We start from the raw sequence: 57,671 nt of genomic DNA on the forward strand, positions 1-57,671 counted from the left end.
AGCTAAACTTTTTGCCTAGTCCCCAAATTTTGCGCTTGATCCAAAATAAAACCACAATGGTTAACAAAAATAAAAAGTCATCGTAAGTACTATTACGATGACTTTTTCCTATATATGAATGTTAAAAAAACTGCTCTGTGTTGGTTAGCTTAGGGAATCCTCAGCTTTTGTTTTTACTTCGTCCACTTTATTCTGAACCTGGGAAGCAACATCATTGGCTTTGCTCTTAAGGTCATTTCCCCATTTATTAAGATTGTCTTTTGCAGTATTGATTTTATCCTTTACAGCTTGTTGATCTTCAGGGCTCGAATTCTTATATTTCCAATAAGCTAATGCACCTAGTCCAAGTAAAGCTAATAATCCTTTTGTCTTGTTTCCCATGATTTCTATTTTTTTATGTTATTACTATTACAATTTGTTGTTATGAATAATGTAAAATACGTGCCAAAAAAATAAATGGACTTATAAAAAAATGTTAAATTTAAGAGAAGACTTCAAGTTTTTCGCCATCAAAACTGGCGAAAACCATAGTAGGATACGAATCCCTATGATAGATATTTCCATCTTTATCAATAGCGATAGCACCAGCGAATCCATCAATAGTTTTAAGTTCATCAAATGTTTTGCTGAAAGCCTGTTCAAGGCTCATACCATCCGTAACTCTGGTTACAATTTTGGCAGCAGTAGCATTGCTGACAATATCTTCACCTACACCAGTACAACTTACCGCACAGAAAGCATTGGCATAATTTCCTGCCACTGTGGCAGAATCTGAAATTCTTCCGGGAATCTCAAACCCCTTTCCTCCGGTAGACGTGGCAACAGCCAGTTTTCCTTCATGGTCAATGGCTACACAGCCTACAGTTCCTTTACCTCCATTGGCTAGTTTGGCCTCATACTCTTTTCTTCTCTGGGGAATTTCCGTAGAAAAATTTTCGAAACCATTTTCTGTAGCATATATTTTGGCACCATTTCCTCCTAAAACTCTGTCATCCTCACGGATAAGATCTTTAGCAACAAAAATAGGATTCTGTACATTCTGAATATTAATGACACCGCTTAGTTTCTGAGTGTTCCCGTTCATGATGGCAGCACTCATACGGATTACACCATCACTCTGGATTTGAGAACCGATTCCCGCATTATATAACGGATCATCTTCCAGTAAGGAAACAGCATAGGCAACGGTATCAAAAGCCGAATGTGTTGTAAGATAGCCGAATGCCTTTTGAGCAATTTCTTTTAATGAATCCTGTTTTGCTGTTTTTACTTCGTGGCTTTGGTCGCTTTCAGAAAAAAAACCTCCGTGGATAATTACTTTCATAAAATTATAGATGATGATTGATAAATGATATTCTTTTACGAAGTTAATTAATAAAAGATAAAACATAAAAGATAAAAGATAAAAGATAAAAGATAAAAGATAAAAGTGTTAAACAACTATTATGCATCTGGATATCAACATCAATAGAGGTGGGCTTTAGCCCGCCTTACAATAAACATTTTAAATTCATTGGCTTTAGCCCAACTTGAAATATGAAGTTAAATAAAAAACGGAACCGAGGTTCCGTTTGTATAGCTGTATTTGTTGTTCTATTTATCCTGTGGTATCGGATTAAACTGAGAATTCTCAATCGTCAGCGTTTTTGTCTTCAGATCATAATGATCATTCATAGACATAACATGTACTGTTAAATTATCAATAGAAATCGGTTCTCCAAGATTGATATTAGTAAGGTTGGTATCTTTGATAAACCTTCCGTCTACCAGAATAACAAGACCTGAACCTACGGCAGTCATTACATCATTATGAATGAAAAGTCCTGTATCTTCACCCAATCCGATTCCCAGTGTTCTTGGATTGTTGACTACTGCCTGGAAAAGACGTCCGATTCTTCCCCTCTGTACAAAATGAGTATCAATAATAACATTATCGATTAACCCCAATCCCTGAGTGGTTTTGATTTCTCCTTTCAATAAGGCTTCAGAACTGCTTCCCTGGTAGATCATATTTTCAGAAGCTGCGGCAGCACCTGCAGAAGTTCCGGAATAAATAAAATCCTGTTCCTGGTATTTTAATAAAATCGTGTCATGAAATCTTGTTCCTCCAAGAATAGAAGTCAGTCTCAGCTGATCTCCTCCCGTGAACATCATCACATCGGCAGCGTTGGCTCTTGCCACCATTGCATCAGAATTGGCTTCTTCACGGTTGTGGATGTCAAGAACATTTACATTTTTAGCTCCAAGAAATTCAAATGCTTTTTTATATTCAGAACCTACGATCTGAGGAATTTGAGATGCGGTTGTTACAATTTCAATCACAGAATCTTCCTTTAGTTTTGATTCGTTGATGATCTTTCGCAAGATCCCTCGCTCAAAAAAATTAAGATTCTTTTCTATATTCTGATCATAATCGGTTTCAGCAAAACTTCCTTTGTTTACAGCGCCTCCGATAACTATTAATTTTCCAACAGGTTTCATCATTGTACAAAATTAAAAAATAATTCACATTCTTTCGCTAATTTCATGCCATCTTTAGTTGATTTTTAATGTTTTAGGAATGTTAATTAAAATTATTTTTTTTTTAACAAATCTTTAAATGTGGTATAGTTTCGTTTAGGGTTTTACATTATCTTTGGTTTTGAAAGGAGTTATTGTTAACTGTTAAAATGCCAATAGACTATGAAAATCGAAAAGATTCAGGCACTAAGAGGTCCTAACATCTGGAGCATCAGAAGAAAGAAGCTGATACAGATGAGGTTGGACTTAGAAGAAATGGAAAATTATCCTACCAATAAAATCGAAGGATTTCGGGAAAGGATTGAAAAATTAATCCCATCATTGATTACGCACCGATGCTCGGAAGGAGTAGAAGGAGGCTTTTTCCATAGAGTGGAAACGGGAACCTGGATGGGACACGTCATTGAGCATATTGCTTTGGAAATACAGACCCTGGCAGGAATGGATGTAGGGTTTGGAAGAACCCGTGAAACAAAAACTCCGGGAGTATATAATGTAGTATTTAATTATATCGAAGAAAATGCAGGGATCTTTGCTGCAGAAGAATCTGTTAAGATTGCAGAAGCGCTGATTGAAGGCAAAGATTATGATTTGAATGCATGTATTCATAGATTAAAAGAAATCAGGGAGCGTGTTCGTCTCGGGCCTTCCACTGGAAGTATTGTGGAAGAAGCTGCATCCAGAAGAATTCCATGGATAAGATTGGGAACAAACTCTCTGGTACAGCTTGGCTATGGGGTAAACCAGCAAAGATTTCAGGCTACGATTACCGGAAACACAAGTTCTATTGCTGTAGATATTGCCTGTAATAAAGAATTAACAAAGAGAATGCTTCATGATGCAGCTATTCCGGTACCCACTGGAGAGCTGGTAGTTGATGAAGAAGAATTAAATGCTGTGATCAGAAAAATCGGGTATCCTATTGTTATCAAGCCTTTGGATGGAAATCATGGAAAAGGATCTTCTATTAATGTTAACGATTGGGATGCTGCCAAGATAGGTCTTGAACACGCTCAGAAATATTCAAGAAAAGTAATTGTTGAAAAATACATTACGGGATATGATTTCCGTATACTGGTAATCAATAATAAAATGGTGGCTGCTGCCAGAAGAGTTCCTGCCCATGTTGTAGGAGATGGAGAACTGAACCTTCAGCAGCTTATTGAAAAAGAAAACAAAGATCCAAGGAGAGGCTATGGTCATGAAAATGTCCTTACCGAAATTGAAGTGGACAAAGATACTATAGAATTACTTGATAAGCTTCAGTACACGCTGGAAACCATTCCTCAAAGAGGAGAAGTGGTGTACCTGAAATCAACGGCCAATCTTTCAACGGGAGGAACATCCATTGATGTCACTGATATGGTACATCCGGAAAATATCACGATGGCTGAAAGAATTTCCAAAATTATCGGATTGGATGTCTGCGGTATTGATGTGATGGCAGAGAACCTCACCCAGCCTTTAAAGGAAAGTGGCGGAGCTATCATTGAAGTCAACGCTGCGCCGGGGTTCAGAATGCATCTTGCTCCAAGTGAAGGGCTACCCAGAAATGTAGCTGCACCTGTGGTTGATATGCTTTATCCTCAGGGAAAACCCTTTACCATTCCAATCATTGCGGTAACGGGAACCAATGGAAAAACAACAACTACGAGACTTATTTCCCATATTGTAAAAAGCAATGGTTACAGAGTAGGATTTACCACTTCGGATGGAATTTATATTCAGAATACCATGCTGTCAAAAGGAGATACTACCGGACCACTTTCTGCAGAATTTATCTTAAAAGACCCTACCGTAGAATTTGCCGTGCTGGAAACAGCAAGAGGCGGTATCTTACGTTCAGGACTTGGCTTTTCACAATGTGATATCGGTGTTTTGACCAATATTGAGGAGGATCATTTGGGAATGAATGATATTCACAGTCTGAAGGATCTTACCAAAGTAAAGCGTGTTGTACTGGATAGCGTGAAAAAAAGCGGCTGGAGTGTTTTAAATGCAGACAACGAATATTCTATGAAGATTGTGAGTGATCTCGATTCCAATGTGGCTATTTTCAGTATGGATGAAAACAATCCTCATATTGTAAAATTTGCTAAAGAAGGAAAGATCACCTGTGTGTATGAAGAAGGTTTTGTTACCATCAAAAAAGGAGACTGGAAAATCAGAATAGGAAAAGCCAAAGACTTCCCGATTACCATGGAAGGAAAGGCCAGGTTTATGATCGAAAATGTATTGGCAGCCAGTTTGGCAAGTTATCTATACGGATTCGGAATTGAAGATATTTCTAATTCTTTGAGAACTTTTATTCCAAGTGCTCAGCTCACACCGGGAAGACTGAATATTTTTAAATTTAAAAACTTTAAGGTACTGATTGACTTTGCTCATAATCCTTCAGGATACGAAGCCATTGAAGATTATCTGAAAAACGTAGAATCCACCAAGAAAATAGGTATTATTTCCGGTGTCGGAGACCGAAGAGACAACGATATCAGAGAATGTGGAAAGATTGCAGGACGAATGTTTGATTATATTATCATCCGGAATGAAAAACATCTTCGTGGAAGAACGGAAGACGAAATTAACGGATTGATTATTGATGGGATTAATTCTGCAGGCAGAGATGTGAGTTATGAGATTATTCCCAAAGAGATTGAAGCATTAAAACACGCCATGGGAATGGCTGAAGAAGGAACATTTATTACTGCTTTAAGTGATGTTATTTCCAATGCCATTGATCTGGTTCAGGAATACCAGGCCAAGGAATTACTGGAAGACGATAAAAACCTGTAAATACATCTTTACAGAACTTATTAAAATTGCAATACGGAATGAAAAAACGTATTGCAATTTTTGTATCTATTGGTTTGTGACTGTTTATTTCACAGTATACAGACAGTTTAAATTCAATCATTACGGTTTCCCGTAGGGTTACGAATACATTCTCTACTTATATTTACAAAGTTTATATAAACTAAAAGTACAAGAAGTTTTTTTAATGCCTTCCCTTATGGGGGGAGCTTTTTGTTTTTATGATTTGAAGGCAAGGTATACAATATACTTGTTTACTGTAACGGCTTTATTTTGGCAGGGTAATTCGGGTCGTGTTCAGAGGTTTAAGATAAGCGATCTTTTTCTCCGCTACCATTTTATCAAGTAATTTGTTTCTTTCAAGGATTGGTAAATTAATTATTTGATCCAGTTCATTAATGTCTGAACCGTTCCATCCTCCATTTCTTTTATGGTCTTCTCTTATTTTCTCTATTATTTTAGCTTCTATTTCTTCCATGTTTTCCATGGTTCAAATATACTACTTAATAAACATTTCATACACTAAAACGATCCATCCGATTCCGCATGCCCGGGTAATACATCCAATCAGTTTCACTTGCCAGTCCGGGCTTTGAAATAGCAGGCAGTCTTTAATAAATTCTTTCATCTTTCTAAGATACTTTTATTGAATGTTTTTTGTTTATGGAAACCCATAACGATTATTTTTTTTATTTTATGTCTCTTGTTGGAGAATAATTTTTATATTTGAATCTGAATTAAAATCAAAACCATGAAAAATTTAAAGAAAATCTCTAAGGAGAAATTAAAAAGTATTACAGGAAAGAGAGGATGTCCTCCTGGCTGGCATGACTGCCCGGTGCCATGGAATGAAAAAGTGTGCATTCCGCATGATAATGAAATGGCATGTCCTGATTTATAAAAATTAATCCCTCGCTGAGAGGGATTTTTTGTTCTTATATTTCAAAATTTAACCATTTTAGCATCGACTTTATAAACTTTTTCCAGAGATATACTGTTTTTTAAATGGTTTTTATCAGCTTTCCCTGGTTTTCATACGTCCTGCCTTTCAATTTGAAATAGGGTGTTTTTCCTTCACTGTTTTGGGAGTTACAGGTTTAATTTTGCTCAACAATAAATAAAATGAAATCCATGAGAACAATCAATTACATCGTTATACATTGTACGGCAACACAGCCAGATGTTACAATAGAGAGCATTAAAACGTATTGGAAGGAAAACCTGAAATGGAAAAATCCAGGGTATCACTATATGATAAAATCTGATGGAGAAATAGTAAACACTTTGCCCATTGATCGCGTTTCCAATGGAGTTGCAGGGTGGAATTCTCAAATTATCAATATATCATACATTGGAGGCATTGATAAAAGCAACCATCCCAAAGATACAAGAACTAAAGATCAAAAAAAATCTATTGTAAAGCTGTTAAGAGAATTAAAATCAAAATTTCCTAAAGCTAAAATTCAAGGGCATAGAGATTTTCCCAATGTTCATAAAGCTTGCCCTAGCTTTGATGCTAAGAAAGAGTATGCTGGGTTATCATAAGGTGAAGTACTATAAGACTGTTTTAAAGTTGTATTACGGGAAACCGTAATATTTTAAATTTGATATTTTTTATATTGCAAAAAATACGTCAAGGATTGGCGCGTTACCTATTTATATTTGCTGTATAAAATAATTGAATATAGTTTTCAAATATTTATACATTTGTGAAACTAATAACCCAAGCATGGCACAAACATTAAAATTAGAAATTTTTAAAATAGCAATTAAACCCAGAAATTCACGCGAGGATTTTGTTGATTTTAATAATCTTTTTGAAAGTATTGATGAAGATAAAGATCAGGCATACCAAAAATTCTTTTCTGACTTTATAGATTTATTTGGTGGAAAATTTAAATCAGATCAAAAAAAGACCAAAGGAATATGTACTACTAATCAAAACAAAGGTACAATAAGAAGTATTAACAATGTTATTGATATTGAGATGTGGGGAGGTACAATTGGGAGCTTACAATTAATCTTTAATCAAGACAATGCAGATGAAGAGATTGGAAAGATTGGATTAAATGAAATTGCATCGCTTCCGTTCTATATTAAATTATGGACGCCTTTTGATCATAGTTCAGGAATATTAATGGTTCAAAGTTACACAGATCATACAGTGTCTAATTTAGTTAAAATTATTTTTAGAGAGTTTATCAAGTCTTATGGATTTACGTTAAATTTTTCATCCTTCACACCCGAGGCAATCAAAGAAGAATATCTTAAGAATAGTCATGTATATGAAATAAAAATGATAACTGATAAGGTGTCTAGAGGGAAAAGAGCTTTAATAAATCCTCTATTTGCGGATGAACAAGATTTAAAGATTACAGTTACTGTAAGTGGTTTTAAACATGATGTGAATGATTTTTGGAGAAATATTAAAGGGTATGGAGCAAATAAGGTTATTGGTGCTAATCTTGATGATTTAGATATGTCAGAGGAGGCTGGATACAATATAAAAGCTTACTATAAAGATGAAAATGGTCATTTAGCTAATGTTGGTATAAAAAATATTTATGATATTTCACCAACTATATTTTTACCTGAAGAAATAATGTCAGGAGATACAAGACATTTTGATTATGAAAAGATTAAAAGGCATACAGATAGAATACTTGAACAAATTAAAATAGAAATAGGATATAATTAATGTTTAGAAAATTCAACTTAAAAGAATTATTAAATGACGGCTTAAAAGAAATTATTTTAAGCGACAATATGATATATTCGGTATTGTTTCACATTATTATTCCTTTAATTATTGCTATTGTATTAATCCTTTTTAATGTATTTTTTGATAATGATATTATTTCAAATTTAATAAGTTCGATTAGTATCTTTTCAGGATTGTTATTCTCTGTTATCTTCGTTGTTATTGATAACTATTCGAAGCGAAGAGATAGTCTTGGAACCAATCCAAATGAAGAAAAAAAAAATTACCTAAAAAGATACAAGATATTCACAGAAAGTGTCACAACTTTAATTCTGTTTTCTGTGGCGATAGCATGTATTACAGTGATAATATTGTTAACATATCTACTCTGTTATAAAGGAGATATGTCCATATGGAAAGATATATTTGATAGTAATAACGAAACAATTAACTTTAGTCAAGTTAGAGCTTTTGGGTTATGGTTTTTGCAAATAGTGTCATTTATTACTCTATTCAACTACCTGCTGGTTATAATTGTTCTAATTAATGAAGTTTATAAAATGGTATTTGATGATATTAATCATTTATAGCTCAAAAATAGATATTCCCCACTGTTAGGTGGGGATAATTGTTATAATTTATTCATCATATAATCTCTATGTAGATCAGTAGCTAATCCATATACTACAAAATCATCTTCACTTGTAAATGGCGTACATGCATCTTCCGCAATATCATGTCTATTATCTTCATAGTAAGCTAAAAATTTAACTCTATCATTAAAATTTTTTGGTACAATTACAAAATTAAAATGAGATTTTGTGTACTCGCTCGCTTCTCGTACCAAATTATTTTTGTGTTCTAATGCTTCTTGATAATTCATTGTGTATTAATTTTAGGCTACCAATATACAAATAATTAAAAATCAGACCTTACGGTTTCCCGTAGACTATGCCAAGAACATATCCGTATATTTACAATATTTGTAAAAAAACACAGCGTACATGTCAATTTTTTATCCTCCTTTGTTGGGGGATTTTTTATGATTGGAGAGATCTTCCTTCAGGAGTAAAAAATAAAACCTCCGAAATTTCGGAGGTTTGTTTCTATAAGCTTTCCCAGGTTTTCTTTATACTCTGCATTTTTTTAAGATAAAAATACAAAGGAATCAATTCTAATCTGAGCGTAAAGTTGATTGCTGAATTGATGAACGGGATAATAGCCATCATCACAAGACAAATAGCAATTCCTATTATTGCATCAATGATTGCTGCTTGTGGTGCCCAATCTTGTTCAAACCAAAGTCCGTAGGCAACAATACCCTTGAATAAAAACAAGACACAGATCAAAAGTCCGGTCATTGAATAGGGATGATTGGCTTCCATCCCATATAAAGATAAAGAGACATGAGTCATCAGAGAGCCTGCCATCAAAAAAATAGCAGCAAGTGCGCCTGCGATTAAAAAGATCCACAAGAAAACTTTAATCCAGGTGGGTAATAAATTTCTTCTTCGTGTTAAAGTATGGTTTTCAAATTCTGCAAAAGCGTTTGGCTTTTCTTCCATGTAGTATTAGTTTTATCAGTTTTTTATCCGAAAAAAGCATTGGAACTCCCGATCCAGATGGCATCTTTTTTATTGAAATCTACATTGACCATGGCGGCCTTTGTCATTCTTCCCAAATTTTCCAATAGGATAGGGCGTTCATCATTTTCCCGCCAAATATACAACAAACGGATCTCTGCTTTGGAAAAATCTCCGTTGATATCTTCAAAAATGGGTTCGTAGTAGACTTTTCTCTGCAAAATATAATTTTCTTTATCCTGAATAGCCTCTGTAACTTCCTTTGTAGGGTTTAAATTAACGCCACTTCCCGCAAATGAAAATAAAGGTTTCAATACAAAATCATCCAGATTTTCATTTTCCGGAAATTCATGCAGGAAATAACTCTTTGGAACAAACGGATGCTTTAATAAGGGCAAAAGGAACTTTGAGATTTTAAAGAACCAGTTCGGGTGGGTAATCCATTTGACATCCACTTCCTCACGGAAATCAAATTCTGTAGTAAGATCAGGAATATTATCCAGCTCGTCAAATATAACACGGTTGTAGATTCTTTTGATTTCGGTTAACTTACCATTATTTTCATAATACAGCTTTCGTCCTTCCTTCTTTACTTTCGTCAGACATACTGTTTTAATTCCTATTAATTTTTCTGTGAGAGCAAAATCAATCGCTGTTTTTTGTTTTTCCGGAAAAATTTCAAGGAGGACTACATTTTCAGGATTTTCATCTCCTACAATCAGTTCTTTTAAATAGTTTTTAAAAGTTTCATGGGGCATAGGATTTCTGATCTCTGAAAGAAAAGGGTAAACTTCACAATACGTTTCTTCATATACTTTCTGGAAAGCATACAAAGAAGGAAATGCCTGAAGCTCAATCAGCTGAGGTTCTATTGTTCCGTTTTCACTTTTGCAGACTCCAAAATCTATGGTGAAAAAATGAGGCTGATCCGTATCATTGGGAACTCTGCAGTTATTAGGAATTGCCTTTTGAAGAAGCTCTGCCGGCATTGTTTTAATCTGGCTGATAATGCTTTCACTGGCGTCTATAAGCTTATTCTCAAATTCTTTTGTCAGAAAAAGCGGACTTTCTGAAACTCTGAAACCAGGTGCTGTTCCACCTTTTTTTGCCAATATATTTTTGAGTTGACTGTATTTTTCATCTGAAAACTCGTGATTGTACTGTTTTCTGTATTTTGGAATCATATTTTTTTTCTTTGTGATGTTAAAAAAATCGGACATTTATGCCCGATTGTTATATAGTAAGAAGCTGGAAGCTGGGAGAGGGAAGTTTTCAATTCTGAAATTTAAATTATTAGTTTATAAATAAAAGAATAATCAATAATCTTAACCGATAGTAACTTCCAGCATCCTTCTTCCGGCTTCCATCCTTTTTAAACCAAAGTCTCAGCTTCTTTCAAAATGTTTTTTTTTGCAAACTGAAGAAATCTCGGAAGAATCTGATGTCTGGTGAGAATGATTTTGTCTTCATCGTCTATTCTGTCTATCGTTTCAAGATATTTTTCCATCCCGAAATTTTCAATCATTGCTTCTCTGTTTTTTTCATCTTTCAGATTTTCGATCAAAGACTCTGGATTGGCTTCTGGATGAAACTGTGTTCCGAATATCTCCTCCGAAAAACGAACGGCCATTACGGCTCTTTCCAGGTTGATATGAGGTCGGAATTTTTCAATTGCCATGATGGTCATTCCCAATTCTTCAAAACGCTCATGATCCGGTTCAATAAACTGATAAGCTCTGGAATCTACCGCATAAAAAGGATCCTTAAGATTTCTAAATAAAAACTCATTTTCGCCTTCCTCTGTTTTATGAACAGGCATTACCCCGAAAGAATAAGATTTTCTTTTGCAGATATTTCCCAGATTCCAGTGAATGCTTGCCAGCTGGAATGAGTGGCAGATCAGAAAAAGGTACTTTTTATCTTGATGGTATTTATTATGCTCAAAAACAGAATTTAAAAAATCAGCAAATCTGTCTTCCCAGGCAAGACCTTCACGATGTGGATTTCCCGGTCCGCCGGAAGAAATGAAAATATCAAAATCTCCGATCTCCGGCATTTCATCTTTGAATCTTACATCAAATGTCTTGATTACAACATTTTCTTCAGAGTTCTGCTGAAATGATTCAGAAATTTCTTTAATGTTTCTAAATCCTTGATTGACTTGATTGTTGTTCATATCCAGCAGAGCAATTCGAATATCTTTCATTACATCATATTTTTTGTAAAGTTACCAAAAATATTATGAAGCAGAATCACCATGTGTGATACCATACTCCGTTTCAGAGATCATATAATCAACGACTTTCCTCAGATCGCCTGTTTCCTTAAAGATTTGAAGCTGTCGGTCTGCACCGGTTCCGTTTTCAAGAATTTTCCAGGCATATTCCACTTCATGGCGGCATCCCAGATCATCTACCACATCATCAATAAATTCTAAAAGCTCCTTCAATAAATGCGGATAAGGAACAGATTCTTCTTTTCCAAAATCGATGAGATGGGCTTCAATACCGCTTTTGGAGGCACGCCATTTATTTTCGTTCAGCAACAGTCTTCTGTAGCTTCTGAAGCTTAGATTTTGTTGGTGAAGTTTATAAATTTTGGCAACTAGGCATTGCATAATGGCTGCAAGACACACCGTTTCATCAATTCTTAACGGCATATCACAGATTCTGAATTCAATTGTAGGATAGAACGGATGTACCCGTAAATCCCACCAGATTTTCTTGGCATTGTCGATAGTTCCTGTTTTTACCAGAAGATCTACATAGCTGTCAAACTCTGCCAGAGAGTTGAAATAACTTGGAATACCGGTCCTTGGGAATTTTACAAAGATTTCCTGTCTGTACGATTTAAAACCTGTATATCTTCCGATCCAGAAGGGAGAATTGGTAGAAAGGGCATACACATGAGGAAGAAAGTAACGCATGACATTCTGGATTCTCACGCCTTCTTCACGATTGGGAATTCCAATATGAACATGCAGTCCGAAAATAAGATTTTCCCTGGCCACATCTCCCATATCATCTACAATTTTGATGTATCTTTCTCCCTGGGTGATATTGTTTTCAGACCAATGAGAGAATGGGTGAGTGCCTCCTCCGGAAACACGTAATCCCTGTTCATGAGCGGTATTGATAAGGTGACGCCTTAAATTCGTCAACTCTGCTCTGGCTTCCTGGATATTCTGACAAATTCCCGTTTCCATTTCAATCATGGATTCGTGCATTTCGTGCTTTAAGTTCTCACTCAAAACCGCTTTGCCGCCTTCAATGATTTTTGAAACGTGAGAAACCAGATCTCTGCTTTCTACATCAATGATCTGATATTCTTCTTCAATTCCAATAGTAAACTGATGATGCATTTATTTTGTGTTTTTTAATTCTTTTTCGATGTTATTTAATGGAATCTTTCACAAAGGTTCCCCAGGCAATATTGGGTTTCCCCGGAACATATTCTTTAGCTTTTTCTATAGCCAGTTTTGCAGCATGTTCTATAATCCATGCAAAATTTTCTTCTCCTACAGAATTTCGGTCTGCATCCGGAGCGGGGTTACAGAAATCAATGGCATAAGGGATACCGTCTCTTACAGCAAATTCCACGGTGTTGAAATCGTATCCTAAAGCTTCATTCATTGTAATTGTATAATCATGAATGGTTTTCAATAATTTTTCAAGTTCTGCACCTTGTGTCTGATGTGTGGTGGCATATCTTAAATGGGGCGCATTTCTAGGTTCATAAGGCATGATGTGAACATATTTTCTGCCCAGGCAGTACACTCTGTAATAATCATCAAAGATAATTTCTTCCTGTACCATCATGACCAGCTGTTCTGTTTCTCCTAATTTATTCCAAAGATCATCCGGATTTTCAACTCTGTAAACACTTTTCCAGCCTCCGCCATCATGAGGCTTCATATATGCCGGAAACCCTACATAATTGAAGATATATTCCCAGTCATGGGGGAATTTCAGGTTTCTGAATGAAGTTTCGGAGGTGTTGTCCGGTCTTTCATGAGATGGAAGCAGAACGGTCTTAGGAAGCGGAATTCCCAGTTTGGACATCAGGGCATTGTTGAAAAACTTCTCATCAGCACTCCACCAAAACGGATTGTTGATTACATAAGTGCCGTTAAGGGCTGCATTTTTTAAATAAGCTCTGTAAAAGGGAACGTCCTGTGAAATTCTGTCGATGATCACTGCATAACCATAGTCTGCTCCCTGTTCTAATTTATCTATAGTAACGGGTTCAGCAATGATATTTCCACCTCCCAGCTCATTTACTTTGTCTATAAATGCCCAGGGAAAAGTGTCTTCCATACCGAAAAGAATTCCTACTTTTTTTGTCATAATTTTTGTTTTTAAGGTGGGTGTATATTTTTTCTATTTGTCTTTTATTGTTTTTAAGAGAAAAATGCTCCTATAAAAGTAGGGAAGACCATTCTCCATAAAGGCCAGTCGTGGCCAATCCATTTTCTTTCATCATACCAGAAGTCTATGCCTTTTATTCTTAGGATTTCAGCCATTTCAACATTTTTATCCTTGCAGATATCCTGGTCAGACGTACTCAGCACGATATGCATGTGTTTATATTTCCAGGCTTCATCATTTCTTACAAATTCCCTTGGACAGTTGAAGTATACCAGTTCATCAGAATAGCCATCCATAAAATTCCTTATGCTGAATGCTCCTGAAAGACAAAACAGATGAGAAACCACATCCGGAAATCTGAAAGCGAAATTAGCTGCATGGTATCCTCCGAAACTTGCTCCTGCAACGGCCACGCGATGTGTTTTGTGAAGCTTCTGGATATAAGGCACGAATTCCTGAATCAGAAATTGTACATACCGTTCATAGTTTCTTATTCTTTGCTGGGGAGATATTTTGTCGTCATAAAAGCTCCAGCTGTCGATAGTTTGTACATTGTAAAGTTTTACTTTTCCCTGTTCTATAAACCAGTTGATACTTCCATTGAGATGAAAATCATGGTTTTGGGTGTATTGGCCCTGCGAAGTTGGAAACATAATGACAGGGTGACCATAATGCCCGGTCACTTCTACCTTTAGACTTGTTCCCAATATATTTGAATAATAGTCTGTATGTTCTATATGAGGCATTTTTTTGTGTTTAATTTTAATACTGTATTTATATTAATTCAATAAATTCAATTCCTCCCAACTGATCTTTTTCTAAAATATCCAGTACAATCGTTTCTAATTTCGGATGTTCAAGGATTATATTTTCTTTAAAGATCTATTTTGATCCAGGTTTGTTGGCATGAATGGAGTCAACGAACTGATAATATGCTTTGCTTTGCCATTTTCCGGGATTTATGTTTTCTAAATTACGTTTTACCAAGGAATCTTCTGGCAGACTGTATATTATGAATTCAATAACATTTTGAATATCAATGTTACGCTTCACTTTCAGGAACTCAATTTGTTGCTTTTGGGAGGAAGGATATTCAGCATGTCTGTATGGATTATTTCTGCTGCAGCATCCAGCCTGTCCTGTACAATGGAAGCATCACCAGATTTATAAACAATCCCGACATGATAATCTATGGGAAGAAATTTGACAACTTCTTCACATTCGAAATTACTGTAATTCGGTTCTTTATCTTTAATCAGAGCCACAATCAAGCCTGAATAATAGCCTGTAGGCGGAGAAACGCTGTAATCATGACCTCTCAGAAGAGCATCTTCAATTTTAGCCCATTCTCTCCAGATATTGATACCGCTTGAAGCTTCAACCAGATCCGGGATATGAGCACCACCCACTCTGGATGAGGTTTCAAGGAAGTACCATTTTCCGTCTTCTTTTCCACGGATAAATTCTGTATGGGTTGCACCATTAATCAGTCCGAAATTGGAAAGTACTTTTGCGTTTATTTCTTCCAATGCTTTAAAGTCCTCGGAATATCTTCCTAAGGTTTTGGATCTGAAAACACCGCCCTCATGTGATACCTGCATGGGAGGTGCAAGATATTTTGAGGCAGAAGTGAATACTATTTTTTTGTTAAAAGTAAGGCTGTCCACATGGTAAACATCTCCGGGTTTAAAACTCTCCAGTAAAAAAAGATGGCGTTCTTCTCCCAGCGTTTCCAGTGCTTCAAGAAGTTGTTCTTTAGAAGTTATTTTCTTGATGCCTGATGCTGATGCTTCGGAACGCGGTTTCAGTACCCATGGGGCAGGAACGCGGTCTGTAAATTCATCCACTTCATGATCATTGAATACCGCAGTGAATTCGGGGACGCTGATCCCGGAATCCTTTGCTTTCTGCCTCATGGCAAGTTTATCTCTGAAATACCGGTGGGTAGTCTGTCCCATTCCGGGAATACGGAATGTCTCTCTGATTAACGCTGCTTTTTCAACATCATAATCATCCAAAGCCACTACAGCATCTACTTTTCTGGTCTTCATCAGATGAGAAAATCCTTGGATCAGATGTTCCAGATTCCATACGGATGGCTTTAGCTCAGGCATATAAAATGTTTCATCAATAGCATGCCAGGGCCAGTTTTTTTCTTTGAGGTTTTCGGAGGTTACGAGGATGATTTTATTACCGAGATTCTTCATTTCGTCCATAAAATCGTAGCCTTTGTAGTAGCACGAAATACACACAATTGTTTTCTTCTCCATATAATGTTTTTTAATATTTAGTGAATTTTCAAAAATAAAAGCGTTTATTTATTATTTTATTAATGTTAAAAAATGAAATATCGTGCGTTTTTGAAAATTCACTAATCAATTATACAGAGTTTTTTTGTAAAAAACTAATTTTTAGTGATAATTTTCAATTAAATTCACCAGAAGCTGAACACCAAAACCTGTTGCTGCTTTTTCTTTAGCATAGCCTACACTTCCAAAGGCTACTCCGGCAATATCCAAATGTGCCCATTTAGGATGGTTTTCAATGAATTGCTCTAAGAATTTCGCGGCAATAATACAGTCTCCTACAGGTTTTAAAGAAATGTTTTTTATATCTGCTACATCAGACTGGATATCGTCTTTCCAGACATCCCATAAAGGAAGATTCCATACTCTCTGATTGGTTTGGTCTCCTGTTTTTATAAGATTATTTTTTAATTCTTCATTATTAGAGAACATTGCAGCGCAGGTATCTCCAAACATTCTTACAGAGCTTCCCGTTAAAGTTGCCAGGTCAATCAGGAAATCTGTTTTGTAGTTTTTAGCAAGATAAGACAATCCGTCCGCGAGAATCAGCCTGCCTTCCGCATCAGTATCAAGCACTTCAATGGTCTTTCCGTTGTAGGCTGTGATCACGTCACTTGGAAGGAGAGCCTTTTCAGAGACAGCATTGTCTGTAATAGGAAGAACAGCAATAATATTCACAGGAAGCTGCATTTCAGCGGCATAGATTAACGTTCCCAAAACAGCGGTAGCTCCACCCATGTCAGACTTCATATAATGCAGATTGGCAGAGCTTTTTATTGATATTCCTCCCGTATCAAACAAAATACATTTTCCTACCAGCCCGAAAGTCTTGGCGTTTTTTGCTGTCGTTTTATATTCTAAAATAGTGAAAGCAGCATCATAAGCACTTCCCTGGTTCACAGAAAGATAAGCGCCTAATCCAAGCTCTTCACATTTCTTTCTGTTAAAAGCCGTGTATTTTAAGTCATATTTTTTAGCCAGATTTTTGAGGTATGCACTTAATATATCCGGTTTTTTAAGATTGGCTGGTTTGTTGAGCCAGTCCTGACAGGCGGTCTGCCCGTTAATCAGAGCTTCTGCTTTCTGGCTGATGTGATCTAATTTTTTCTGGCTTAAATTTTCAAAATGTAATTCAAATTTTGTATTCCAGAAAGCATGTTTTTTATCAAAAGGATAGTTGTAAGTTCCTGTTAAAAGTCCTTTAACGAATTCCTGAAACTGCTTTTCATTCATAAAATCAGCAAGTGCTAATGTAGGCACAGCCTGCAGTTTTTCTTTTTGAGACTGTGAAAACCTGGCTGCCACCTGCTGGATTTCATAATTTTGTAAGGCAGATTTTCCTAATCCAATGAAATAAGTAATTCCTTCTTCATGGGCATTGACAAAGACTTCATGTTTTTTCCCGGTGAAAAAAGTGGAAATGTTTTTATTGAAATTTTTACTGGTTTTTGCCCATTCTTCCTCAGTAAAAAGGTGAAAAACCTGCGTGTAATTTTTGTTTTTTTTATTGATTAGTTTCATAAACAGATGTTATATTTTCTAAATTTATAAACCTTGCTGTTTTCAAATGAAATTTTCTACAGCAATTTTATATTGAGTTCTTGATGCTTTGCTGGTGTGGTTTTACTTCTACCGGATTTTCTGTATTGTCATAGAACAGCCATTCAATAGCTCTTGGAAACTCCTGTGACCAGTAAAATTCATTGTGAGTGCCTTCAGGATTGATATTGGTTTTAAATTCAAAATCAAAAAGCTTTTTCTCTTCCCATTTTTTCAGATATTCTTCAAAAATATGAATCCTTTTGACCATTTTAGAGCCTTCCTGACCGCCGCCGTAAAGATAAATTTTAGTTTTGAACGGAACCCGGAAATTCATCATCGGAAAGTTGTTATTCGGTTCTACCCAGAGAGAAGGCGAGAAGATTAATAGTTTGGAGTACACTTCAGGATAAAGAAAACCACTGTATATACTGATGAGCGCTCCCAATGAGCTGCCCCCGATTCCGGTATTGTCGCGGTCTTTTTTTGTTCTGTAATTTTCGTCCACAAAAGGCTTTAAAGTATCTGCAATAAAGCGGATATACTTTTTTCCTTCCGAACCGCTGGCGACATGATCGTTATCAAAAATATATTCTTTAATTCTTTCCTCACTGCCATGTTCTATCGCAATGATGATAAGATCACCGCGTCCATACTCTGCAAGGATGGATAGCTTTTTGTCGATTTCCCAATTTCCGAAGCCGCTTCCTTCATTGAACAGATTTTGTGCATCCTGAAGGTATAAAACAGGATACCGTTTATCCGTGTTGTGATAGTCGTAGGGAAGGAGCGCCCAAACCTTACGGTAACGGTCAAGCTGCGGAATGTAAAAATTTTCGGAAATAACTTGTGCTATAGGATAATATTCTTCTTTGAACGGTCCCCAGTTCAATCTCCATTTTTTTACAGAGTCAGTTGTTTTACCTGCAGATTTTTTTACTTTCCGGTTGGGTGTGATATTTCCATATTGGTCCAGTTCTACATTTTCCCAACCTCCCTTTGTGAATTTATATTCAATATCATCAGGAAGAGCCTGATCTTCAATTTCTATAAAATAACGGGATGTGTCAGTCTGTCTAAGCTGAAAATTATAATCTTTAGGATTCCAGCTATTGAAATTTCCGGTAATAAATACCGGTCTGTCGTCTATTTCTACTGTATAAAGTTCAAACCTCATCGTTGTGTTTAATAAAATATTGATGTTAAATTTATAAAAAAAAGATTGTTTTGAAATTATAAAAATATGTAGTAAAAAATGATATATTTGATAGATAGACAAAACACGAAATGATGTTGATAATTATTTGATGAATAATTTATCGCTATTGTCAGTATTTTTCGTAGTTTCAGGAAAAATATAAATATAAACTGATCTTGATGAATTCTGTTAAGACCTACACGCTTTTCACCGATCATGATGTATATCTTTTTAAAGAAGGTAGGCACTATAAGCTGTATGGTAAATTTGGAGCACATTCTGCAGAAAAAGAGGGCGTAAAGGGCGTATATTTTTCCGTTTGGGCACCTAATGCAAAGAAAGTTTCTGTGATCGGAAATTTTAACAACTGGAATCATAAAGATCATATCTTGTTTCCACGATGGGATGAATCCGGGATCTGGGAAGGATTTATTGAAGGATTAACCTGGGGAACATTATATAAATATGCTATTGAAACACCCAGAGGTGAAATTCTGGAGAAAAGCGATCCCTATGCATTGAGCTGGGAACAGAATATTCAGGCCGCTTCTCTGGTTTCTACTACCTGGTATGAGTGGGATGACCAGGAATGGATGGACAGCCGCTGGAAAAGAAACAGGCTGGAAGCTCCGATATCTGTATATGAGCTGCATTTAGGCTCCTGGGTAAGAGAAGAAGATCAGCCCCAGCGTTTTTTAAACTATAGAGATATTGCCAAAAAACTGGTTCCTTATATAAAAGAAATGGGATTTACACATGTAGAATTTATGCCGGTGATGGAATATCCTTACGAACCCAGCTGGGGATATCAGATTACCGGTTTTTATGCGGCCACTTCGCGCTTTGGTTCACCACAGGATTTGATGTTTCTTATTGATGAACTTCATAATAATGAAATAGGCGTTATTCTGGATTGGGTTCCGTCCCATTTTCCGGGAGATGCCAATGGTCTTCACCGCTTTGACGGCTCTTATCTGTATGAACATGAAGATCCGAGAAAAGGATTTCACCCGGATTGGAAATCGCATATTTTCAATTACGGAAGAAATGAAGTAAAGTCTTTTCTGATTTCAAATGCCATGTTCTGGCTGGATCGCTATCATGCAGACGGATTGCGTGTGGATGCCGTAACTTCAATGCTTCATCTTGATTATTCAAGAAATGAAGGAGAATGGGAACCTAATATATATGGAACCAATGTGAACCTGGAAGCTAAAACTTTTCTACAGGAATTTAATACGGCTGTTTATAAAGAATTTGGAAATAATATCATCACCATAGCAGAAGAAAGCTCAGATTTTCCCATGCTTACAAAACCTGTTCATGACGGTGGTGTAGGATTTGGAATGAAATGGATGATGGGCTGGATGCATGATACGCTGGATTATTTTAAAGAAGATTTTGTTAACCGTAAATTCCATCATCATAAACTGACCTTTGCTTCCATGTATATGTATAATGAAAATTATATGATGCCTTTGTCACATGATGAAGTGGTACACGGAAAAGCAAGTCTTATTTATAAAATGAAAGGTGACGAATGGCAGAAGTTTGCCAATCTCCGTACCTTATATGTATATATGTATACCCATCCCGGAGCCAAGCTGCTTTTCATGGGCGATGAATTCGGACAGACCGGTGAATGGAATTTTACCAGAAGCCTGGACTGGCATTTGCTTAAATATCCTGTTCACCAAGGAATGCAGGAAATGGTGAAAGACCTGAATCACCTTTACAGATCAGAAACCGCTTTTTATGAAAATCAGTTTGATAAACATGGCTTTGAATGGATAGAAGCAGATGATCTGGAAAATTCGGTATATGTTTATCTAAGAAAAGGAAAAAAGAAAGAAGATGTCCTGATGGTCATTTTAAATCTGGCACCAAAAGTATTGGATTATAAAATCGGGATTCCTGCAGGCTCCCACTGGAAAGTTATTTTAAACTCGGATGATGAAAAATACAGTGGAAGCGGAGTAAGGCCTGAAATCCTTGATGAGACGTATGAAGAATGGAGAAATTATTCTAAAACAATGACGGTGAAATTACCGCCATTGGCAGGAATAATTTTAAGACAGAAGAAAGATAAAAAGTATAAATTACACAGAATTAAACACAAGAGATAAAGAATGGTTGTTTATCATTTAAGTACAGAATGTTATCCTGTAGCAAAAGTAGGCGGTCTGGCAGATGTGGTTGGAGCGTTACCAAAGTATCAGAATAAAGTAAAAGGTATAGAGGCAAAAGTAGTGATGCCCTGGTATAATAAACCTTTTATTCAGGATCATGAATTCGATGTTGTTTTTGATGGCTTTATCCATCAGGGGATCAGTATGCTGCAGGTTCAGGTATTGAAAGAAAAGACAAATGTCCTGGGATTTGAGCTGTATATGGTAAGAATTCCGGGATTATTAGACAGGGATAATCCTTATGGGTATCAGGATGAAAGTTTTCAGTTTCTGGCTTTTCAACATGGAATACTGCATTGGCTTTGTGCCATGGAAATCCGTCCTGATGTGCTGCATTGTCATGATTATCATACTGGTTTGATTCCTTTTATGGTGGAAAATTGTCCGGAATTCGGATTCTTAAAAGGAGTAAAAACAATAGGAACTATTCATAACGGAGAATATCAGGGAATGATGAGCTGGAACATGGCCAATTATATGCCTTCTTTTGATGATTATAAATGGGGACTGATAGACTGGAACGGATTCATGAATCCTCTGGCAAGTATGATTAAATGTGCCAACGCTTTTACCACCGTTTCCGAAGGATATCTTGAAGAACTCTTTATCAGCTTCCGCGGACTGGAAAGTCTGGTTCGTCAGGAATTCGGAAAAGCTTATGGTATCATTAACGGTATTGACACCGAAGTCTGGAATCCTGAAACAGATCCGATGCTCGATTTTAATTTTAACAGTAAAAATGCTGTAGCTCAGAAAAAGAAAAATAAAGAAAGACTCTGTAAAGAATATGGGTTAAAGCCCGAGCTTCCTTTATTCGCCTTTATCGGAAGATTCGCCACGGAAAAAGGTGCAGATCTGCTTCCGGATGTAGTATGGCGAAGTATTAAACAAAGTTATGGAGCTTTAAATATTATGATTCTCGGATCAGGAAATACCTATATTGAAAATAAACTGAAAGAATACGATTATACCTACACCAATTTTGCACTGGATCTTGGATATAAAGAACATCTTTCCCATAAGATCTATGCATCAGCAGATTTCCTTCTGATGCCTTCCAGAGTAGAGCCTTGCGGGTTGAATCAAATGTACTCCATGAGATACGGAACTGTTCCCGTGGTAAGATTTACGGGAGGTCTCAAAGATACCGTAGAAGATATTTCGACGGGTGGAGCAGGACTGAATTTTACTTATCCGGGGGTAGATGATGTTGTACATGCTATGAACAGGGCAATGGCGATTTATAATCAAAAAGGGGTTATGGAAGATCTTATCCATGCCAACATGAATTTTGACTTTGCATGGGAGAAATCTGCAGAAAAATACATAGCTTTATATAATAGCTGATAGAGTGAAGATTTTCGGATTTCTTTCTGTGATAATGTTTACACTGTTTTCATGTAAAGAAGACAGAGGAAGCTACCATGGAGGTTATTATTGGATCTATGGCTACGGTCTTCCGGCAACGGAAAGGTATGAAGCAATGGTTGGTATTGCCGAAAAATGGAAAATAAAGCATTACTCTGTCGGTGATTGTCTGTTAGAACCTGACGAGATGAAGAGAATAGATGCTCTTAATAAAAGGACTTATGCTGCAATAGAAAGAAAATATGGGAAAGGCTGGAGAGAAAAGTATCGTAAAGATGTCGATAACTTTGTAATGAAGAGTGCTGATGTAATGGACGTACTTATTACAAATCCGTTCTTCAGAAATGAGCTTAAAAAATATAATATTGAAATCTATAATCTGGATAAAGAGGTTTTAGTATTGAATGATAAAGATGATTTTCGGGTGACTTTTTATAAAAACGAGCTCCAATATGAAAACAAAGAATGCTTTAAAGTAGCAGTAAACACTAAAAACAGAACAGTAAACTTAATAAAATAAAACGCAATATATTTATGAATCGAAATGTAATCTCCATTGTGTTAGGAGGAGGCAGAGGAACAAGATTATTTCCGTTAACGTATACCAGATCAAAGCCGGCTGTTCCTATTGCAGGAAAATACAGACTGGTGGATATTCCTATTTCAAACTGTTTGAACTCAGGACTGAATAAAATTCTGGTGCTAACGCAGTTTAATTCTGCTTCCCTCAATTCACATATTAAGAATTCTTATCACTTTGATATCTTCAGCAAAGGTTTTGTAGACATTCTGGCAGCCGAGCAGAATGTAGAAAATGACAGCTGGTATCAAGGAACAGCTGATGCTGTGCGTCAGTCTATGAAGCATCTTGAAAAATATGATTATGACTATATCCTTATTCTTTCAGGAGATCAGTTGTATCAGATGGATTTCAGAGAAATGCTGGACTTCCATATTGAAAACGGAGGCGATCTTACCATTGCTACCATTCCGGTCAATGCAAAAGACGCCACAGGTTTTGGGATCTTAAAATCGGATGATGAGGGAAATATTACTTCTTTCTATGAAAAGCCGGATTTTGATATGTTAACAGGCCTGAAATCTGAAGTTTCAGAAGAAAATAAACATGCCGGAAAAGAGTTTCTGGCTTCCATGGGAATCTATATTTTCACCAAGAACATCCTTAAAAAGATGTTTGATGAAGGTGCAGGTGATGATTTCGGAAAAGATATCATTCCAAGCTCCATTGGAAAATACAAGACATTAAGCTATCAGTATGAAGGCTACTGGACAGATATCGGAACTATAGAATCCTTCTACGAAGCCAATCTGGATCTTTGTCTGGATCTGCCGCAGTTTAATCTTTTCTCTTCTTCGCCTATCTACACCAGAGCAAGAATGCTTCCTCCGTCAAAAATAAACGGTTCATATGTAAGTAAAGCCGTTTTTGGAGATGGTTGTATCATTATGGCAGATAAAATTGAAAACTCTGTGATCGGAAACAGAACAAGGATTGATAAAGGAAGTACCATCGTGAATTCTTATGTCATGGGAGCTGATTTCTACCAAAATACAACAGAAATTGTCCTGAACGACAGAGGCGGACGTCCTAATATGGGAATTGGTAAATACTGCTATATAGAAAAAGCAATCCTGGATAAAAACTGTTACATTGGTGACAATGTGAAGATTACTGGCGGAAAACATATTCCGGATGGTGATTATGGAACTTATTCTGTTCAGGATGGGATTGTGGTTGTGAAGAAAGGCGCTGTAATTGCTCCGGGAACACATATCGGGTAAGAGAAGGTAAATAAGAAGCTGGAAGCTGGAAATTATGAATGGCGGAATAGAAAAAGTTATCTTTTCACACGAAATCCTGGCTTATTCTATTGGCTTGAAGAATTTTTCAATCAAAAATTTTGGTAGCTTTATCCGTCAAATAGTAACTTCCAGCTTCCTGGATTCCGCTTCCAGCCTTTAACAAGGTTAATTATTGTTAAACATATCATTGGAGTGATCAGTATATTGGTCACTCTTTATATTTGTATTATTTTTGTGCGATGCGTATTTTTAAAATCTTAGCGGTAATCATTATTCTTTTGGGGGGAGCTTATGCTGCTTCCATGTATTATTTTGTAGATGAAAGTAAGAACTTTACGATTGAAAAAGAGATCGACTATCCCGTGGATAAAGTTTTTGCCCAGTTTAATAATCTTCAGAATTTTACAAGATGGAACAACTTTTTTACCAGCTCACCGTCTATAGATATAGATTATTACACGCCTTATGAAGGGCAGGGAAGTGCCATCAGCTACGTAGATCCTAAAAATGATACCGATGGAGAAATGTTCATCAGGTATGAAAACCCCAATAAAACATTAAAATATCAGCTTTTTGAGGATAAAAACGAAAATCCGACATTGGTTGACGTTAAATTCAAACCTGTTTCCGCAGAAAAAACAAAGATTATCTGGTATGTTCATACTCCCAAATTAGCAGTCTGGAAAAGAGTAGAAAATTTCTGGACTGAAGACCGTTTTGCCGAAAACATCAACAAAAGTATGGTGAATCTTAAAAACTCCTTAGGAAATAAAGTAGAAAAAGACAACCGGATGGCAGCCATCAAATATGACAGCCTGATGGTGGAGAATGAGGAAGACAAACTGTTGTTGGGAATTAATGTAAGTACATCAAACAAAAAAGACGCTCTTTACAAAAATATCGTAATGAATTATAACAAAGTCTATAACTTCGTAACGATGGATCTTGGGAAAAGAGATGATGAATTCGGATACCCGATCCTGATTACTGATGCCGATAATTACAAAGACAAAGAGGTTTCTTATTTTCTCGGAATTCCACTTTCTAAGAAAATTGGAGTGTCTGATAATAATTTCAATTTTAGATCCATAAATCCGTCTCAAAATTATGTAATTTACTACAAAGGGAATTATGAGGGAAGAATTCGGGCAATTCAGCAGCTCATTCAGAAAGCCAAAAAAGACGAGATGCGCTTCGGAGATATCCGCCAGACCTTTATTGAACGTCCGATGGATGGTCAGGAGGTAAACGTTAAGCTCTCATTATCAGTATATAAGTGATTTTTTTTTAATTTATTTCTTCTTAAGTTTTTTTAACGGTTTCAGACTGTTCTAACTCGGTTTTTTTTATTAAATTTGAAGATTAATTCTACAAATAAATTTTAATAAATAGATAAACTGTAATAATGGACAGATTTTCATTCCTAAACGCAGCTCATTCTCAGTTAATTGAGGATTTATACCAACAGTACTTAAAATTCCCGGACTCTTTAGAACCATCATGGAAAGCCTTCTTTCAAGGCTTCGATTTTGCATTGGAGAACTACGGAGATGACGATACCACCCAGTTTATTCAGGCTTCGGCCAACGCTGCCCCGGCAGTACAGCAACAGATTTCTCAGGCAGTATCCAACGGAGAGGTTCCTGAGCATATCAAGAAAGAATTTAAAGTAGTAAACCTTATTGAGGCTTACAGAACAAGAGGACACCTTTTTACAAAGACCAACCCGGTTAGAGAAAGAAGACATTACACGCCTACTTTAGATATCGAAAATTTTGGTCTTTCCAAAGAAGATTTAAATACAAAATTCAACTGTGCCGTTGAAACAGGAATGAAAGAACCTGCTACTCTTGCAGATCTTATCAAACATCTTGAAAACATCTACTGTGATTCCATCGGAGTAGAATACATGCACATCAACAACGTTGAAGAAAAAGATTTTATCAAAAGATGGCTTCAGGTAAACGAAAATCATCCAAGTCTTTCTGCCAATGAAAAAACAGAAATCTTATTAAAATTAAACCAGGCGGTTGCGTTTGAAAACTATCTTCACACAAAATTTGTAGGACAGAAAAGATTCTCATTAGAAGGAGGTGAAACATTAATCCCGGCTTTAGATCAGCTGATCTCAAGATCTTCTCAGCTAGGAGTAGATGAAGTGGTATTAGGAATGGCTCACAGAGGTAGACTTAATGTTCTTACCAATATCTTCGGGAAATCGTATAAGCAGATCTTCTCAGAATTTGAAGGAAAAGAATTCGAAGAAGATGTATTCTCAGGGGATGTTAAATATCACTTAGGATCATCTAAAAAAATCAAAACAGCTTCAGGAGAAGAAGTTTGTATCAACCTGACTCCAAACCCATCCCACCTTGAAACAGTTGCTGCTTTGGTAGAAGGTATCTGCCGTGCAAAAGTAGATGACAAATACAAAGACTATTCTAAAGTATTGCCAATCATCATTCATGGTGACGGAGCTATTGCCGGACAGGGGATTGCTTACGAAGTTGCTCAGATGATGACTCTGGAAGGATACAGAACAGGAGGTACAGTTCATATCGTTGTCAATAACCAGGTTTCGTTTACAACCAATTATATGGATGCAAGATCTTCAACATACTGTACAGATATTGCAAAAGTTACAGAATCTCCTGTAATGCACGTAAATGCTGACGATGCTGAAGCGGTTGTTCATGCCATCCATTTTGCTGCTGACTTCAGAGCAAAATTCGGAAAAGATGTTTATATCGACCTTTTAGGATACAGAAAATATGGTCACAACGAAGGGGATGAGCCAAGATTTACGCAGCCTAACCTTTATAAAACCATTTCAAAACACCCGAATCCAAGAGAAATTTATAAAGAGAAATTATTGAAAGACAGCGTTACTTCCAACGACGTAATTGCTAAAATGGAAACGGAATTCAAAGCTCTTTTAGATAAAGATTTTGACGCTTCTAAAGAGATCGAGAAAAACGTAATGGATGTGTTCATGGCTGAAGATTGGGTAAATTATCCAATTGGTAAGAGAGGAGCAGTGCAGTTACCGGTAGATACTAAATATGACTTGGAGAAGCTGAAAGAATTGGCGATTAAAATGTCAACACTTCCGGCAGACAAGAAGTTTATCAATAAAATTACAAGACTTTTCGATAACCGTATCAAAGCGATTGAAGGAAATTCTTTAGACTGGGCATTAGGAGAATGGTTAGCGTATGCAACACTTCTTGTAGAAGGACACAATGTAAGAATCTCAGGAGAAGATGTGGAAAGAGGAACATTCTCTCACAGACACGCTGTCGTAAAAACTGAAGATACCGAAGAAGAATATATCCCGTTAAGACATGTATCTGAAAACAGATTTGATGTATTCAACTCTCACCTTTCAGAATATGGTGTTCTAGGTTTCGATTATGGATATGCAATGGCTTCCCCAAATACATTAACCATCTGGGAAGCTCAGTTCGGAGATTTCGTGAATGGTGCTCAGATTATCGTTGACCAGTATCTGGCGGCTGCTGAAGAAAAATGGAAAATTCAGGACGGCTTGGTGATGTTATTGCCTCACGGTTCAGAAGGACAGGGAGCAGAGCACTCTTCAGCAAGATTGGAGAGATTCCTTACTCTTTGTGCAAATGAAAACATGGTAGTAGCCAATATTACTTCACCTGCCAACTACTTCCACTTATTGAGAAGACAGTTGAAATGGGCATTCAGAAAACCATTGATCGTAATGAGTCCTAAATCTCTGTTGAGACACCCTAAAGTGGTTTCTCCACTTGAAGATTTCGCTACAGGTTCATTCCAGCCAATTTTAGATGACCCTACAGCAGATCCTAAAAAAGTAGAAAAATTAGTTCTTTGTTCAGGTAAACTGTACTTCGAATTATTAGCGAAGAAAGAAGAACTGAACTGTGAAAATATTGCATTAGTAAGATTCGAACAGTTATATCCGCTTCAGACAGATGCTATTGAAACCATTTTCAGTAAATATGAAAACAGAAAACAATTGGTGTGGGCTCAGGAAGAACCAGAAAACATGGGGGCATGGTCTTATATCCTTAGAAACTTCAGAGATACAGGAATTCAGGTAGTTGCTCCGGTACCAAGCGGTGCACCAGCTCCAGGTAGCCACAAAATGTTTGAGAAAAACCAAAATGCAGTGATCAACAGAGTTTTCGACAGAGATGATGCTCCTGCAAAAAGACCCGTTACAGCGTAATTTAAAATAATAATCAATTAAAAAATAAAAAATACTCGATATGTCAGTTTTAGAAATGAAAGTTCCTTCACCAGGCGAATCAATTACAGAAGTTGAAATTGCAACCTGGCTTGTAAAAGATGGTGATTATGTAGAAAAAGATCAACCTATCGCCGAAGTGGATTCAGATAAAGCAACTCTTGAATTGCCCGCAGAACAAAGTGGAATTATCACTTTAAAAGCAGAAGAAGGTGATGTAGTACAAGTAGGTCAGGTAGTTTGTTTAATTGATATGGATGCTAAAAAACCAGAAGGTGCTGCACCTGCTGCTGAAGCTCCAAAACAGGAAGAAGCTCCGAAAGCTGCTGAGCCTGCTAAACAAGAAGCTCCAAAACCAGCTGCTCCGGTAGCCGCTCCACAAACTTATGCAACAGGAGCTCCATCTCCGGCTGCTAAGAAGATCCTTGATGAAAAAGGAATGGATGCTGCTCAGGTTTCAGGAACAGGAAGAGACGGAAGAATTACTAAAACTGATGCTGAATTAGCAGCAGTACCTGCATTAGGAGGAAGTCCTCTTACTGCAACAGGTTCCAGATCTACCACAACAACTAAACTTTCGGTTTTAAGAAGAAAAATCGCTCAGAGATTAGTTTCTGTGAAGAACGAAACAGCTATGTTAACTACTTTCAACGAAGTTGACATGTCTGAAATCTTCAGATTGAGAAAGCTGTATAAAGAAGAATTTGCTCAAAAGCACGGAGTTGGACTTGGTTTTATGTCTTTCTTTACAAAAGCAGTAACAAGAGCATTACAAATGTATCCGGATGTAAACGCATCTATTGATGGCGACTTCAAAGTAAACTATGATTTCTGCGATATTTCAATCGCAGTTTCAGGTCCTAAAGGATTAATGGTTCCTGTATTGAGAAATGCAGAAAACATGTCTTTCAGTGCTGTTGAAGCAAATATTAAAGATCTTGCTACTAAAGTAAGAGACGGTAAAATTACTGTTGATGAAATGACCGGTGGTACATTTACTATTACAAATGGTGGTACTTTCGGATCTATGATGTCTACACCAATCATCAACCCTCCACAATCTGCAATCTTAGGAATGCACAACATCATCCAGAGACCGGTTGCTGTTGACGGACAGGTAGTAATCAGACCAATGATGTACGTTGCAATGTCATATGACCACAGAATTATCGACGGAAAAGAGTCTGTAGGATTCCTTGTAGCCGTAAAAGAAGGTATCGACAACCCTGTTGAAATTCTAATGGGAGGTGATGAAAGAAAAGGCCTTGGATTATAGTTTTTAATAAAATTATAATATAATATATGATCTCGCCTTAAAAAAGGCGAGATTTTTGTATTTATGAAGAAAATGCTACAATGATGTTTTCAAAAATGACTTCCAATATCAAAGTTTCAGTAATACCTGAATATGATAGTAAAAACAGTTATCCTTCCGAAAACCGTTACGTTTTTAAATACAATATCACGATAGAAAATGACGGAAGCTTTCCTATCAAAGTATTGAAAAGAAAATGGTTAATTTTTGATGTAGGATTCGGATATACAGAAATAATAGGCGACGGAGTGATTGGATTGACTCCTGAGATAGGAACCAGTGAAAATTTTGCTTATTTTTCCAATGTAATGCTTCGTTCCGGGGTAGGGAATATGAGTGGAAAATACCTTGTTAAAAACATGGATACACAGGAAACTTTTGAAATTGATATTCCAAAATTCAATCTGTTGTCTGAAGTGTTGAGCAATTAATAATTGATGCCCTGTATAATGTAAAGTTTTTACAAGAAACCCGGGTTCTGATGACTAAAGCTTTTTAATTTTTGCTTTCATATACTCATTTACTTCATCATTACTGGTGAGGAAGAGTTTTTCAAATGCCAGCAAAGATATTTTGGCACAAACTTCCGCATCAGCTCCTGCTCTGTGATGAGTAAAATCAATTTTATGATATTCTGCCAATGGCTTCAATCCATATTTTGGAAGATAATTCCATGATTTCTTGGCAAGCTGTATACTGCACAAATAGTTCAATTTTGGGGTATACATTCCGTAATGCTCCAGGCAGCCTCTTAAAACAGAAGCATCAAAACCAGCATTATGAGCAATCATAAGACTGCCATACATCAGATCCTGAGCTTCATACCATACTTCATCAAAAGTAGGAGCATCTTTTACATCTTCAGGATGAATTCCATGCACCGCAATATTGAATCTGCTGAAATAAGGAAAGCTGGGTGGTTTAATCAGCCAGGTTTTAGTCTCTACAATTTCAGAATTCTGTACTACACAAATCCCCATCTCACAAGCTGAACTTTTCTCATGAGTGGCTGTTTCAAAATCTATCGCACAGAAATCCATTTTTTAAAATTATAATTTGTTGGTTGGTTTTGTTTATTAGTTGCTTGTTGCTTGTTCTCTTGCCTAGAGTTTAATTTAAAGTTTAAGGTTAATTGAAGTTATGAATTTTTACTTAATGAGTTTTAGTTCATAATAAGAAAAGAAAACTGTAATTTTCCCTAATCCCTGCCGTCTATCACCTTCTTCCCAAAAAATGTTTAAAAATCAGCCATTTTGATTGGTAAAACTGATGTTTCTGGTATTTTTGGCGAAGCTTCCATGTTCCGGGAAGCTGGGTGTAAAATCCAAAATGAGCTCTTATGACAGCCCACAGATGTGGAAAGCCTTGCTTTAAACCAAAATAAATTCCGGCAACACTGTCCAAACATAATCTGAAAAAGATCAACATGATCAATTGAGGAAAAGGAAGGTTTTTAAACATCATAGAAAGATTATTTCTGATGTTTAAATAAGTCTTTTGTACACTCTGTTTGTTGAGCGTTCCGCCGCCTACATGATAAATTTTGGATTTCCCGGTATAATAAATCTTTTTTCCGGAATTAATAAGCCTCCAGCAAAGATCAATCTCCTCCTGATGAGCAAAAAACCTTGCGTCAAAACCATTCTGTTTCCAGAAATCTGTTGAACGGATAAAAAAGCAGCATCCTGATGCCCAGAAGATCTCTGTTTCATCATTATACTGTCCTTTATCTTCTTCCAGATCATCAAAAACCCTTCCTCTGCAGTAAGGATATCCAAGATTGTCTATCAATCCGCCTGCAGCACCTGCAAACTCAAAATAGTTCTTATTATGATATGATAAAATCTTAGGCTGTACTGCGGAAATAGAAGAGTTATTTTCCAATAATTCCAATACAGGCACTGTCCAGTTCTCTGTAACTTCTACATCAGAATTGAGAAGGCAGTAATATTCATTTTTGACAGCCTTTAACCCCTCATTGTAGCCGCCTGCAAAACCATAGTTTTTATCATTTTTAATAATATATACTGTGGGGAAATTCTTCTGTAGAAACTCTACGGAATCATCCGTAGAAAGATTGTCAATAACATAAATATCCGCATTCTGAGAAAATTGAACCACACCCGGAAGAAATTTTTCAAGCCAATTTTTACCGTTCCAGTTTAAGATGGCAACTGCCAGTTTTTTCTGCATGTCAATCTATTTTTTTTCAGAATCAAAATTTTTGATAGAGTTCTGATATTTCCATTTTCTGTGTGACCAAAGATAATTGTCAGGATTTTTGTGTAAAGTATTTTCCAGTAATTTATGAAATTTTCTCACCACTTCATTTTCCGTGAACTTTTCACCATCCGGGTATATTCTGTGATAATTAACCTGATAATAACCACGTTTTACCTTTTTCATCTCACAATAGATAAAGACAAGATCCATTCTTGTAGCCAGCTTGTCGTATCCCACAAAAGCAGGTGTCCGCTGATTTAAAAACTCTAGTCCGTAAGTAATGTGGGCAAAGTGAGGAGTCTGATCCGCAACAAACATATATGCTGAATCTCCATTATTTTTAGATCTGAAGATATTCAGAATTACTTCATTGGCTTCCAGGGCTTCATTCCCGAATTTATTCCTGACCTTCTTCATCTGATTTTCCCAGAAGCTATTATTCACCTTTCTGTATACAGGATGACAATGAGCCTGGGGAACAATCTTTGCCAGTGCGTTAATCCATTCCCAATTGAAAACGTGTCCGGCCAGCAGGATAATATTTTTACCCTCCCTTTTGGCTTCATGGAACAGTTCCTGATTGATATGCTGCATTCTTACTCTTGCTTCTGTTTCCGAAATGCTGAAAGATTTTATAGTTTCTACCAGATAATCTGAAAAATTAAGATAGAATTTTTTCCGGATCTCTTTAATTTCTTCTTCAGATTTGTCTGGAAAAGAGTTTTTAAGATTTTGGGTAATAACATCTTTTCTGTAACCTACAATATAATAATTTAGGAAAAAGATGACGTCCGAAAAAATATATAATATTTTAAGCGGAAGCTTGGAGATCAGGTATAATATTTTGATTAGAAATTTCATAAAACACGCAAATTTAGTGATAATAAAATTATGGTTCTATTTTTGCAGAAGGATATATATTATTTTTTTTACCTTTATATTATGAAAAAATTGATAATATTCGCTTTCCTGGGATTAAGTACCCTTGCTTTTTCGCAAAATGTAAAAAAAGCAGCTATTGTAGTACCTGCAGAGCAAGCCAAATTAGAATCTCAGAAAAAGGCAGCTGAAGAAAAAGCAAAGCTTCCTAAGCCCTATGACCCAAAAGCTGACGCTCAGGCTGATATTAATAAATTGGTTGCCCAGGCAAAGAAAGAAGGTAAGAATATAATGATCCAGGCTGGTGGAAACTGGTGTATCTGGTGTCTTCGCTTTAATAATTTTGTACAGACTACTCCCGAACTGAAGGAATTGGCAGAGAAGAATTATGTATATTATCACCTGAACTATTCTCCGGAAAATAAAAATGAAAAAGTTTTTGCCCAATATGGTAATCCGGGTGAGAAATTTGGATATCCGGTGTTTATTATATTAGATAAAGACGGAAAAATGATCAAAGCTCAGCAGAGTGATGTGTTGGAAGAAGGAAAAGGATACAGTAAAGAAAAAGTAAAAGAATTCTTTACGACATGGGCTCCTAAAAAAGGATAAAATATAGAAACTGCTTCAGTAATGAGGCAGTTTTTTTATTTAGGTCCGTAGAAAATAAAACTTTTAGAATTAAAGTAATTTTTTGATCCAGCTTAATTTTTTGTTAGAATATGGCGGATATTTGATATTCGGTTCGCCCCAGGTTGCTTTTTCAAGAACTGATTTTTGGTGTGAAAATGTTTCGAAGCCATATTTGCCGTGATAATTTCCAATCCCTGAATTTCCCACTCCTCCAAAAGGAAGATTGTCATTACTTAAATGCATTACCGTATCATTGATACAACCTCCTCCAAAAGACAGTTTCCTTGTAAAATTTTCTTTTTCCTCAGCGTTATTGGTAAAAAGGTAGGCTGCCAGTGGTTTTTCAAGCTCCAGAATAGAATTTAGCGCCACATTGTAATTTTGAAAGCTGATGACAGGCAGAATAGGACCGAAAATTTCTTCCTGCATAATTTTGTCATTCCAGTCTATACGATTCAGAATAGTAGGCTCTATATACCGTTTTTCTTCGTTGAAATTCCCGCCGCAATAGATTTTTTCCTGATCAATAAGATGGATAAGCCTTTGGAAATTCCTTTGGTTAATAATTCTTGTGTATTGATCAGAATCCGGCTTATATTTGAATTCTTTGATATATTTTCTGAGCATTTCCAGAAACTGTTCCTTAATGGTTTCTTCCACCAGCAGATAATCCGGAGCAACACAGGTTTGTCCGGCGTTGAGGAATTTTCCCCAGACAATTCTTTTGGCAGCAGTTTCTAGAGAGGCATTTTGGGTGACGATAGCCGGAGATTTTCCGCCCAGTTCAAGGGTTACAGGAGTAAGATGTTCTGCGGCTGCTTTGTAAACAATCTTACCGACTTTTGTGCTTCCTGTAAAAAAAATCTTGTCAAATTTTAACTTGAGAACAGCAGTGGTTTCATCAATACCTCCTTCATATACATAAAGATATTCAGACGGAAAGTTTTCATTGATAATGGATGCCATAGCTTTCATTGTATTTTCTGCTATTTCGCTGGGCTTAAGAATACAGCAGTTTCCGGCGGCCATTGCCGCTATGACGGGAGAAAGGGATAGCTGATACGGATAATTCCAGGCACCGATTACCAATACACAGCCCAATGGATCAGCATAAATTTTACTGTTTCCCAGTTGGTTGACAAGATTGGTGCTTACTTTTTTAGGCTTTGAAAGAGATTTTAAGTTCCTGATATAATAATTAATATCATTGAGAATGAAGGATAATTCTGTAGTGAAGGTATCAAATGCTGATTTTCCAAAATCTTTTTTAATAGTTTCATACAACATATTCTCATTAGAAATAATTAGATTTTTCAGCTTTTCAAGGTACATTTTCCTGAAAGCGAGGCTTTTGGTCTGCTGTGTTTTAAAAAAATCCCTTTGACTCAGTAAAATTCTTTCAATTTCCATTCTTAAGCTTTTGTGTAATAAACGTTGCGGTTGGAGCAATATTGCATCTTTAAAAATATGAACAATAAATCGGCCAAAGTAGTTGGAGCAGGAAGCAGAAAATTACTCTTGATTGTTTGAAGAGAGGGTGTTAATTTTATAAGAATTTGCTATTATCAGCATATAAACTGAGAGAGGATAAGTAGCGAGTAAGAGGTCCGGTTGCGTATTACCTGATAACAGTATCGTAAAGCACCTGTATATTTGAATGACGTAAGATTTGCGGAAAACGAATAATATTGCTTGAGATGTTCACATTCTCTTCCGCTGAAGGGTGGATTTTTGCAAAGCAAAAGGCAGGATAGTTCTGTAAACAATACTTTACATAAAAAAACCACCTCAATAAATTGAAGTGGTCTTATATTGTGAGAAATTCTCAGTTGCTTATTAAGCTTCTTCAGTTTTAGCTTCTTCTTTTTTAGGAGCTGCTTCCACTGGAGCGTCAGATACGATATCAAACTCGTAGTTGTACTCAACATTTCTGTGAAGTCTGATAAGAGCTGTGAATTTACCAGTTCTCTTGATAGTATTACCAGGAATTTTGATGTATTTTTTCTCTACAGAAACACCAGCTTTTTCTAAAGCAGCAGATAGATCAGCATTGTTGATAGATCCGAATAATTTGTCACCAGCACCTACTTTTGCAGGAATAGTGATAGAAGTTTTCTTCAATTGCTCAACTACAGCGTTAGCAGCAGCGATTAATTTAGCTTCTTCTTCTTTTCTAGCTTCTAATGTAGCTTCTAAAGCAGCTTTGTTTTTAGGGGTAGCTAAAAGAGCAATTCCTTGAGGAATTAAGAAGTTTCTAGCATAACCTGGCTTTACGTTTACTGTATCAAACTCAAGTCCTAAGTTTTCTACGTCTTTTTTTAGGATAATTTCCATTGTTGTTGTCCTTTTTTAGATTTTAGTTTTATATCTAAAATCAAGTTAGAATTAATGATTTATTCAGCAACAAAAGAAGAGGGAGACCTCTTCTTTTATTTATTTTTGTCTTATTTCAATAAGTCAGCTACGTATGGTAGTAATGCAAGGTGTCTTGCTCTTTTGATAGCAGCAGAAACTTTTCTTTGATATTTTAAAGAAGTTCCAGTGTATCTTCTTGGTAAAATTTTACCTTGTTCGTTTACAAATTGTAATAAGAAGTCAGCATCTTTGTAATCAACGTGCTTAATTCCGTATTTTTTGAATCTACAATATTTCTTTTCAGATTTTGTATTGATATCAAGCGGAGTAAGGAATTTTACTTCTGATTCTCCTCCAGCTGAGGCTTGTTTAGCCATTTCATCTATTGCCATGTCTTGTCTTTTTTAAAAAATAGGGTTAATAATTAAGCTTTAGCTGCTTTTACTTTAGTTCTTCTAGTTACAGCGTACTCAACAGCATGCTTGTCAAGTTTTGTAGTAAGGTAACGGATTACTCTCTCGTCACGCTTAAATGCTAATTCCAGATCAGCTACTACAGTACCTTCTCCTTTGAATTCAATTAGAGTATAAAACCCGTTCTTTTTCAATTGGATAGGATAAGCTAATTTTTTTAATCCCCAGTTTTCTTTAGCAACGATTTCGCAGTTCTTTTCTTTGATAAGATCTACATACTTGTTCACTGCTTCCTCTACCTGTGACTCAGATAGAACGGGAGTTAAAATGAAAACAGTTTCGTAATTGTTCATAATGTTAAATGAATTTGTTAATTATTTCGAGGTGCAAAAGTAGAGAATAATTTCCGTATATGCAAGAATGTTGGTGAAATAGTTGGTGTTTCCTGACAATATGTATTTGCTTTTATTTTAGTTATTGAATTAATTTTCATCTTTTGATCTGATTTCAGCCAGAAAATTCACCTTCAAAACATCATACAAAGAATGTCTGCTTACCAGGATTGAAGCAATAGAGGAGACCATTCCGGCAAGCATCAGATGGAATATCAGGGAATGCCTGTCCGTCATTTCCAAAACAATAATGGCTGAAGTAAATGGGGCTCTCGTAATCCCGGTAAGAAAAGCCACCATTCCGGCGAGAACTACTACATTGGTTTCGTTAGGCGTTAAATGTATGGCTCCTGAAATAACTGAGCCTATACTTGCTCCTGCAGTAAGAGCAGGAGCGAAAATTCCGCCCGCACCACCAGAAGTGAAAGAAAGGGCAGGGCCAAGCATTCTTAAAATAGGGACATACCATTCTTCATGTTTATTTTTGGTAAAAAGAACACGCTCCATAATTTCTTTTCCTGAACCCAGAATTTCTCTGTTGATGAAGTATGCAATGGAAGCGATAATTAATGCACAAATGATAAGAAAGATTACATTAGCCTTATCTGTTTTCAGTTTTTTCTTCTTCCAGGTATTGATTTTAAGCATAATGACAGATAGCTGGCTTGCCATAATGCCGGCAGTGGCTGCAACCAATATGATGGGAAACATAACCATTAAAGAAACATCATTGGTTTTCGGATATCCAAGATATAAATAAGACCCGGCCAATGTTTGAGCTGTTAAACCTGCGATAATCACCGCTGTAAATAAGGCGGTTTTAAAATAATTAATGTGGGTTTTTGACAGCTCTTCCACAGCAAAAACAATTCCTCCAAGGGGAGTATTGAACGCTGCAGCAAGTCCGGCTGCCGCTCCTGTCATAATCATGTTTTTCTTGGAAATTTTTGGCCACCATTCAGGAAGGTACTCATTCACTTTTCTGAAAACGGAACCTGCTATCTGAATCGTAGGGCCTTCACGTCCTACTGCACCTCCTCCGATTACAAGAACAACAGAAGATAGTATTTTGAAAAAAATAATTTTAATACTTAACAGATTCCGGATTTTCCGATGCTCTTTCGGGTTGGCAAGTTCTACTGCGGCCATCACTTGAGGAATACCGCTTCCTTTGGCATTGGGAGCAAATTCTTTCACCAGCCACCACGATAATACAAATCCTATGGGAGCAATAATGAAAATCATCCATGCATGCCAGTCGAAAATAAAATTCATGAGATGTTCGCCCCAGGCAAATACCTGCGCATACATTACTGCGAAAAAACCTGTAATTACAGATCCTATCCAAAAAGGAATGGCCTGAAGCAGGTTGTGTTTCAGCTGTTCGTTCCGGATATTGTCGAAGGAGTTTTTAAGAGATCTTTTTATGAGGGTGAAAATTTTCAGCATTTGTAGGTTTTGAAGGATAAAATTACGGTAAAATTCCGGAAATTGTATTTCGTTGAATTGAGATGATACTATAATGTGACTCAGAAAGAGGATTAAACCTCAGTCATTGATTCTTCATCTTCTTTGGTGACATCAAAAAATCTTTTGATGTCATATTTACTATAATCTAAATCCATTTTCCAAATAATTTGTTTAAAAATAATGCTAATCAATCTGATTTCCAAAAAAGTTAGTACAGTATATAAATATTTTTAATAATTATTGATTTTGTTTTTAATTATTATTTTTGTTAAATATTTCATATTTATTTAGCGTAATGTTTAATCTTTTATAATATTGTCAAGCTTAAGTAATAAAAAAACAAAAAAACCTCCGATTTAATCGAAGGTTTTCATTTATATGATCAGTAATAAGCAAAATTACTTATTACTGATTATTTATTACTTATATTTCTGTGTTCAGATCCCAGTTTTCAAGGTAGTCGTGAACGTGCTTCAGCATCATTCCACCTAAAGATCCGTCTACCACTCTGTGGTCATAAGAGTGAGACATGAACATTAAGTTTCTGATAGCAATTACATCTCCGTCAGCTGTTTCAAGAACTGCAGGCTTCTTAACGATTGCTCCGATGGCTAAAATAGCTACCTGAGGCTGAGGAATAATTGGTGTTCCCATAAGGTTTCCGAAGCTTCCTACGTTAGAAATTGTATACGTTGCCCCTTGAGTATCTTCTGGTCTCAATTTCTTGTTTCTTGCCCTGTAAGCTAAATCATTGATTGCTTTTGCAAGACCTGAAAGAGATAACTGATCAGCATTTTTGATAACTGGAACGATAAGGTTTCCGTCCGGAAGGGCAGTAGCCATACCGATGTTGATGTTTTTCTTTTTGATGATGTTCTCACCATTGATAGAAACATTGATCATCGGGAAATCCTGAATAGCTTTCACTACTGCTTTTACGAAAATAGGCATGAAAGTCAGTTTTTCACCTTCACGTTTTTCGAATATAGCTTTGTTTTTATTTCTCCATTTTACAACGTTGGTAACGTCTGTTTCGATGAAAGAAGTAACGTGTGGAGCAATTTGTTTTGCTTTCACCATATTTTCAGCGATGATCTTTCTCATTCTGTCCATTGGAATGATCTCATCACCTGCGCTCACCGGAATGGTAGCTGCCGGAGCAGATACTGCCGCTGGTTGTGGAGCAGAAGCTGCCTGTACCGGAGCTGCCTGTTGAACTGGCTTGCTTCCTCTGTTAGCAACATATGCTAATATATCTTCTTTTGTAATTCTTCCTTCCAAACCGTTGCCTTTGATGGATTTCAGTTCAGTTTCAGAAATGTTTTCCTGTTGAGCGATAGATTTTACGAGTGGAGACAGATAAAGGTCTCCTGAGAATTCTACGTTTGAAGCAGCTGCTGTCTGTAGAGGCTCTTCAATCGCTTTTAAAGTTTCAGTATCAGGAGCAGCCGCCGGAGTTTCAGCTTTCACCTCTTCTGAAGCTGTACCTTCTCCTTCAATTTCTAAAATAGCAATGGCTTCACCTACTTTTGCAACTTCATCTTTTTGCTTTAAAATTTTCACAATTTTCCCCGAAACTGGTGTCGGTACGTCTGAATCTACCTTATCTGTTGCAATTTCTACCACGGAGTCATCCTCCTTTACGTTATCACCTTCATTGAATAACCAAGTGATAATTGTCGCTTCCATAACCCCTTCTCCCATGGAAGGAAGCAATAATTTGTATTCTGCCATTTTTGATTTTTAGATTTTGACAAATATATAAAAAAAATCGGTTTTTTTAAGAAATATATAATCTTAGCTGAATTCGATATAAATATTTTCACCCACATTCAGTCCAAACAGGCTTTTAGCGCCGTTTTTCTTGCTTCCTTTGTAGATGGTAAGCTCCAATAACTGACTATCATTGAATATTGCCGCAGACTGTCCGTGGAATTCGGTCTCCCTTTTCCAGTCTGAAACAACTTCTGTATGACTTGAAAATATTCTTGAAAGGCTTAAATTTCTGAATTTTATGGTAAAACTGTTGTAACCTTTACTGATGTTCTCAAAAAAATCTTTATTGATATTTGATATTATATTTCCGAAATTATCAATATAAGTCACTTCACCAATAATCATCCCTTCCGATTCATTATAAACCGCACGAGGGAACATCAGTTGTTTTGCCGTGTTTATTTTTCTTCCTATGACTTCAGGGAGTCCTCCATTGGCGAGATGTACCGCTGCAGGAACAAAAATGTCTGTAGAAGTAAAGTTGATAACATCATCAAAACGGTTATTCAGCGTAAGCTCGTAGATGGCTTCCGGTTTAATATCAAAAAATATAAGGCTTAAAAGGCCGTTGTCTGCCGCCAGGAAGTAAGATCCGTCAGCTTTATAAATAATATTCTTTCTGGATTTGTGATAAAAGCTGTCTACAGAAAGAATGTGTATGCTTCCTTTTGGAAAATATTTATAAGCATTTCTTACAATATACGAAGTCTGTATAAGGTTGAATGCCTGGATTTCGTGGGTGATATCAATAATATTAACCTCAGGGTTTAGAGACAGAATTTTGCCTTTCACAGCAGCAACTCTGTAATCTAAATTTCCGAAATCCGAAGTAAGGGTAATAATTGACATGAGCAATTTATAGAATAGTGTAGTATTGCAAAGTTATTTAAAATAAAAAGAAAGCCCGAAAGATTGTTGAAAAGAATTTGATATAAATTTGAAAAAAAGCTTTAATTTTAAAATCTAAAAATAAAAATACTGCATGTTTGAATTAACATATGATTTGGAAGATATCGATGCGAAAATCTTCTATGGAGTTAATAACCAATATTTCAACTTAATAAAATCAAGCTTTCCAACCATTAAAATTACAGGAAGAGATCATTTCATCTTTGCCATGGGAAATCAGGAAGCTTTAGACATACTGAAACAAAAACTTGACGATATTGTCAGTTTTATCTCCAAAAACAATTCAATAGGACTGAAAGACGTTGAAAATATTTTGAATATTAAAGACGAAAATGAGAAACAGCTGGTATTCGACCAGGACATTATCGTAAAAGGAGTTAACGGGAAAGTTATTAAAGCTAAGACGACCAATCTTAAAAAGCTGGTGAAGGAAACTGAGAAAAAGGACATGGTTTTTGCCATTGGGCCTGCAGGTACAGGAAAAACATATACCAGTGTGGCATTGGCAGCAAGAGCGTTAAGAGACAAGGAAGTGAAAAGAATTATCCTGACAAGGCCTGCTGTAGAAGCGGGAGAGAGCCTGGGATTTCTTCCCGGAGATCTTAAAGAAAAGCTGGATCCGTATTTGCAGCCGTTGTATGATGCACTTCGTGATATGATTCCGCACGAGAAACTGGAAGGTTTCATGGAAAAGAAAGTCATTGAAGTAGCGCCATTGGCTTTCATGAGAGGACGTACACTGGATGATGCTTTTGTGATTCTTGATGAAGCACAGAATACTACTCATGCACAGATGAAAATGTTCCTTACGAGAATGGGAATGAATGCCAAGTTTATTATTACAGGAGATCCAAGCCAGATTGACCTGCCGAAAAATCAACAGTCCGGGCTGAAAGAAGCCATGAGAATTTTAAATGGAGTAAAAGAGATCGGATTCGTTCATCTTACAGAAGAGGATGTGGTAAGACATCCGGTGGTAAGAAAGATTATCCTGGCTTATAACGATGAGGAAAAAAGACTAAGAAACGACTAGTGAAAATAGGTGAAAGTTTTCGTTAACTTTTTATTAACCTTAAATTTGATGGTTAAAATTTGTTAATTTGAAAAAAATAATTAGTTTTGCAAACCTTAAATGTAAAACTAACTAAACATGAAAAAACTTTTACTTGTTGCGGCGGTCGCTGCTATGGGAGTTTGTGCCAACGCACAAGAATTTCGATTTGGTCCAAAAGCTGGTTTCGCAATGTCTACTATTAAACTGGATGATAAGCAAGACGATCTTGACGGAAGAAAAATGTCTCCAAAATATACCTTCTATATCGGTGGAATGGCTGAGTACAAATTCAATGATAACTTTGCTGTTCAGGGAGAGGTGTTGTATTCTCCACTTGGAGCTAAAGAAAAAATTGATGGCGTAAACGCTGGAGGAATTTATTTTGGTGAGTCAACTAAAGTGAATTTTGGAACTCTTTTGGTTCCTGTTTCTGCCAAATACTTTATCACAGAAGGCTTCTCTGTAGCTGCAGGTCTTAATGTAGGAATCATTCTTACAGCTAAACAAAAGACTGTAATTGGTTCAGATTTCCTTGATGTGGAAGTGGAAGGTGAAGGCGGCGAGGTAGATATTAAAAAAGATATCAAATCATTAAACCTTGCTCCGTTCTTAGGTGTTGAATATATGTTGGAAAACGGACTTTTCTTTGATGCAAGATACAGCTTGGGAGTATCAAACCTATCTAATGACAATAGCGGAGGGACTGTAAAGAATAGCTTTGCTCAGATTGGCGTAGGCTTCAAATTCGGAGGAAACTAATTCTGAAATTTTAGCTTCAAAATAATGATAAAAAAGGCTTTCCGAACTTTTCGGACAGCCTTTTTTTTGATGACTCATATATAAGCTGTATGGATTTCTGATCAGAAATTTTTAATAGAGAGGATCTGTAATGATTAAAATTAAAGAAGATAATCCTGAATAATAAACATTTGTTTAAATTTTAAGAGTTAATAACTTTAAAATTAGAGATTTAGGTTAATTAATTTTAGCGTTTTTCCAGAATTCATCGGGTTTTATAAAAAATAAGAAAATTTAAAAAATTAAATATATTGGAGTCTTGTTGAAAAAATAGGATTTTTTTATTCATAATATTGTGAAAAAATCAACAACATCTCTTGATTAGGATTTATTTTTACAAAACCCTTAATTCCAGTAATGATATTAATCACATTAACAAATTTTAATATTAGTGGAGACCACTGTAAATTTGCTCTCAGAAAGTATTAAAATTTTTTACAATGAAAAAAATATTATTAGCGGGTGCTGTTGCACTTTTCGGTTTATCAAACGCTCAGATTGCTAAAGGAACTACATATTTATCAGGATCTGTTGGTTATTCTCAAGTAGAATCTAACAACGGTAACGATAAAAAAGAAAACTTCAACGTATTACCTACAGTTGGATATTTCGTAAACACTAACTTAGCAATCGGATTAGGAGTTGGTTATCAAACTGAAAAAAACACTTTAACTACTACTCTTGGTAACACAGTAGGAGAAAGCATCACTAAGCAGCCAGCTTTTGTTGTAGCTCCATTCGTAAGAAAATACTGGACTTTATCTGACAAGTTATATTTCTTCGGACAATTAGCAGTTCCAATGCAGTTTGGAAAAACTGAAACTGAAACTAGCTCTGTAACTACAGTAGGAAATAACACAATTTCAACTTCAAATTCTACTGAAGCTAAATACACAAAAATCGGTGTTACTGTTAAACCAGGTTTAGATTATTTCTTAAACAAAAACTGGTCTATCGAAGCTACTATCGGTGAGTTCGGTTATAGCAACTACAAGCCAAAAGATGGTGATGCTACCAACAACTACAACTTCGGATTGAATTTATCTTCTGTAACTTTCGGAGTTAAATATGTATTTGCAAAATAATAAACAAAGCATATAGCAAGAAAGCCCTGAGAATACTCAGGGTTTTTTGTATTTTTGCGAACATTTTTTTAATACAATAAATCATGAAAAAAATTTTATTAGCGTCTGCAATCACTTTATTTGCAGGTTTAAATGCACAAACTACATTCGGGGTAAAAGCAGGATATGCTTTATCAAAATTAAATTCCAGTGAAGGGGATTTTGAATTTGGAGGATTTGAAGCCAGTTTAAAATCCAAATCAGGGTTTTATATCGGAGGTTTGGTTGAGCATAAATTCAATAATAAGTTTGCTGTCCAGGGAGAGCTGGAATATGCCAATCTTGGCGGAAAAGCTGAAGTTGGAATATCTGGTACAGGTATTACCTTAACTGAAAAGATGAACCTTAACAGAATTGTTATTCCTGTATCTGCAAGATATTATGCAACGCCAGAACTAGGAATTTATGCAGGTCCTTATGTAAGCTTTAAAACGAATAATAAAGTAAAATTTGAATTAAGTGGTTCTAATGCTGGTATGGTATATCCTTCCGGACTTAAAGAAGGAGAGCGCTATTTGGAAAGAGAGCTGAATGATGGTTTAAAATCTACAGATTTCGGTTTATTTTTAGGAGCAGATTACAATATTCATAAAGGATTATTCGTAGATGCACGTTACAGTTTTGGTCTTACCAATATGATTAAAAATCCTGTGGATGGTGAAACATTAAAAATGAATTTCTTTCAGTTAGGAGTAGGATACAAGTTTAAATAAAACCTATATCAATATAAAATAAAAACTCTCAGAAATTCTGAGAGTTTTTTTATGAATGATTTTGTCTTTCTTATTTCCCGAACATTCCACCCATTCCAGGCATATTCGGCATTTTGCTCATCATCTGCATCATTTGTTTTCCCTGAGGTCCCTGCATCATCTTCATCATTTTACCCATCTGATCAAACTGTTTCATCAATTGATTCACATCTTCGATTTTTCTTCCGGCCCCTTTGGCAATTCTTCCTTTTCTCTGCGTATTGATGATAGAAGGTCTTCTCCTTTCTTCAGGAGTCATAGAGTAGATGATCGCTTCAATGTGTTTGAATGCATCATCGCTGATTTCTACATCCTTGATCGCTTTTCCGACTCCAGGAATCATACCCATCAAATCCTTCATATTACCCATCTTCTTAATCTGGTTGATCTGCTTAAGGAAATCATCAAAACCGAATTCGTTTTTAGCGATTTTTTTGTGAAGTTTTTTAGCTTCTTCTTCATCGAACTGCTCCTGAGCTCTTTCTACTAAGGAAACAACGTCTCCCATTCCCAGAATTCTGTCTGCCATCCTTTCCGGGTAGAAAAGGTCTAAAGCTTCCATTTTTTCTCCTGTAGAGATAAACTTGATGGGTTTTTCAACAACAGAACGGATTGTTAATGCAGCTCCACCTCTTGTATCACCATCTAATTTCGTTAAAACAACTCCGTCGAAATTCAAGGCATCGTTGAATGCTTTTGCCGTATTTACAGCATCCTGACCTGTCATAGAGTCTACTACGAAAAGCGTTTCCTGTGGTTTGATGAAATAATGTACGGATTTGATCTCGTTCATCATCTGCTCATCAATGGCCAAACGACCTGCTGTATCCACGATTACAACATCATGACCGTTTGCTTTTGCAAAGTTGATTGCATTTTCAGCAATCGTAGAAGGGTTTGTAGAACCTTCTTCGGTAAAAACGGGAACATTGATTTGCCCTCCCAATACTTTCAGCTGGTCAATCGCTGCAGGACGGTAAACGTCACAGGCTACCAATAAAGGTTTTTTATTTCTTTTTGTCTTTAAATAATTAGCAAGCTTTCCTGAGAAAGTAGTCTTACCAGATCCCTGAAGACCTGCAATAAGAATTACAGAAGGTTTTCCTGAAAGATTAATTCCTTCCTGAGAACCTCCCATCAGGTCTACCAGTTCATCATGGACGATTTTCGTCATCAGCTGTCCCGGAGTAAGGGAAGTAAGAACGTTTTCTCCTAATGCTTTATCCTGAACTCTTTTTGTAAGATCTTTCGCAACTTTATAGTTAACGTCGGCATCTACCAATGCTCTACGGATCTCCTTTACGGTTTCCGCAACATTGATTTCAGTAATTTTTCCTCTACCGGAAATATTGTGTAATGCCTTGTCTAATTTATCCTGTAAACTATTAAACATATTTATTGTAAATTATAGGTTTGCAAAAATAAGGAATTTTTAGCATATCCAAAGTGTTTGATCACGTAATATTATATATATACGTAATATTATTACAAACAAGAAAAATGATAAATATCAAATCATGGTATAATCCGATAGAAAAAGTCTATTTTTGCGATCAATTAAAATATAGAATGAAGATCAATCCCAATATTCTTGTTGTCATTTTATTCTTTCTGACCTTCCTGGTGCATTTTTCCCTTTGGAAATTTGTTTTTCACCTGGATGAAATTATAATCATTAAATTTTACCTTTTTCTAAGCGTCATGTTTATGATGATGATCACTCTTGTAATTTTAATTAATAGAGTAGCACCACAATTTTTAGGATTATCTGTTATTGGTTTGATCCTTTTAAAATTCGGTTTAATGTACTTAATCAGAAAAAAACTGAACTTTGAAGTGATTCCTGGCTATAAATTTCATTTTATTATGCCTTATTTTGTCCTGACAGCACTGCTTACATACTATGCCATCAAGCTGATTAATCATGATAAAAAACAGTAAAATAATTTATTGAAACTAGAAAAAATATCATATTTTTGCACAACGAAAAAAACCTATCAATGTTTAAGAAATTCGCAGTTTTATTCTACAGTATTTTTGTATTAAACTTAGTGTCTGCACAGCACGGTGAGGCTACTGCTGGGGCAGCTCCTGCTCAAGAGCTTTCAGAGAAAGACAAAGTAAGCAAAGAAAACAAAGAGTTCATCGATCATCACTTGTTGGATGCACATGATTTCACATTGATGGTTGATAAGGAAGGTCACCACATCGGTTTTCCTCTTCCTGTTATTATCTATGATAACGGTTTTCACTCTTTCATGAGTAACAAAGAAGGGTTTATGCACGGAGAACCTACTGAAGTTGATGGAAATTTTTATGTATTGCATCATGAAAAAATCTATAAGACTGATGCAGCTGGAACTTTAACGCTTGATGACCACGGTCACCCAACTAACGAAAAGCCATTAGATCTTTCAATTACAAAGAGTGTGTTGATTATTTTATTAGTATCCATCTTTATGTTAGTATTATTCGTTGGAATGGCTAAGTCTTACAAAAAATCAGTGGTTCCTACAGGAGCTGCAAGATTTTTAGAGCCATTAATCATTTTCGTAAGAGATGAAGTTGCTATTCCAAACATCGGACATAAGTATAAGAGATTTATGGGTTATTTATTAACAGTGTTTTTCTTTATCCTTTTCCTTAACGTTTTAGGATTAATGCCATTCGGAATTAATGTTACAGGTAATATTACAATGACATTCTTCCTGGCTATCCTTACGTATTTGATTACAACATTCTCAGCGAACAAAGATTACTGGAAGCATATTTTCTGGATGCCAGGTGTTCCGGTTCCAATGAAATTCATTATGTTGCCAATCGAATTATTAGGAACTATTACTAAGCCATTCGCTTTGATGATCCGACTTTTTGCCAATATGACGGCAGGTCACATCGTAGTAATGACTTTGATTGGATCTATCTATATCTTTAAAAACTGGATCGCAGGAGTAGCATTCCCATTCTTAACATTAGTAATTTATTTACTTGAAGTATTGGTAGCATTCCTACAGGCATATATCTTCACAATGCTATCGGCTTTATTTATCGGAATGGCTGTAGAAGAGCACGAGCACGAACATCATGCTGCTCACTAATTAGAAGGTAAAAAGAGAAATTAAACAAATATTAAAACAATTTTTTAAAATTATATATTATGGAAATCCCTAGAATTATTGGTGCAGGTCTTATCGTACTAGGTGTAGGTATCGGTCTTGGTAAAATCGGAGCTGCTGCTCTTGAAGCTATCGCTAGACAGCCTGAGCAATCTGGAAAAATCCAAACTGCTATGCTTATTGCAGCTGCACTAGTTGAAGGTGTTGCATTTGCTGCGTTATTCGCATCATAAGCCAAACAAAACAAAAACATTGTTGCAGCGGTTGGCTGCAGCAATGTTAATTTTAAAAAAAAAGTAATAATTATTTATACATTTATATAATGGAATTAATTCATCAGTTTTCATCAGGACTATTTATTATCCAGTCTGTTATTTTTCTAGCATTATTATTTTTGTTAGGTAAATTCGCTTGGAAGCCTATTTTAAAGTCAATCGACGACAGAGAAACATCTATTGTTGACGCTCTTAATCAAGCTAAATTAGCTAGAAAAGAAATGGAAACTTTAAAAGAGGATAACGAAAGAATCATTCGTGAAGCTAAAATCGAAAGAGATGCTATCCTTAAAGAAGCCAGAGAAATTAAAGACAGAATCGTAGGAGAAGCTAAAGATGCTGCTAAAGCTGAAGGAGACAAAATGATCGAAGCTGCTAAACAGACTATCAATGCTGAGAAAAATGCTGCCATGGCAGACATCAAAACTCAAATTGGTACTTTATCTGTAAACATTGCTGAGTCTATCCTGAAGCAAAAGCTGGACAACAGTGAAGCTCAAAACGAATTAGTTCAAAATTATTTAAACAAATCAAACCTTAACTAAGAATGCTTACATCTAAAGTAGCTAAAAGATACGCACAAGGTTTACTTGATTTCACAAACGAGTCAGGTCAGACAGCTACTGTATTTTCTGAAATGAAAGATGTAGTAAAGATCATGAAAGAGTCTGTGGACTTAAATAAATTTTTCATGACTCCTTATATTGATTCTAAAAAGAAAATAGAAGTAGCAAACGAAATTTTCAAAGGTTTATCTGTTTCTTCTCAGAACCTGATCAGATTGGTAATTAAGCACGGACGTGAAAACCAATTGAAAAATATCGCTCAGGAATTCATCAACAAAGTAGAAGACCTTAGTGGTGTACAGAGAGTAACGCTTACTACAGCAACTCCGCTTTCAAAAGAAAACCTTGACCAGATTTTAAGATCTACCCATCTTGTAAATGCTGATTCAAACTTTGATCTGAAAGTAAATGTGAAGCCTGAAATTCTTGGAGGATATGTTCTGAGAGTAGGTGACCAGCAGGTAGATGCGTCTGTGAAGACAAAACTGAACCAAGTTAAAAAAGATTTCCAATTAAATTAAGAAAAACAACCATACAATGGCAGAAATAAATCCGGCAGAAGTATCTGCGATCTTAAAACAGCAATTGGCCAACTTCGATACTCAATCCAACGTTGAGGAAGTAGGTACAGTTTTAACCATCGGTGATGGTATTGCTCGTGTATACGGGTTAGAAAACGTACAATACGGAGAGTTGGTGAAATTTTCTAGTGATGTAGAAGGTATTGTACTTAACCTTGAAGAAGACAACGTGGGGGTTGCTCTACTTGGTGAAAGTAAATTAGTAAAAGAAGGTGATACAGTAAGAAGAACAAACAGAATCTCTTCTATCAAAGTAGGAGAAGGTATGTTAGGAAGAGTAGTAGATACTCTTGGTAACCCAATCGATGGTAAAGGTCCTATTACTGGGGATTTATACGAAATGCCATTGGAAAGAAAGGCTCCTGGGGTAATCTTCAGGCAGCCGGTAACTGAGCCTTTACAGACCGGTATCGTTGCAATTGATGCGATGATCCCTGTAGGAAGAGGTCAGAGAGAGCTTATCATTGGTGACAGACAAACAGGTAAAACTACTGTTGCTATCGATACGATCATCAACCAAAAAGAATTCTTTGATGCTGGTAAGCCAGTATATTGTATATATGTTGCTATCGGTCAGAAAGCTTCTACTGTAGCACAAATCGTTAAAACTCTTTCTGATAAAGGAGCTTTAGCTTATACGGTAATCGTTGCAGCTAACGCATCAGATCCGGTTCCAATGCAAGTATATTCTGCAATGGCAGGAGCTTCTATCGGTGAGTTCTTCAGAGACACAGGTAGACCAGCACTTATCGTTTATGATGATTTATCTAAACAAGCTGTTGCTTACCGTGAGCTTTCTCTACTATTGAGAAGACCACCGGGCCGTGAAGCTTACCCTGGGGACGTTTTCTACCTTCACTCAAGACTATTGGAAAGAGCGGCAAAAGTAATCGCTGATGATAACATTGCCAAGCAGATGAACGATTTGCCGGAGTCTCTTAAACCAATTGTAAAAGGTGGTGGTTCATTAACAGCCCTTCCGATTATAGAAACTCAGGCTGGTGACGTTTCTGCATACATCCCTACAAACGTAATCTCTATTACAGACGGACAGATCTTCCTGGAGTCTGATCTATTCAACTCAGGGGTTCGTCCTGCAATCAACGTAGGTATCTCTGTATCAAGGGTAGGAGGTAACGCTCAGATCAAATCAATGAAAAAAGTATCTGGTACATTGAAACTTGACCAGGCTCAATATAAAGAACTAGAAGCGTTTGCTAAATTCGGTTCGGACCTTGATGCTTCTACGTTAGCAGTAATCTCTAAAGGAGAAAGAAACGTAGAGATCCTTAAGCAACCGGTAAATGCACCACTTCCTGTAGAAAGTCAGGTAGCGATCGTATATGCCGGAACAGAAAACTTAATGAGAAACGTTCCATTGAACAAGATTAAAGAATTCCAACATGAATACATCGAGTTCCTGAGATCTAAGCACCCAGATACAATGGCTGCTATCAAGGCTGGAAAAATCGATAACGATATTACAGGTGTTCTTAAGCAGGCAGCTAACGATTTAGCTTCTAAATACAACTAAAAAATTCAATGTTTAAGGTTTGAAATATAGTGTTTTAGACCTTAAACTTTAGACCTTAAACTTTGAACCCAAATTAATGGCAAACTTAAAAGAAATACGAGGCAGAATTACGTCAATTTCATCTACGATGCAGATTACACGTGCTATGAAGATGGTTTCCGCAGCGAAACTTAAAAAAGCACAGGATGCAATCGTAATGTTAAGACCTTATTCTGAAAAATTACAGGAGCTTATCCAGAATGTAAATTCTAGCTCTGATCCTGATCAGATTTCTGTATATGCTCAGAAAAGAGAGGTTAAAAGAGTACTATTCATCGCTGTTACTTCAAACAGAGGTCTTGCGGGAGCTTTTAACTCTTCTATCGTAAAAGAGCTTAACCTTCAGTTCCAGAACAACGCTCAGTACGAGGTTGAAGTTCTTCCTGTAGGTAAAAAAGTATATGATGCGGTAAGAAAAAGCCGTACGGTATATACTAATGGAAGTTCTGTGTATGATAACCTGAACTTTGATGCAGTTGCTCATATCACTGAAGGGGTAATGGCAAGCTTCAGAGAAGGTAAATTTGACGAAGTTTATGTTATCTATAACAAATTCGTTAATGCTGCTACTCAGGAAGTAACTACAGAACAGCTTCTTCCCATCTCAATGCCGGAAAATACTGAGCCACAGGTTGAAACAGATTACATCTTTGAACCTAACAGAGCTGAGATTCTGGATAATTTGATTCCAAAGTCTATCAAAACTCAGGTTTTCAAAGCGATTTTAGATTCAGTAGCGTCTGAGCACGGAGCGAGAATGACTGCAATGCACAAAGCAACAGATAACGCTCAGGCTTTAAAGAATGATCTTGTGATCTTCTACAACAAAGCAAGACAGGCTGCAATTACCAACGAAATTTTGGAAATTGTTTCCGGAGCAGAAGCTTTGAAAAATTCATAAGGAATTATTTTACTATACAAATGAAAGCACCGAAATTATCGGTGTTTTTTTTGTTTATAATTGACTGAAACCGTCATTTACTATTCAAAAATCGAGTTTTTATCATAAAACAGGAAATTAGTCCGATTGTTTTTTTTATTTAAAAACTGAGGTATTATATCGTGTCATATTTTCTTCCGAAAATTACTTCATGGAAATAATCTATCCCGGATTCAGGTTATTTTTATTTTGCATATCTTTGTAGTTAATAAAATTTATATAATCTCTAAATGGACTCGGACATAGTCAGGCTTTTGCTGGCCTTATTTCTTGTTTTACTCAATGGCTTTTTCGTAGCCGCAGAATTTTCAATTGTTAAAGTTCGTTACTCACAAATTCAGTTAAAAGCTGCAGAAGGAAACTCTATGGCTAAGCAGGCAGAACATATCATCAAGCATCTTGATGAATATCTTTCCGCTACACAATTAGGAATTACATTGGCATCCCTTGCCCTTGGTTGGGTAGGAGAAAGTGCCCTGCACCATATTGTTGAAAATATTTTCACGTCTTTGAGCATTAATCTGACTCAGACAACCATTACTACAATTTCGGTAGTGACAAGTTTTGTATTGATTACCATCATGCACATTGTGTTTGGTGAGCTTATTCCAAAATCAATAGCCATCAGAAAATCTGAAGCAACTACAATGGCAACAGCGGTTCCGTTGAGAGTTTTCTATACGATCTTTAAACCGTTTATCTGGTTGATGAACTCCATGTCAAATGGTTTCTTAAGACTTGTAAAAATTCATCCCGCTTCCGAACAGGAAATTCACTCTACGGAAGAACTTCAGCTTTTGGTGAAACAAAGTGCAGACAGCGGTGAGATTGAAGAAGAGAACTACGAAATTATTAAAAATGCATTTGATTTTACAGATCATTCCGCCAAGCAGATCATGGTTCCAAGACAGAATATTACTTCCATAGACTTTGAAGAAGATGTCAATGACATTATCAATAAGATCATGGATAGTGGATATTCCCGTATTCCTGTATATATCGATTCTATTGACAATATTATTGGAATTTTCTACACAAAGGAAATTATAAGAGAATTTGTGAAGAGAAAAGGAGATCTTGACCATGAAGACCTTAAAGATTTAATGCGTGATGCATTCTTCGTGGTAGAAAGCAAGAAAGTTTCAGACTTATTGAAAACGTTCCAGCTTAAAAAACAGCATATTGCCATCGTTATTGATGAGTTTGGAGGAACTGAAGGAATTATCACACTAGAAGATATTCTTGAGGAACTGGTGGGAGAAATTCAGGATGAAGAAGATGACGAAGAAAAAATAGTAGATAAAATAGCGGATAATACTTATTGGGTGCAGGCTACACAGCCTTTGGACGAAATCAACGAGTTTTTACCCAAAAGGCTTCCTCTTTCCGAAGAAAGCGAATACAATTCATTGGCCGGATTTATTCTTCATGAACTGGAAGAAATTCCGGAAGAAAACCAGGAGTTTGATCTTGAAAATTATCATTTCAAGATCCTGAAAATGAATAATAAGAGTGTGGAACTTGTGGAGCTGGTATATCAGGAACCCAATGCTATTGACCATTTAGCAGATAAAATTGGAGAAGTTTAAAAGAATAAGAATGAGTTTTTATAACAGCATAAAAGACTACGAAAACCCAAAACGTCAGTACGAGGAAGAAGTTCTCGTCTTAGATGATACAGATGAAGTTTATAAACTGGTACTGCATAACGATGATATTCATACATTTGATTACGTAATAGACTGCCTTATCGAAATATGCAAGCATACGTTGGAACAGGCTGAGCAGTGTACCATGCTGGTTCACTACAAAGGCAAATGCACCGTAAAAACAGGATCAATGGATGTTTTGAAGCCTATGCATGAAAAATTAATTTCGCGCGAATTAACAAGCGAAATCGTATAAGATACAAATCCGGCATTTTGTCGGATTTTTTTATGGAATCCTGAGCAGAAAGCAGAGGAATAGCAACGAATCACAAAGACTGAAAGACTTCCGGCCAATCTTTCAATTTTTAAATGCTTTAATCTTTTAATTTCTCAATACTCTTACATTGTCATATTTTATCTAAAATAGTATATTTGTACCAACTATAAAGAAACAAAAAACAATGCTTGTAATAGGAATTGCCGGTGGTACAGGATCCGGCAAAACTACAGTTGTTGATAAGATACTTCAGCAGCTTGATATTGAGGGAATGAATATCCTCTCTCAGGATAATTATTATCACGACAACCAAGGTCTTACATTGACGGAAAGAGAAGCTCTGAACTACGACCATCCAAAATCAATAGACTTTGACTTACTGATAAAACACGTAAAAGCTTTAAAAAATAATGAGCCGATTGAACAGCCGATTTACAGCTTTGTTACCCATTCCAGAACAGGAGATCATGTCACTGTAGAACCTAAAAACGTACTGGTAGTAGAAGGAATTCTTGTTCTTACCAACAAAGAATTACTGAAAGAATTTGATCTGAAGGTATTTGTTCATGCTGATTCTGATGAAAGATTAATCAGGAGGATCAGAAGAGATACTCAGGAAAGAGGAAGAGATCTGAGCGAGGTATTACACCGTTATCAGACCACATTGAAACCAATGCATCAGGAATTCATAGAGCCGTCTAAAAATGAGGCCGATCTTATTATCCCCAATATGAAACAAAATTCCGTAGCCATTGATTTTTTAACTACTGTTATTAAAAACTCGTTGAAAAAACATTAAAAAAATGGAAGAAAACAACCTTATCAAAGACATTCAGCCGAAATCTGAAACATTCAAACTTATCCAGAAATATGTTTTGAACAAGTATACCATTACGATCTGTCTGTTTTTGGTATGGATGATTTTTTTTGATAAAACCTCATTTCTTGTTATTAATGAACTCAATGGTGAGATTCATAAATATGAAGAGCAATTGGATTATTATAAAAAAGAATACGAGAAAAACGATGCTTTTTATAAAAAACTGATGAACAACAAGTCAGAAAAAGAAAAATACGCAAGAGAAAATTATTTTATGAAAAAACCGAATGAAGAGATCTTCATTCTTGTGGTAGACAGCACAAAAGTGGCTAAAAAATAATAAAAGTTGAATAGAATTATATTAATGATGAAATGGATTTTTAGTTTTAAAAAAAATTCAGTTGCGAAGCAAAATTCACTATTGATAATTCACAAATAATAAAAAACTAATGTCAAATACAGATATACTTTCAAACTGGGAAAATCTAGTCAAAAAACAGCTTAAAACAGAGGATATTTACCCTGTTTTAGAGAAACAGAATCTGGAAGGAATAGAGGTGAAGCCTTTTTACACAGAGGTTCAGAAACCTTTGGTAAACCTGCCAAGGGTTGAAGAAAGCACTCATCTGGTAGCTAGATATCATGAAAGTCTGGAAGAAGAAGTATTTGCATTTATGCTGGATCAGAATGTAGAAAATCTGGATCAAAAAACTCTTTTTGTTAATAATAAAGATCTGGCAGGACACATCAGTCCTAAAGAAGAAGATCAGTATTTTTCACTGATCGATGTTTTTAATGAAAAAGAAGGAAGCATAGATGATCAACTGGTAAGAGAATTACTTTCAAAAGATTTTAAAAGAAATATCTGTGTAGACATATCATTCCACCAGAATGCCGGAGCAGCCATCTGTCAACAGCTTGGAATTGCCCTTGCAAAAGCTAAGGAGTTAGTAGAAGTTTATGGATCCGAAATTTTAAATAAACTTATATTCAGAATAGCAGTAGGAGGAAGTTATTTCTTTGAGATGGCTAAACTGAGAGCTTTTAAGATCGTTTTTAACCAACTCTCAAAAGAATACGGTCTGGATGAAGTCCCTTATATATTTGCAGAGACTTCCCTTCGAAATAAGGCCGTTTCTGATAATGAAAACAACCTGATCCGTTCTACCCTGGAACTTGCTTCTGCAATGATCGGTGGAGCAGATGCTGTTTTTTCTAACAATTATCTTGTAGACAAAAGTACGGATAACTCGGAAGAAATCTCTTTCAAACAACAGATTGTTCTGGCTTACGAAAGTATTATCAACGTATTTGAAGATGCTTCTAACGGAAGTTATTATGTGGAAGATATTACCCAGCAGTTTGCAGAAAAAGCATGGGCTTTATTTGTTGAAATAGAAGAGGTTGGTGGATATCTCGAACTGTTGAAACAGGGAGTTATTCAGAAAAAGATCTACGATCATGCCATTGAAGAGCAGCAATGGATTGAAGAAGGGAAAATAAAGCTGATAGGAGTGAATATGTACCCTAAATTAGACGTTAAAAAGTCTATTGCAGATCTTTACAGCGAAAAAGAAATAAAAGCCGTTCGTTGGGCTGAAATGTTTGAATAAAGCACTTTAAAATAAACTGAGATACTTCGACTCCGCTCAGTATGACACGGTTAATTATACTGTCTTAATTTTTCAAGAGTAAATTAGACATTTAGCATTAGCGTTGTCATGCTGAGCGGAGTCGAAGCATTTTAAACAAATGAATATAAGAAGTGGCAGAATCTGTGGGAAATAAACTATTAAACAAAGAAATTCAAAACTATATCAATGCAAATCTAAAAACAGATCTGCACTCATTATTATTAAAAAAATCACCATTTCCGAAGGTTTCTATGCATGAAATTGTGCAGCAGATCAAAGGAAAACAGGTTGCAGAAAGAAAATTTCCATTTCTTTTAAAAGAAGGAATTCTTTTCCCGCCACAGCTTAATCTGGAACAGTCATCTTCAGAAAAGACAGCTCTTTATAAATCTGAAATGCTGAAAGGAAATAAATTCATTGATCTAACAAGCGGTTTTGGGATTGATGCCTTTTATCTGTCTCAAAATTTTGACGATATCACTTTAGTAGAACAAAATACTGAGCTTTTAAATATTGTTGAAAATAACTGGTGTATTTTAGGTCGTAAGGCGAAATTCATCAATCTAAAACTTGAGGATTTTCTGAATGGGAATCAGGAACACTTTGATGTCATTTATCTTGATCCGGCCAGAAGAGACGAACAAAAAAACAAAGTTTTTCTTTTGGAAGATCTGTCTCCTGATATTTTGGAAATTCACGAAAAGCTCCTCTCTGTTTCCAGCCAGGTAATTATTAAACTTTCCCCGCTAATTGATCTTAAATATCTTGTTTCAGTACTTCCGGGTATTTCAAGGATTGATGTTATTGCCCTTAAAAATGATGTGAAAGAAGTAGTTGTATTGCTTTCCAGCGAAAATGCGGACAAGATCATTTGTAATTGTGTGAACCTGGACAGTAGTGAGCCTGTTTTTAGCTTTACATTTGGGGAAGAAGAAACTGCGGAATCGGAATATTCTGAACCGGAAAACTATATTTATATTCCCAATCATTCCATTTTGAAGGCGGGAGTCTTTAATTTGATTTCTCAGAAATTTGCCCTGAAAAAGCTTCATCCTAACAGCCATCTTTATACTTCCAGTGAAAAAATTGAGAACTTTCCCGGCAGAACTTTTGAAATGGAATCTGTTGATTCTAAAAGTATTAAAAAGAAAGGGCAGTTTAATATTATTGCAAAAAACTACCCTTTGAAACCTGAAGAAATCAAAAAGAAATACGGTTTAAAAGACGGAGGAGATCAGTATCTTATTTTTACCCAATCCAAAAAAGGGAAAATAATATTAAAATCAGTATAAAAATGTTGCCGAAAAAAGCAGGATTTCTTACTTTTGGGCAATTAAAAATTGAAGCATGTAATCGCTTGCTGTTTGGACGGTCAGAATAGATTGAAAATAGCACGGTTTCATATTACCTTTTAAAAAAAATAATTTTACATATGAAAAAATTAGTTATATGTTTAGCGATTGCAACGGTAGCGGTAAGCTGTAAAAAAGTTCCGCAAGGA

58 protein-coding genes (1 of these 58 running past the window's edge) are annotated in these 57,671 nt (G+C 36.0%); 32 read left to right on the forward strand and 26 right to left on the reverse strand.

Features of this window, described 5'->3' with window-relative positions:
• Positions 1 to 144: 144 nt before the first annotated feature.
• The 3 genes from EK417_RS12025 to EK417_RS12035 form a co-directional block, all read right to left on the reverse strand.
• Positions 145 to 381: a YtxH domain-containing protein gene (locus EK417_RS12025; protein ID WP_034695510.1), complete on the reverse strand. Its 237-nt coding sequence runs from the start codon at positions 379 to 381 to the stop codon at positions 145 to 147.
• Between the two features lie 100 nt (positions 382 to 481).
• The gene (locus EK417_RS12030; protein WP_136522283.1) at positions 482 to 1,324 is read right to left on the reverse strand and encodes an isoaspartyl peptidase/L-asparaginase; all 843 of its coding nucleotides are present in this window, start codon (positions 1,322 to 1,324) and stop codon (positions 482 to 484) included.
• 269 nt (positions 1,325 to 1,593) lie between these two features.
• Entirely contained in the window at positions 1,594 to 2,481 is an 888-nt protein-coding gene (locus EK417_RS12035; protein ID WP_076597796.1) for a cyanophycinase, read from the reverse strand.
• A gap of 201 nt (positions 2,482 to 2,682) precedes the next feature.
• Between EK417_RS12035 and cphA the strand changes: the two genes are divergently transcribed.
• A complete protein-coding gene (gene cphA / locus EK417_RS12040) occupies positions 2,683 to 5,313 on the forward strand; it encodes a cyanophycin synthetase (RefSeq protein ID WP_136522284.1) in 2,631 nt (876 codons plus the stop codon).
• 286 nt (positions 5,314 to 5,599) lie between these two features.
• Here cphA and EK417_RS12045 read toward each other — a convergent pair whose 3' ends face one another.
• Positions 5,600 to 5,809 (reverse strand): hypothetical protein, encoded by a 210-nt coding sequence (locus EK417_RS12045; RefSeq protein ID WP_136522285.1) that lies wholly within the window; start codon positions 5,807 to 5,809, stop codon positions 5,600 to 5,602.
• A gap of 21 nt (positions 5,810 to 5,830) precedes the next feature.
• Positions 5,831 to 5,959, reverse strand: coding sequence for a hypothetical protein (locus tag EK417_RS21565; RefSeq protein ID WP_262484557.1), 129 nt, complete (start codon positions 5,957 to 5,959; stop codon positions 5,831 to 5,833).
• A gap of 123 nt (positions 5,960 to 6,082) precedes the next feature.
• On the opposite strand from EK417_RS21565, the gene EK417_RS21105 reads away from it, so the two are divergent.
• The 4 genes from EK417_RS21105 (at position 6,083) to EK417_RS21110 (ending at position 8,622) form a co-directional block, all read left to right on the forward strand.
• Positions 6,083 to 6,232, forward strand: a complete 150-nt coding sequence (locus EK417_RS21105; protein ID WP_168801989.1) for a bacteriocin-like protein — start codon at positions 6,083 to 6,085, stop codon at positions 6,230 to 6,232.
• 230 nt (positions 6,233 to 6,462) lie between these two features.
• Positions 6,463 to 6,876 (forward strand): N-acetylmuramoyl-L-alanine amidase, encoded by a 414-nt coding sequence (locus EK417_RS12050; protein ID WP_076594546.1) that lies wholly within the window; start codon positions 6,463 to 6,465, stop codon positions 6,874 to 6,876.
• A 184-nt stretch (positions 6,877 to 7,060) separates the two neighbouring features.
• A complete protein-coding gene (locus tag EK417_RS12055; protein WP_136522286.1) occupies positions 7,061 to 8,029 on the forward strand; it encodes a hypothetical protein in 969 nt (322 codons plus the stop codon).
• Positions 8,029 to 8,622, forward strand: a complete 594-nt coding sequence (locus tag EK417_RS21110; RefSeq protein ID WP_168801990.1) for a hypothetical protein — start codon at positions 8,029 to 8,031, stop codon at positions 8,620 to 8,622. Before EK417_RS12055 ends, EK417_RS21110 begins: the two co-directional genes overlap by 1 nt.
• A 41-nt stretch (positions 8,623 to 8,663) precedes the next feature.
• Here EK417_RS21110 and EK417_RS12060 read toward each other — a convergent pair whose 3' ends face one another.
• The 10 genes from EK417_RS12060 to EK417_RS12105 all read right to left on the reverse strand — a co-directional run bounded on the left by EK417_RS12060 (position 8,664) and on the right by EK417_RS12105 (position 19,004).
• Positions 8,664 to 8,915, reverse strand: coding sequence for a hypothetical protein (locus tag EK417_RS12060; RefSeq protein WP_136522287.1), 252 nt, complete (start codon positions 8,913 to 8,915; stop codon positions 8,664 to 8,666).
• 223 nt (positions 8,916 to 9,138) lie between these two features.
• The gene (locus EK417_RS12065; RefSeq protein WP_136522288.1) at positions 9,139 to 9,597 is read right to left on the reverse strand and encodes a hypothetical protein; all 459 of its coding nucleotides are present in this window, start codon (positions 9,595 to 9,597) and stop codon (positions 9,139 to 9,141) included.
• A 23-nt stretch (positions 9,598 to 9,620) separates the two neighbouring features.
• On the reverse strand, positions 9,621 to 10,799 hold the full coding sequence (locus EK417_RS12070) for a hypothetical protein (protein WP_136522289.1): 1,179 nt from the start codon (positions 10,797 to 10,799) through the stop codon (positions 9,621 to 9,623).
• Positions 10,800 to 10,987: 188 nt separating this feature from the next.
• The gene (locus EK417_RS12075) at positions 10,988 to 11,821 is read right to left on the reverse strand and encodes a type 1 glutamine amidotransferase (RefSeq protein ID WP_136522290.1); all 834 of its coding nucleotides are present in this window, start codon (positions 11,819 to 11,821) and stop codon (positions 10,988 to 10,990) included.
• A gap of 33 nt (positions 11,822 to 11,854) precedes the next feature.
• Positions 11,855 to 12,976, reverse strand: coding sequence for a carboxylate-amine ligase (locus EK417_RS12080; protein ID WP_076594549.1), 1,122 nt, complete (start codon positions 12,974 to 12,976; stop codon positions 11,855 to 11,857).
• 31 nt (positions 12,977 to 13,007) lie between these two features.
• A complete protein-coding gene (locus EK417_RS12085; protein WP_076594550.1) occupies positions 13,008 to 13,961 on the reverse strand; it encodes an ATP-grasp domain-containing protein in 954 nt (317 codons plus the stop codon).
• Between the two features lie 53 nt (positions 13,962 to 14,014).
• The gene (locus EK417_RS12090) at positions 14,015 to 14,728 is read right to left on the reverse strand and encodes an alpha/beta hydrolase-fold protein (protein WP_110366285.1); all 714 of its coding nucleotides are present in this window, start codon (positions 14,726 to 14,728) and stop codon (positions 14,015 to 14,017) included.
• Positions 14,729 to 15,037: 309 nt separating this feature from the next.
• The gene (locus EK417_RS12095; RefSeq protein ID WP_076594553.1) at positions 15,038 to 16,252 is read right to left on the reverse strand and encodes an ATP-grasp domain-containing protein; all 1,215 of its coding nucleotides are present in this window, start codon (positions 16,250 to 16,252) and stop codon (positions 15,038 to 15,040) included.
• A 141-nt stretch (positions 16,253 to 16,393) separates the two neighbouring features.
• Positions 16,394 to 17,809, reverse strand: coding sequence for a M17 family metallopeptidase (locus tag EK417_RS12100; protein ID WP_110366283.1), 1,416 nt, complete (start codon positions 17,807 to 17,809; stop codon positions 16,394 to 16,396).
• 67 nt (positions 17,810 to 17,876) lie between these two features.
• Positions 17,877 to 19,004, reverse strand: a complete 1,128-nt coding sequence (locus tag EK417_RS12105) for an alpha/beta hydrolase (RefSeq protein WP_136522291.1) — start codon at positions 19,002 to 19,004, stop codon at positions 17,877 to 17,879.
• Between the two features lie 200 nt (positions 19,005 to 19,204).
• On the opposite strand from EK417_RS12105, the gene glgB reads away from it, so the two are divergent.
• From glgB to apaG, 8 genes are all read left to right on the forward strand, one after another.
• The gene (glgB, locus tag EK417_RS12110) at positions 19,205 to 21,151 is read left to right on the forward strand and encodes a 1,4-alpha-glucan branching protein GlgB (RefSeq protein ID WP_181446080.1); all 1,947 of its coding nucleotides are present in this window, start codon (positions 19,205 to 19,207) and stop codon (positions 21,149 to 21,151) included.
• 3 nt (positions 21,152 to 21,154) lie between these two features.
• The gene (locus EK417_RS12115; RefSeq protein ID WP_136522293.1) at positions 21,155 to 22,561 is read left to right on the forward strand and encodes a glycogen synthase; all 1,407 of its coding nucleotides are present in this window, start codon (positions 21,155 to 21,157) and stop codon (positions 22,559 to 22,561) included.
• A 34-nt stretch (positions 22,562 to 22,595) separates the two neighbouring features.
• Positions 22,596 to 23,102: an FEKKY domain-containing protein gene (locus EK417_RS12120; RefSeq protein WP_136522294.1), complete on the forward strand. Its 507-nt coding sequence runs from the start codon at positions 22,596 to 22,598 to the stop codon at positions 23,100 to 23,102.
• A 14-nt stretch (positions 23,103 to 23,116) separates the two neighbouring features.
• Positions 23,117 to 24,385 carry a glucose-1-phosphate adenylyltransferase gene (locus tag EK417_RS12125; RefSeq protein WP_076594559.1) on the forward strand — a complete coding sequence of 423 codons (1,269 nt, stop codon included), beginning with the start codon at positions 23,117 to 23,119 and terminating at the stop codon, positions 24,383 to 24,385.
• A gap of 260 nt (positions 24,386 to 24,645) precedes the next feature.
• Entirely contained in the window at positions 24,646 to 25,686 is a 1,041-nt protein-coding gene (locus tag EK417_RS12130) for an SRPBCC domain-containing protein (RefSeq protein WP_110366280.1), read from the forward strand.
• Between the two features lie 125 nt (positions 25,687 to 25,811).
• The gene (locus EK417_RS12135; protein WP_076594561.1) at positions 25,812 to 28,628 is read left to right on the forward strand and encodes a 2-oxoglutarate dehydrogenase E1 component; all 2,817 of its coding nucleotides are present in this window, start codon (positions 25,812 to 25,814) and stop codon (positions 28,626 to 28,628) included.
• 40 nt (positions 28,629 to 28,668) lie between these two features.
• Positions 28,669 to 29,922, forward strand: coding sequence for a 2-oxoglutarate dehydrogenase complex dihydrolipoyllysine-residue succinyltransferase (gene odhB, locus EK417_RS12140; RefSeq protein WP_076594562.1), 1,254 nt, complete (start codon positions 28,669 to 28,671; stop codon positions 29,920 to 29,922).
• Positions 29,923 to 30,002: 80 nt separating this feature from the next.
• Positions 30,003 to 30,392, forward strand: coding sequence for a Co2+/Mg2+ efflux facilitator ApaG/CorD (gene apaG / locus EK417_RS12145; protein WP_110366278.1), 390 nt, complete (start codon positions 30,003 to 30,005; stop codon positions 30,390 to 30,392).
• Positions 30,393 to 30,446: 54 nt separating this feature from the next.
• On the opposite strand, the gene EK417_RS12150 is transcribed toward apaG, so the two are convergent.
• From EK417_RS12150 to EK417_RS12160, 3 genes are all read right to left on the reverse strand, one after another.
• On the reverse strand, positions 30,447 to 31,001 hold the full coding sequence (locus tag EK417_RS12150) for a 3'-5' exonuclease (protein WP_076594564.1): 555 nt from the start codon (positions 30,999 to 31,001) through the stop codon (positions 30,447 to 30,449).
• Positions 31,002 to 31,176: 175 nt separating this feature from the next.
• Entirely contained in the window at positions 31,177 to 32,154 is a 978-nt protein-coding gene (locus EK417_RS12155) for a glycosyltransferase family 2 protein (protein ID WP_136522295.1), read from the reverse strand.
• A 6-nt stretch (positions 32,155 to 32,160) separates the two neighbouring features.
• Positions 32,161 to 33,045 (reverse strand): lysophospholipid acyltransferase family protein, encoded by an 885-nt coding sequence (locus tag EK417_RS12160; RefSeq protein WP_076594566.1) that lies wholly within the window; start codon positions 33,043 to 33,045, stop codon positions 32,161 to 32,163.
• Between the two features lie 81 nt (positions 33,046 to 33,126).
• Here EK417_RS12160 and EK417_RS12165 point away from each other — a divergent pair, with 81 nt between their 5' ends.
• A complete protein-coding gene (locus EK417_RS12165; RefSeq protein WP_136522296.1) occupies positions 33,127 to 33,675 on the forward strand; it encodes a thioredoxin family protein in 549 nt (182 codons plus the stop codon).
• A gap of 69 nt (positions 33,676 to 33,744) precedes the next feature.
• Here EK417_RS12165 and EK417_RS12170 read toward each other — a convergent pair whose 3' ends face one another.
• The 7 genes from EK417_RS12170 to EK417_RS12200 all read right to left on the reverse strand — a co-directional run bounded on the left by EK417_RS12170 (position 33,745) and on the right by EK417_RS12200 (position 40,951).
• On the reverse strand, positions 33,745 to 35,106 hold the full coding sequence (locus EK417_RS12170; protein ID WP_136522297.1) for an aldehyde dehydrogenase: 1,362 nt from the start codon (positions 35,104 to 35,106) through the stop codon (positions 33,745 to 33,747).
• Positions 35,107 to 35,532: 426 nt separating this feature from the next.
• On the reverse strand, positions 35,533 to 36,030 hold the full coding sequence (gene rplI / locus EK417_RS12175) for a 50S ribosomal protein L9 (RefSeq protein ID WP_076594569.1): 498 nt from the start codon (positions 36,028 to 36,030) through the stop codon (positions 35,533 to 35,535).
• Positions 36,031 to 36,140: 110 nt separating this feature from the next.
• The gene (gene rpsR / locus EK417_RS12180) at positions 36,141 to 36,443 is read right to left on the reverse strand and encodes a 30S ribosomal protein S18 (RefSeq protein WP_002979091.1); all 303 of its coding nucleotides are present in this window, start codon (positions 36,441 to 36,443) and stop codon (positions 36,141 to 36,143) included.
• 32 nt (positions 36,444 to 36,475) lie between these two features.
• Entirely contained in the window at positions 36,476 to 36,817 is a 342-nt protein-coding gene (gene rpsF, locus EK417_RS12185) for a 30S ribosomal protein S6 (RefSeq protein ID WP_047429790.1), read from the reverse strand.
• Positions 36,818 to 36,946: 129 nt separating this feature from the next.
• A complete protein-coding gene (locus EK417_RS12190; RefSeq protein ID WP_136522298.1) occupies positions 36,947 to 38,305 on the reverse strand; it encodes a chloride channel protein in 1,359 nt (452 codons plus the stop codon).
• 444 nt (positions 38,306 to 38,749) lie between these two features.
• A complete protein-coding gene (locus tag EK417_RS12195) occupies positions 38,750 to 40,060 on the reverse strand; it encodes a dihydrolipoamide acetyltransferase family protein (protein ID WP_136522299.1) in 1,311 nt (436 codons plus the stop codon).
• Positions 40,061 to 40,123: 63 nt separating this feature from the next.
• Entirely contained in the window at positions 40,124 to 40,951 is an 828-nt protein-coding gene (locus EK417_RS12200; protein WP_076594572.1) for an SAM hydrolase/SAM-dependent halogenase family protein, read from the reverse strand.
• 133 nt (positions 40,952 to 41,084) lie between these two features.
• Here EK417_RS12200 and EK417_RS12205 point away from each other — a divergent pair, with 133 nt between their 5' ends.
• The 4 genes from EK417_RS12205 (at position 41,085) to EK417_RS12220 (ending at position 44,700) form a co-directional block, all read left to right on the forward strand.
• Positions 41,085 to 42,044 carry a PhoH family protein gene (locus EK417_RS12205; protein WP_002979097.1) on the forward strand — a complete coding sequence of 320 codons (960 nt, stop codon included), beginning with the start codon at positions 41,085 to 41,087 and terminating at the stop codon, positions 42,042 to 42,044.
• Positions 42,045 to 42,161: 117 nt separating this feature from the next.
• Positions 42,162 to 42,824 carry a porin family protein gene (locus EK417_RS12210; RefSeq protein WP_136522300.1) on the forward strand — a complete coding sequence of 221 codons (663 nt, stop codon included), beginning with the start codon at positions 42,162 to 42,164 and terminating at the stop codon, positions 42,822 to 42,824.
• Positions 42,825 to 43,303: 479 nt separating this feature from the next.
• Positions 43,304 to 43,948 carry an outer membrane beta-barrel protein gene (locus EK417_RS12215; protein ID WP_076594574.1) on the forward strand — a complete coding sequence of 215 codons (645 nt, stop codon included), beginning with the start codon at positions 43,304 to 43,306 and terminating at the stop codon, positions 43,946 to 43,948.
• An 83-nt stretch (positions 43,949 to 44,031) separates the two neighbouring features.
• Positions 44,032 to 44,700: a porin family protein gene (locus EK417_RS12220; protein ID WP_136522301.1), complete on the forward strand. Its 669-nt coding sequence runs from the start codon at positions 44,032 to 44,034 to the stop codon at positions 44,698 to 44,700.
• A gap of 70 nt (positions 44,701 to 44,770) precedes the next feature.
• Here the strand turns inward: EK417_RS12220 and ffh are convergent, their stop codons facing one another.
• The gene (gene ffh, locus EK417_RS12225) at positions 44,771 to 46,132 is read right to left on the reverse strand and encodes a signal recognition particle protein (RefSeq protein ID WP_076594576.1); all 1,362 of its coding nucleotides are present in this window, start codon (positions 46,130 to 46,132) and stop codon (positions 44,771 to 44,773) included.
• A 107-nt stretch (positions 46,133 to 46,239) separates the two neighbouring features.
• Between ffh and EK417_RS12230 the strand changes: the two genes are divergently transcribed.
• From EK417_RS12230 to EK417_RS12295, 14 genes are all read left to right on the forward strand, one after another.
• Positions 46,240 to 46,680 (forward strand): hypothetical protein, encoded by a 441-nt coding sequence (locus EK417_RS12230; protein ID WP_136522302.1) that lies wholly within the window; start codon positions 46,240 to 46,242, stop codon positions 46,678 to 46,680.
• A 59-nt stretch (positions 46,681 to 46,739) separates the two neighbouring features.
• On the forward strand, positions 46,740 to 47,837 hold the full coding sequence (atpB, locus tag EK417_RS12235) for a F0F1 ATP synthase subunit A (protein WP_136522303.1): 1,098 nt from the start codon (positions 46,740 to 46,742) through the stop codon (positions 47,835 to 47,837).
• A 59-nt stretch (positions 47,838 to 47,896) separates the two neighbouring features.
• Positions 47,897 to 48,088 carry an ATP synthase F0 subunit C gene (gene atpE / locus EK417_RS12240; protein ID WP_027384648.1) on the forward strand — a complete coding sequence of 64 codons (192 nt, stop codon included), beginning with the start codon at positions 47,897 to 47,899 and terminating at the stop codon, positions 48,086 to 48,088.
• A gap of 89 nt (positions 48,089 to 48,177) precedes the next feature.
• Complete coding sequence (locus EK417_RS12245) at positions 48,178 to 48,675, forward strand: F0F1 ATP synthase subunit B (protein ID WP_110366266.1); 498 nt, start codon at positions 48,178 to 48,180, stop codon at positions 48,673 to 48,675.
• A 2-nt stretch (positions 48,676 to 48,677) separates the two neighbouring features.
• A complete protein-coding gene (atpH, locus tag EK417_RS12250) occupies positions 48,678 to 49,217 on the forward strand; it encodes an ATP synthase F1 subunit delta (protein WP_076594578.1) in 540 nt (179 codons plus the stop codon).
• 16 nt (positions 49,218 to 49,233) lie between these two features.
• Complete coding sequence (gene atpA / locus EK417_RS12255) at positions 49,234 to 50,811, forward strand: F0F1 ATP synthase subunit alpha (protein WP_076594579.1); 1,578 nt, start codon at positions 49,234 to 49,236, stop codon at positions 50,809 to 50,811.
• A 76-nt stretch (positions 50,812 to 50,887) separates the two neighbouring features.
• On the forward strand, positions 50,888 to 51,751 hold the full coding sequence (gene atpG, locus EK417_RS12260) for an ATP synthase F1 subunit gamma (protein WP_076594580.1): 864 nt from the start codon (positions 50,888 to 50,890) through the stop codon (positions 51,749 to 51,751).
• 269 nt (positions 51,752 to 52,020) lie between these two features.
• Positions 52,021 to 53,379: a hemolysin family protein gene (locus EK417_RS12265; RefSeq protein WP_076594581.1), complete on the forward strand. Its 1,359-nt coding sequence runs from the start codon at positions 52,021 to 52,023 to the stop codon at positions 53,377 to 53,379.
• Positions 53,380 to 53,389: 10 nt separating this feature from the next.
• The gene (locus EK417_RS12270) at positions 53,390 to 53,695 is read left to right on the forward strand and encodes an ATP-dependent Clp protease adaptor ClpS (RefSeq protein ID WP_110366265.1); all 306 of its coding nucleotides are present in this window, start codon (positions 53,390 to 53,392) and stop codon (positions 53,693 to 53,695) included.
• Between the two features lie 205 nt (positions 53,696 to 53,900).
• Positions 53,901 to 54,515 carry a uridine kinase gene (gene udk, locus EK417_RS12275; protein ID WP_002979122.1) on the forward strand — a complete coding sequence of 205 codons (615 nt, stop codon included), beginning with the start codon at positions 53,901 to 53,903 and terminating at the stop codon, positions 54,513 to 54,515.
• A gap of 4 nt (positions 54,516 to 54,519) precedes the next feature.
• A complete protein-coding gene (locus EK417_RS12280) occupies positions 54,520 to 54,876 on the forward strand; it encodes an FtsB family cell division protein (RefSeq protein ID WP_002979124.1) in 357 nt (118 codons plus the stop codon).
• 109 nt (positions 54,877 to 54,985) lie between these two features.
• On the forward strand, positions 54,986 to 56,149 hold the full coding sequence (locus EK417_RS12285; RefSeq protein WP_136522304.1) for a methylmalonyl-CoA mutase family protein: 1,164 nt from the start codon (positions 54,986 to 54,988) through the stop codon (positions 56,147 to 56,149).
• Positions 56,150 to 56,301: 152 nt separating this feature from the next.
• Complete coding sequence (locus EK417_RS12290; protein WP_228457927.1) at positions 56,302 to 57,462, forward strand: class I SAM-dependent methyltransferase; 1,161 nt, start codon at positions 56,302 to 56,304, stop codon at positions 57,460 to 57,462.
• 140 nt (positions 57,463 to 57,602) lie between these two features.
• On the forward strand, positions 57,603 to 57,671 hold the start of the coding sequence (locus tag EK417_RS12295; protein WP_076594584.1) for a hypothetical protein. The gene runs 204 nt beyond the window's last position; the window shows 69 of its 273 coding nt (coding positions 1-69); its start codon is at positions 57,603 to 57,605; the stop codon falls past the right edge of the window.

This window comes from Chryseobacterium candidae (genome assembly GCF_004916905.1).
Lineage (GTDB): Bacteria > Bacteroidota > Bacteroidia > Flavobacteriales > Weeksellaceae > Chryseobacterium > Chryseobacterium candidae.

Excerpts from the sequence above, each read along its gene's own strand:
- EK417_RS12025 (WP_034695510.1), bottom strand. The coding sequence starts at position 381 with ATGGGAAACAAGACAAAAGGATTATTAGCTTTACTTGGACTAGGTGCA.
- EK417_RS12030 (WP_136522283.1), bottom strand. The coding sequence starts at position 1,324 with ATGAAAGTAATTATCCACGGAGGTTTTTTTTCTGAAAGCGACCAAAGC.
- EK417_RS12035 (WP_076597796.1), bottom strand. The coding sequence starts at position 2,481 with ATGAAACCTGTTGGAAAATTAATAGTTATCGGAGGCGCTGTAAACAAA.
- cphA (WP_136522284.1), top strand. The coding sequence starts at position 2,683 with ATGAAAATCGAAAAGATTCAGGCACTAAGAGGTCCTAACATCTGGAGC.
- EK417_RS12045 (WP_136522285.1), bottom strand. The coding sequence starts at position 5,809 with ATGGAAGAAATAGAAGCTAAAATAATAGAGAAAATAAGAGAAGACCAT.
- EK417_RS21565 (WP_262484557.1), bottom strand. The coding sequence starts at position 5,959 with ATGAAAGAATTTATTAAAGACTGCCTGCTATTTCAAAGCCCGGACTGG.
- EK417_RS21105 (WP_168801989.1), top strand. The coding sequence starts at position 6,083 with ATGAAAAATTTAAAGAAAATCTCTAAGGAGAAATTAAAAAGTATTACA.
- EK417_RS12050 (WP_076594546.1), top strand. The coding sequence starts at position 6,463 with ATGAGAACAATCAATTACATCGTTATACATTGTACGGCAACACAGCCA.
- EK417_RS12055 (WP_136522286.1), top strand. The coding sequence starts at position 7,061 with ATGGCACAAACATTAAAATTAGAAATTTTTAAAATAGCAATTAAACCC.
- EK417_RS21110 (WP_168801990.1), top strand. The coding sequence starts at position 8,029 with ATGTTTAGAAAATTCAACTTAAAAGAATTATTAAATGACGGCTTAAAA.
- EK417_RS12060 (WP_136522287.1), bottom strand. The coding sequence starts at position 8,915 with ATGAATTATCAAGAAGCATTAGAACACAAAAATAATTTGGTACGAGAA.
- EK417_RS12065 (WP_136522288.1), bottom strand. The coding sequence starts at position 9,597 with ATGGAAGAAAAGCCAAACGCTTTTGCAGAATTTGAAAACCATACTTTA.
- EK417_RS12070 (WP_136522289.1), bottom strand. The coding sequence starts at position 10,799 with ATGATTCCAAAATACAGAAAACAGTACAATCACGAGTTTTCAGATGAA.
- EK417_RS12075 (WP_136522290.1), bottom strand. The coding sequence starts at position 11,821 with ATGAAAGATATTCGAATTGCTCTGCTGGATATGAACAACAATCAAGTC.
- EK417_RS12080 (WP_076594549.1), bottom strand. The coding sequence starts at position 12,976 with ATGCATCATCAGTTTACTATTGGAATTGAAGAAGAATATCAGATCATT.
- EK417_RS12085 (WP_076594550.1), bottom strand. The coding sequence starts at position 13,961 with ATGACAAAAAAAGTAGGAATTCTTTTCGGTATGGAAGACACTTTTCCC.
- EK417_RS12090 (WP_110366285.1), bottom strand. The coding sequence starts at position 14,728 with ATGCCTCATATAGAACATACAGACTATTATTCAAATATATTGGGAACA.
- EK417_RS12095 (WP_076594553.1), bottom strand. The coding sequence starts at position 16,252 with ATGGAGAAGAAAACAATTGTGTGTATTTCGTGCTACTACAAAGGCTAC.
- EK417_RS12100 (WP_110366283.1), bottom strand. The coding sequence starts at position 17,809 with ATGAAACTAATCAATAAAAAAAACAAAAATTACACGCAGGTTTTTCAC.
- EK417_RS12105 (WP_136522291.1), bottom strand. The coding sequence starts at position 19,004 with ATGAGGTTTGAACTTTATACAGTAGAAATAGACGACAGACCGGTATTT.
- glgB (WP_181446080.1), top strand. The coding sequence starts at position 19,205 with ATGAATTCTGTTAAGACCTACACGCTTTTCACCGATCATGATGTATAT.
- EK417_RS12115 (WP_136522293.1), top strand. The coding sequence starts at position 21,155 with ATGGTTGTTTATCATTTAAGTACAGAATGTTATCCTGTAGCAAAAGTA.
- EK417_RS12120 (WP_136522294.1), top strand. The coding sequence starts at position 22,596 with ATGTTTACACTGTTTTCATGTAAAGAAGACAGAGGAAGCTACCATGGA.
- EK417_RS12125 (WP_076594559.1), top strand. The coding sequence starts at position 23,117 with ATGAATCGAAATGTAATCTCCATTGTGTTAGGAGGAGGCAGAGGAACA.
- EK417_RS12130 (WP_110366280.1), top strand. The coding sequence starts at position 24,646 with ATGCGTATTTTTAAAATCTTAGCGGTAATCATTATTCTTTTGGGGGGA.
- EK417_RS12135 (WP_076594561.1), top strand. The coding sequence starts at position 25,812 with ATGGACAGATTTTCATTCCTAAACGCAGCTCATTCTCAGTTAATTGAG.
- odhB (WP_076594562.1), top strand. The coding sequence starts at position 28,669 with ATGTCAGTTTTAGAAATGAAAGTTCCTTCACCAGGCGAATCAATTACA.
- apaG (WP_110366278.1), top strand. The coding sequence starts at position 30,003 with ATGATGTTTTCAAAAATGACTTCCAATATCAAAGTTTCAGTAATACCT.
- EK417_RS12150 (WP_076594564.1), bottom strand. The coding sequence starts at position 31,001 with ATGGATTTCTGTGCGATAGATTTTGAAACAGCCACTCATGAGAAAAGT.
- EK417_RS12155 (WP_136522295.1), bottom strand. The coding sequence starts at position 32,154 with ATGCAGAAAAAACTGGCAGTTGCCATCTTAAACTGGAACGGTAAAAAT.
- EK417_RS12160 (WP_076594566.1), bottom strand. The coding sequence starts at position 33,045 with ATGAAATTTCTAATCAAAATATTATACCTGATCTCCAAGCTTCCGCTT.
- EK417_RS12165 (WP_136522296.1), top strand. The coding sequence starts at position 33,127 with ATGAAAAAATTGATAATATTCGCTTTCCTGGGATTAAGTACCCTTGCT.
- EK417_RS12170 (WP_136522297.1), bottom strand. The coding sequence starts at position 35,106 with ATGGAAATTGAAAGAATTTTACTGAGTCAAAGGGATTTTTTTAAAACA.
- rplI (WP_076594569.1), bottom strand. The coding sequence starts at position 36,030 with ATGGAAATTATCCTAAAAAAAGACGTAGAAAACTTAGGACTTGAGTTT.
- rpsR (WP_002979091.1), bottom strand. The coding sequence starts at position 36,443 with ATGGCAATAGATGAAATGGCTAAACAAGCCTCAGCTGGAGGAGAATCA.
- rpsF (WP_047429790.1), bottom strand. The coding sequence starts at position 36,817 with ATGAACAATTACGAAACTGTTTTCATTTTAACTCCCGTTCTATCTGAG.
- EK417_RS12190 (WP_136522298.1), bottom strand. The coding sequence starts at position 38,305 with ATGCTGAAAATTTTCACCCTCATAAAAAGATCTCTTAAAAACTCCTTC.
- EK417_RS12195 (WP_136522299.1), bottom strand. The coding sequence starts at position 40,060 with ATGGCAGAATACAAATTATTGCTTCCTTCCATGGGAGAAGGGGTTATG.
- EK417_RS12200 (WP_076594572.1), bottom strand. The coding sequence starts at position 40,951 with ATGTCAATTATTACCCTTACTTCGGATTTCGGAAATTTAGATTACAGA.
- EK417_RS12205 (WP_002979097.1), top strand. The coding sequence starts at position 41,085 with ATGTTTGAATTAACATATGATTTGGAAGATATCGATGCGAAAATCTTC.
- EK417_RS12210 (WP_136522300.1), top strand. The coding sequence starts at position 42,162 with ATGAAAAAACTTTTACTTGTTGCGGCGGTCGCTGCTATGGGAGTTTGT.
- EK417_RS12215 (WP_076594574.1), top strand. The coding sequence starts at position 43,304 with ATGAAAAAAATATTATTAGCGGGTGCTGTTGCACTTTTCGGTTTATCA.
- EK417_RS12220 (WP_136522301.1), top strand. The coding sequence starts at position 44,032 with ATGAAAAAAATTTTATTAGCGTCTGCAATCACTTTATTTGCAGGTTTA.
- ffh (WP_076594576.1), bottom strand. The coding sequence starts at position 46,132 with ATGTTTAATAGTTTACAGGATAAATTAGACAAGGCATTACACAATATT.
- EK417_RS12230 (WP_136522302.1), top strand. The coding sequence starts at position 46,240 with ATGATAAATATCAAATCATGGTATAATCCGATAGAAAAAGTCTATTTT.
- atpB (WP_136522303.1), top strand. The coding sequence starts at position 46,740 with ATGTTTAAGAAATTCGCAGTTTTATTCTACAGTATTTTTGTATTAAAC.
- atpE (WP_027384648.1), top strand. The coding sequence starts at position 47,897 with ATGGAAATCCCTAGAATTATTGGTGCAGGTCTTATCGTACTAGGTGTA.
- EK417_RS12245 (WP_110366266.1), top strand. The coding sequence starts at position 48,178 with ATGGAATTAATTCATCAGTTTTCATCAGGACTATTTATTATCCAGTCT.
- atpH (WP_076594578.1), top strand. The coding sequence starts at position 48,678 with ATGCTTACATCTAAAGTAGCTAAAAGATACGCACAAGGTTTACTTGAT.
- atpA (WP_076594579.1), top strand. The coding sequence starts at position 49,234 with ATGGCAGAAATAAATCCGGCAGAAGTATCTGCGATCTTAAAACAGCAA.
- atpG (WP_076594580.1), top strand. The coding sequence starts at position 50,888 with ATGGCAAACTTAAAAGAAATACGAGGCAGAATTACGTCAATTTCATCT.
- EK417_RS12265 (WP_076594581.1), top strand. The coding sequence starts at position 52,021 with ATGGACTCGGACATAGTCAGGCTTTTGCTGGCCTTATTTCTTGTTTTA.
- EK417_RS12270 (WP_110366265.1), top strand. The coding sequence starts at position 53,390 with ATGAGTTTTTATAACAGCATAAAAGACTACGAAAACCCAAAACGTCAG.
- udk (WP_002979122.1), top strand. The coding sequence starts at position 53,901 with ATGCTTGTAATAGGAATTGCCGGTGGTACAGGATCCGGCAAAACTACA.
- EK417_RS12280 (WP_002979124.1), top strand. The coding sequence starts at position 54,520 with ATGGAAGAAAACAACCTTATCAAAGACATTCAGCCGAAATCTGAAACA.
- EK417_RS12285 (WP_136522304.1), top strand. The coding sequence starts at position 54,986 with ATGTCAAATACAGATATACTTTCAAACTGGGAAAATCTAGTCAAAAAA.